Below are 55,613 nucleotides of genomic sequence, written 5' to 3' on the forward strand. Positions count from 1 at the left end.
CGGGGGGGCCGGCCCCCCCGGCGCCCGCCCGGGCCCCGGGGGCCCCCCGCGCCCCCCCCGGCCCGGGGTCGCCGCCGCCGGGGGGTCCCGGCGAATGCCCGGGGTCTCGGCGACACCGGGGCGAGAACTACAGGACGCGGGAGAGGAAGTCCTTCGTGCGCTGGTGCTGCGGATTCGCCAGCACCTCGCGGGGGTCGCCCTCCTCGACGATGTGTCCGCCGTCCATGAAGATCAGCCGCGAACCGACCTCGCGCGCGAAGCCCATCTCATGCGTGACGACGAGCATCGTCATGCCCTCGTCGGCCAGCGACCGCATGACCTGCAGCACCTCGCCGACGAGCTCCGGGTCGAGGGCCGACGTCGGCTCGTCGAACAGCATCATGTCGGGGTTCATGCACAGCGCCCGGGCGATGGCCACGCGCTGCTGCTGCCCGCCCGAGAGGTGCCCGGGGTACGCGTCGGCCTTCTCCGCGAGACCGACGCGCTCGAGCATGGCGCGGGCCACCTTCTCGGCTTCCGCCTTCGAGCGCTTCTTCACCCGCTGCTGCGCGATCGTGAGGTTGCCGAGCACGCTGAGGTGCGGAAAGAGGTTGAAGCTCTGGAACACCATCCCGATACGGGTGCGCACGCGGTCGATGTCGATGTCGGGATCGGTGATGTCGATGCCCTCGATGAGCACCTTGCCGCCCGTGGGCTCCTCCAACAGGTTCACCGAGCGGAGCAGCGTCGACTTCCCGGATCCGGACGGGCCGATCACGCAGACGACCTCGCCGGCGAGCACCGTCAGGTCGATGCCCTTGAGCACCTCGTTGTCGCCGAAGCTCTTGTGCAGGTCCTGGATCGCGATCGCCGGGGCCTGCACGTCGATCAGGTCGGTGCTCATCGTGTCCTCGCCATCCGACGCTCGAGCCACGCGCTGAGACGCGTGAGCGGGATCGTCACGATCAGGTAGAGGATCGCCGCCATGATCAGCGGCGTTCCGTTGGCGTTCTGCGTCGCTGCGTCACGAGCGAAGTTCGTGAGCTCCTTCGACCAGATGAAGGAGCCCGCGACGAACAGCAGCGACGTGTCCTTCAGCAGCAGCACGAACTCGTTCGTCAGCGGCGGGATGATGATCCGGAAGCCCTGCGGGACCACGATCCAGAAGGTCGTCTTCATGGGCGACATGCCGAGCGAACGCGCCGCCTCGGTCTGTCCCTTCGGGACTGCCTGGATTCCGGCCCGGATCGTCTCTGCCATGTAGGCGGAGGCCACGAGGATCAGACCGATCAGGCCCAGGACCACCGGCCCGCCGAGGCGGGTCGCCGGCACACCGAGACCGATCGGCAGGATGAACGCGATCGCGAAGATCGTGAGGATCGCGGGCAGACCGCGGAACAGCTCGATCCACGCCGTCGCGATCCACCGGAACGGCGCGATCACCGAGAGCTTCATCAGCGCCAGCAGGATGCCGAGCAGCAAGCCGCCTGCGAACGCCACCGCCGTGAACCACAGGGTGTTGACGAGCGCCGTGGTGATGATGCCCGGGAGCATCTTCGCCGCGACCTCGGGGTTGAAGTAGAGCTGCGCGATCCGCGCCCAGTCGGTGCTGACGATCGCCCAGACGACGATCGCGAGCAGCACCGCGTAGATCGAGTACCGGTACAGCTTCTGTTTCGTGGTGCGCCTCAACGCCATTGTCAAGGTCCTCCCGACCGACTCAGCTCTCGACTCAGTTGGCCGTGAAGTACTCGTTGTAGATGGTGTCGTACTCGCCGTTGTCCCGGAGCTCCTGCAGAGCCTCGTTCACGGCCTCGCGGAGTTCGTCCTTCTCCCCCTTGGCGAAGGCGAAGCCGTAGGACTCGTCGGTCTCGTACGTCTCGACGATCTTGTAGGCGGAGTCGGCCTTCTCGTGCTCGAGGTTGACGGGCTGATCCTGCAGGATGGCGTCGATCTGCCCGGCCTGCATCGCGGGCCACAGTTCGCCGTCGGACGGGTACTGCACGAGCTGCGCGCCCTTCGCGTTCTCCGTGGCGTAGGCCTCGCCGGTCGTGCCCTGCTGAACGCCGACGTTCTTGCCGTCGAGGTCGTCGATGGACTTGATCCCCGAGTCGGTGCGCACGAGGAGCGACTGCAGCGAGTCGTAGTACGGGTCCGAGAAGTCGATGTTGGCCTTGCGCTCGTCGGTGATCGTCATGGCCGAGGCACCGATGTCGCACTGGCCGGCGGCGAGAGTCGTGCCGGACTGCAGCGCATCGAAGCCCACATCCTGCACGGAGAGCTCGAGGTCGAGCTGCTCGGCGATCGCACCGAGGAGGTCGATGTCGAAGCCGGTGTACTCACCGTTGTCACCCTCGAACTCGAACGGCGGGTAGGGGATGTCGGAGCAGACGGTCAGCTTGCCCGCCTCGATGAGTCCGTAGTCGTCACCGGCAGCGGACTCGCCGCCGCTGCCCGCGTCGGAGGAGCCGGTGGCGCATCCGGCGAGTGCGAGGGTGGCGGTGGCCGCGATCGCGAGGCCGGCGAAGAGGTTACGACGGGACATGTCGGCTCCTGGGAGTCGGGGGGCGGGTGAGCCCACGGACGGGTAGGAGTTCATCTAAACATGCGGCTCGTCGCGTGACCAATGACATCCCCTCGCGCCGCATTACGTTTGTGTTTCGGTGCCGCGGGGACGACGCTCGACGCTCAGAGCTCGGCGTCGACCGCCACACGGCCGGAGACGACCGAGCGGATGTACCCGGCGACCTCCTCGTGCGCAGGGTGCACCTGGTACTGCTCGAGGTCGGCGACGGAGTCGAAGTCCGCGACCAGCGTCACGTCCCAGTTCGCGTCCGGGTAGACGTCGTTCGCACCGGCCCAGATGCTGCGCAGCTGCGGCACGACGCCGTCGAGGGCGTTGAGCCGACGGGCGACCTCGGCCGCCTGGGCCTGTCGCTCCCCCGCGTCCTCCGCGGCGAGCTTCCAGGTCACGACATGGCGGATGGTCATCGCAGCTCCTTCTGGTCGGCGCGGGCCTCCGCGTCGACGGCTTCTTCCAGCGCCTCGCGCAGTCGGTCGGGGGACACCCGCCAGTGCGCATGCATTCGCCCGTCGATGAGGACGACGGGGATCTTCTCCCACCACTGCTCGTACAGGGCGGGGTCGTCCTGGATCGACGCCTCGACGATCTGGATGCGCTCCGCGGCGGCGTCCGGCAGTTCGGCGACGACCGCGTCGACGACCTCGGAGGCCACGGCGCACAGATGGCAGTCGGGCTTGCCGATGAGGGTCAGCGTCGTCACGACGACGGGACCTCGACCTCGCGTCCCTGCGCGATCCACTCGCCGGTACCGCCCTCGACGTTGGTGGCGTCGTAACCGCGGGCCTCGAGCGCCTCGACCACGCGGGCCGAGCGGCCGCCGGCCTGGCAGATCACGTCGAACGACTCGGCGGGGAGCTCGTCCAGGCGGTTGCCGATCTCCGACATCGGGATGTTCACGGCGCCGGGAACGTGGCCCGCCTGGAACTCGTTCACCTCCCGGACATCGATGAGGGGCGTGCCGGAGCGCTCGGCGAGTTCGGCGACGGTGATCGACTTCATGACATCCTCTCGGCGGTGCGGAACGGCGCGCAGAGACACAAAGCGCCCGTCCGAAGACAGGCGCTCGGTGTCTGGCCGCTTACTTCTTGTTGCGGCGCTGGTGGCGAGTCTTGCGAAGCAGCTTGCGGTGCTTCTTCTTCGCCATGCGCTTGCGGCGCTTCTTGATGACAGAACCCACGGAAACCTCACTAAGTCAGGGGCTGGGTGTCGCCGGAATCGGACACCCGGGTACGAGCACGAAAAATGCCTCGGATCATCCTAGCAAACTCAGAAGGGTGCCCCGCGCCCTCCGTCAGCCGGCGTCGGCGATGGGCCGCTGCAGAGCCTCCGCGACGGCGGACTCCGGCACGCGGTAGCTCCGTCCGAATCGGATGGCGGGGAGGTCGCCGGCGTGCACGAGCCGGTACACGGTCATCTTGGACACGCGCATAAGCTCGGCGACTTCGGCCACCGTCAGGAATCGGACGTCTGGAACCTCGGGCATCCCACGTACCCCTTTCTCGATGAGCACACTCTATGGGGTCGCTGGGACGCGTGTAAACCCGCGTGGCTGTTGTGATCAGTGGGATGTCGGCACGGTCGCGAACGCCCGGACCGGGAACGTCCCGAACCCGTGGATCGCCGGAGGCGCCGCGGTGAACCGCGCCCCGCGCGCGGGGAGGCGATCCAGAGCGGTGAGGTGCTCGACGACATGCACGCCCGCCGCGAGGAGGATGCTGTGCGCCGGCCGCTCCCCGCCGCTCTCCGTGTCGTCGATGTTGAGCGCGTCGATGCCGACCAGGCGCACCCCCGCGTCCACGAGGAAGCGCGCCGCGTCCTCGGTGAGGAAGGGCGAGCCGGTGCCGTATGCGGGCGTGCCGAACAGCCGGCTCCAGCCGGTGTCCAGGAGCACCGCGCTGTCGCGGAGCTCACGATCCGCGAGCGTCGCCGCCTTGATGCCGCGCCGATCGGGCGTCCACGCGTCGCGGAGGTGGAAGACCTCGGCGGGCAGGTCCACGAGGGTGTCGAGGTCGAGCGACGCCAGGTCCGCCCCGTCCGCATAGCGGTGGAACGGCGCGTCGAGATAGGTGCCCGTGTTGCCGATCATCGTGATCACGTCCATCGCGAACTCCGTCCCCGGCGCGTAGCGCTCGCGCGAGGCCGCGCGGGTGAGGTGCGGGGTGATGGTCGGCGCCGGCAGCCCGGGATAGGTGACCATGCCCTCCGCGATCGGGTGGCTCAGGTCCACGACCCGTTCGGTGCGGTCTCCACGAGCCGGAGCCGCGACGCCACGGCTGCCACGGTGCGGCTCGGCGACGATCTGCAGGTCGCGGAGCTCGACCTCGCCCACGAGTGCCAGACCGAGGTGCGACACGAGCAGCCCGGAGATCTCCTCGACCGTCATGTCTCTCGTCGGCAGATCGAGTCGGAACCCCTGCCCCTGCAACCCGCCGCCGTTGGCGAAGGTGATCGCGAAGTCGAAATGCGCGCGGTACTCGTCCGTCATGGGCCCATCCTGCCGGAGACAGCCGACACCGTGATGTGCGCGCCCGCCCTGCTCGAACCGGCACACCGACGTCCAGCCCGCGCATAGCCCGCATTGCCCGATCGCTCAGACAGCCCTGCCAGTGTCGGTGCGGGACCCGTGCCGGCACCTGCCGAGTCCGCGCGGATCTGGGGTCCGCACACCGCCCCCGACGGCATCCCCCCTGCCGTCGGGGGCGGTTCCCGTCCGTGCAGGGCCGCGCGGGATCAGGCGCCGAGGCGCTTCAGCGCGTTCGTGACCACGTGCTTGGCGGACGCGGCCGCACGCCCGACGACCTCGGCCGCGTGCGCAGCGCTGTCGGGGATCGGGGCGCCGGGGTACGCGATGTCCGGGGCGGCATCGCCGAACGCGTCGACGAGGAAGGGGACCAGCCAGTCGTCGACGGCCTCCAGCGGCGCGACGGACAGGCTGTAGAAGCGACGCTGCCCGTCTTCGCGGACGGTGACGAGCTCGGCGTCGCGGAGCACCTTGAGGTGCTTGGAGACCGTGGGCTGGCTGATGCCGAGGTCGGCCACGATCTGGCTCACGCTCGTGCCGGACTCTCCTTCGGACGTGCGTCGGAGCAGGAGCTGGAGGATGTCGCGCCTCGTACCGTCTGCGATCACGTCGAAGATGTCCGTCATGTGATCAGGGTAGTGCGCCCCGGCACGGAGTACCATGACGAAGGCTCGGCGAGAGGCGCCGCGCCGCCGCCGGGGAACGGACGGCGCAGAAGAAGGGGGCAGCGATGTCGGGCATCGTTTCGGCGTCGTCTCCTCGCACCGGTCTCCCCGGAGCCGCCGGCCGGGTCAAGCACCTCATCACCTCGTCGCCGTCCCGGTTCGCCATCGCGGTCTTCGCGCTGCTGATCCTCGTGTTCACGGTGCTGTTCTCGCTGCCGATCGCGTCCGCCAGCGGCACGGTGACACCGCTCAGCGACGCGCTCTTCACCGCCGTCTCCACGATCTGCGTGACGGGCCTCGCGACCGTCGACATGGCCAACCACTGGTCGCCGTTCGGGCACGTCGTCGTGTTCATCGGCGTCAACATCGGCGCCCTCGGCGTGCTGACCCTCGCCTCCCTCATGGGGATGCTCATCTCGAAGCGCCTCGGGCTGCGCGCGAAGCTCATGGCGGCGGGCGACACGAACCCGCTCCGGGCGCACGGCGGCGTGGTCAACGAGAGCCAGACCGTGCGCCTCGGCGAGGTGGGCCAGCTGCTCACCACGGTCGCCCTCTCCGCCCTCTTCATCGAAGCGGCCCTCGCGGCCCTCCTGTATCCGGCGCTGGTGATGGCGGGGGTCGACCCGATCGCCGCGCTCTGGGAGGCCCCGTACTTCTCGGCGATGGCGTTCACCAACACCGGCTTCGCCCCGAACGACGGCGGAGTGGCCGTCTTCGCCGACGACTACCTCGTGCTGTCGCTGCTCATGGTCGGCGTGTTCCTCGGGAGCATCGGCTTCCCGGTGATCTACACGCTCGCGAAGCACGTCTGGCACGTCAAGCGGTGGTCGCTGCACTCGAAGCTGACCATCGTCACCACGGTGCTGCTCTTCATCCTCGGCGCGGCCGCCTTCCTCATCCTCGAGTACGACAACCCCAAGACCTTCGGGTCGATGGACGCCGCGGACACGACCTTCCAGGCGTTCTTCCTCTCCGCGATGACCCGCTCCGGCGGCTTCAACGTCATCGAGATGGACGACCTCAACGGCTCGTCGCTGCTCGCCGCCAGCATGCTCATGTTCGTCGGCGGCGGGTCGGCGTCGACGGCGGGCGGCATCAAGGTGACCACGCTCGCGGTCCTCGCGATCGCCGTCTGGTCCGAGGCGAAGGGCCGCCAGTCCGTCGAGGCGTTCGGCCGCCGCATCCCCAGCGACGTGCAGCGCGTCGCGCTCAGCGTCGTCGCCTGGGGCGCGACCATCGTGGCCCTGTCGACCATCGTGATCGCGCAGATCACCAAGGCGGACATCAGCCATGTGCTCTTCGACGTCATCTCCGCGTTCGGCACGGTCGGGCTCTCGACGGGCCTCACCGGGGAGCTTCCGGATTCCGCCTCGTACGTCATGGCCGCGACGATCTTCATGGGCCGCGTTGGTACAGTGACTCTCGCTGCGGCAGTCGCCGCGACATCGCGCACGCAGTACTACTCACTGCCCGTGGAAAGGCCGATCGTTGGTTGAAGTCCTTCGGGGGGACGCTCCCGTCCTCGTCATCGGTCTCGGCCGGTTCGGTGCCGCCTGCGCCGGCGAGCTCGACCGCCTCGACCGCGAGGTCCTCGCGATCGACGACAACCTCGAGCTCGTGCAGAAGTGGTCGGACCGCGTCACGCACACCGTGCAGGCCGACGCCCGCAACATCGACGCCCTCCGCCAGATCGGCGCCCAGGACTTCCAGGTCGCGGTCGTCGCCGTCGGCTCCTCGATCGAGGCGTCCGTGCTTATCACGGCGAACCTCGTCGACCTCAAGGTGCCGCAGATCTGGGCGAAGGCGGTCTCGCAGTCGCACGGCAAGATCCTGGCCCGCGTGGGCGCCAACCACGTCATCTACCCCGAGCGTGAGGCCGGCGAGCGGGTCGCCCACCTCGTGAGCGGGCGCATGCTCGACTTCATCCGCTTCGACGACGACTTCGTCCTGGCCAAGATGTACCCGCCGAAGTTCATCCGCGGCGTCGGCCTGAACGAGTCCGGTGTGCGCTCGAAGTACAAGGTCACGGTCGTCGGCGTGAAGAGCCCTGGCAAGCCGTTCCGCTACGCGGAGGCCAACACGATCGTGACCAACCACGACCTCATCATCGTCTCCGGGACGAACAGCGACATCGAGCGCTTCGCCGCCCTCGACCGCTGAGCCGGGTCCTCCCCGCGGCGGATGCGCCGGTCGCGGCAGGCGTGGTGGGATGGGGGCATGAGCGATCACGCCCCCGCACCGCCCGTCCTCGCCCTCCGCGGGCTCCGCAAGCAGTTCGGCCAGAAGGTCGCCGTCGACGCGCTGTCGCTGGACGTCCCCGCGGGCTCGATGCTGGGGCTGCTCGGCCCGAACGGTGCGGGCAAGACGACGACGCTCGCCATGACCACGGGGCTCCTGCGCCCGGACGCCGGGACGGCCTGGGTGCTCGGCACCGACGTCTGGCAGGATCCGGCCGCCGCGAAGGCGCGGATGGGCGTGCTTCCCGACGGCATCCGGATGCTCGACCGGCTCAGCGGCGCCGAGCTGCTGCGGTACACCGGCCTGCTGCGCGGGATGCCGGAGGCGGAGGTCGTCTCCCGCTCCGGTGAGCTGCTGGACGCGCTCGGCCTGACGGAGGCCCGCGACACGCTCGTCGTCGACTACTCGGCCGGCATGAAGAAGAAGATCGGCCTGGCCTGCGCGCTCATCCACGCGCCGCGGCTGCTGATCCTCGACGAACCGCTCGAGGCGGTGGACCCGGTCTCCGGACAGACGATCCGGCAGATCCTCCGCTCCTTCGTGGACGACGGCGGCACGGTCGTCCTCTCCAGCCACGTCATGGAGCTCGTCGAGTCGCTGTGCGACCGCGTCGCCATCGTCGCCGAGGGGCGTCTGCTCGCCCACGGCGCCCTCGACGAGGTGCGGGCCGGACTCACGCTGCAGGAGCGCTTCCTCAGTCTCGTCGGCGCCCACGACCTCGGAACGGAGACCCTCGCGTGGTTGCGCTCCTCGTAGGTCTGCGGCTGCGACAGCTCGGGCATCAGCTCTCCCGCAACCCCTGGATGATCGTGACCCTCGTGATCGTGGGTCTCATCGCGCTGAGCATGCTGGGACTGCTGACCGTGGGGCTGATCGCGCTGCGGGTGGGCGCTCCGGACGCCGCCGTGACCGCGATGGTGCTCACCGGCGCCGTCATCGTGCTCGGGTGGTGGATCGGGTCGATCCTGGTCAGTGCGGACGACTCGCTGGCGCCCGAGCGCTTCGCCCTGCTCCCGGTGACCGCCCGCACCCTCCTCCCCGGTCTCGTCGTGGCGGGGATGACGACGATCGGCGGCATCGGCACCGCCCTGGCCCTGCTACTGATGCTCGTGGGATGGTCGGTCAGCGCTCCGGCCCTCCTCGTCGCGGTGCTCATGGTCCCCGTAGCCCTCGCGACCTGCGTGCTGGGCGCCCGAGTCGTGAGTGGACTGCTCGCGGGGTGGCTCGCCCGCCGGCGGACGCGCGACCTCGTCCTCACCCTCGGCGTGGTGCTGCTGGCCTCCTCCGGCCTCCTCCTCAACATCGGGCTGCAGGCACTGTCGACCGTGCGCGACGTCGGCGGCGCCTTCACCGCGGTCGCCGAGATCGCCGCGTGGACGCCGGTGGCGGCCGTGTTCGGGGTCCCGGCCGCGGTGGCACAGGGCGACGTGCTCACCGCCCTCCTGCGACTGCTCGTCGCCGCCGGCACCCTCGTCGTCTTCTGGGTCGCCGCGCGCCGGATGCTCGCTGCGCGCCTCGTCGCCCCCCTGCAGTCGAGCGGGGGCGGACGCGTGCGCTCGGGAGGCGTGCTCGACCGTATCCTTCCCGCGGGGCCCGTCGGCGCCATCGCGGGACGGACGCTCCGCTACTTCCGCCGCGACCCGCGTCAGGTCGTCAACATCGTGATGCTCCTGCTGCTCCCCGCGATCTTCCTCGGGCTCGCGCTCATGAATGGACTGCAGCAGGACAGTGCCGGCTTCGCTCCCGCGATCACCCTCATCCCCGCGATCAACGCCCTGCTCGCCGGGAGCATCGTGCAGATGGCGATCGCCTACGACAACGACGCCGTCGCGCTGCACATCCTCACCGGGGTGAGCGGGACCGCCGACCGCCTCGGACGCCTGCTCGGGTTCGCGCTGGTGGCAGTGCCGATCACGATCCTCCTGTGCGTCGTGACCTGTCTGCTGGCCGGGCGCCCGGATCTGCTTCCGGGCAGCCTGGGCGCTGCTCTCGGACTCATGGCGGTGTCGGCGGGCGCGGGCTCCTGGGTGGGCGCGTTCCTGCCCGGGCGAGCTCCGGCTCCCGAGGCCAACCCGTTCGGACGCGGCTCCTCCGGCGGCGCGCAGTCCTTCCTCGCGATGCTCATCATGTCGCCGATCACGCTGCTGCTCGGCGGCCCCGCCCTCGGCTTCGCGATCGCGTCGATCTGGATCCCGCTGCTGGGCTGGGCGAGCCTCACGGCCGCCGTCGTCCTCGGTGGTGTCGCGCTGTGGGGCGGCACGGTGCTCGGCGGTCGCACCCTGCAGCGGCGCTGGCCCGAGGTGCTCGCCGAGGTCGCCAGCGAGGCCTAGCCGCACCTCGCCGCAACAGGCACTCGCGCGCGTTCAGGCTCCAGGAGCACTGGCTGCCTGAACTCGCGTGATCGCCTGTTCTCGCGGGGTGGAGGCGCGCGAGAACAGGCAGGGATCAGGCGCCGGCGGCGAGCTCCTTCGCGCGGGCGAGAGCGGCGGCAGCGGCGGCGGCGAAGGTGTCGGACAGGTGCGCGTCCTGGAGCACGGCGACCGCGCGCTCCGTCGTCCCCTTCGGGCTCGTCACCCGGCGGCGCAGCTCGGCGGGGTCCTCCCCCGTCGAGTCCAGCAGCGCGGTCGCGCCGATGAAGGTCTGCTCGGCCAGCAGCCGGGCGTCCGCGTCGGCGAAACCCATCTCCCGCGCGGCTGCGGTGAACTGCTCGATGAGGAGGAAGACGTAGGCGGGACCGGAGCCCGAGATCGTCGAGAGCGCATCGATCTGCGCCTCCGGGACCTCCACCACCGCCCCCACCGTCTCGAACAGACGACGCACGAGCGCGACGTCGTCGGGGGTCGCCGCGGCGCCGGCCGCGAGGCCCGTGACCCCCTTGCGGATCGTCGACGGGGTGTTCGGCATGGAGCGGATGACGCGGGCCTCCGGGCCGAGGACATCCGCGAACGTCTGCAGCGTGACTCCCGCGGCGAGGCTCACCACGACGGTCTCGGGGCTGAGGTGCGGCGCGATCTCGCGGAGCAGGTCGGGGACCATCGCCGGCTTCACCCCGACCAGGACCACTCGTGCGCCGGCCACGGCGTCGGCATTGCCCTCCGGCCGCTCGGACAGCGCGATGCTGGTGACGCCGTCCAGGCCCGCGAACGCCTCCGCCTTCTCCGGCGTGCGGTTCGTCGCGGTGATCCCTCCGTCCACAGGGACCCCCGAGGCGAGCACACCGCGGAGGATCGCTCCTCCCATGGATCCGGCACCGAGGAACGCGAGAGACGGGAGCGCATCAGCCATGTCGTCATCCTACGGCGGGCGCTCCTGTGCCGCTCGGGCTCCCGTCCTAGACTCGTCGCATGAGTGCATCCGGAGGCAGCAAGGCCATCGTCGCGGCGTTCCTGGCGAACCTGGGCATCGCTCTCGCGAAGTTCCTCGCGTGGGCCCTCTCGGGCTCGGCCTCGATGCTCGCCGAGGCGATCCACTCCGTCGCCGACTCGGGGAACCAGCTGCTGCTGATGCTCGGCGGCCGCAAGGCGAAGCGCCACGCGGACCGCTCGCACCCGTTCGGCTACGGCCGCGAACGCTACGTCTACGCGTTCGTCGTGTCGATCATCCTCTTCTCCGTCGGCGGGCTTTTCGCGATCTACGAGGGCGTGGAGAAGCTCACCCACCCGCATGAGATCGACCAGACCTGGTGGTGGCTCCCGCTCGTCGTGCTGTTCATCGCGATCGGCCTGGAGTCGTTCTCGCTGCGGACCGCCGTGCGCGAGAGCAACGTCGTCCGCGAGAAAGGCCAGTCCTGGTTCTCCTTCGTCCGGCGGTCCAAGGCGCCGGAGCTCCCCGTGGTCCTCCTGGAAGACGTCGGGGCCCTCACCGGCCTCACCTTCGCCCTGCTCGGCGTCGGCCTCACGCTCCTCACCGGCAACCCTGTGTTCGACGCCCTCGGCACAGTGATGATCGGCGTCCTGCTCGTGCTCATCGCGATCGTGCTGGGCGTGGAGACCAAGAGCCTGCTCGTCGGCGAGGGCGCGACCCCCGCCGATTACGACCGCATCGTGGACGCGATCAACGACGGTCCGGAGATCGAGAAGATCATCCACATGAAGACCCTCTACCTCGGGCCGGACGAGCTGATGGTCGCCGCGAAGATCGCGCTCAACGCCGACAAGCCGCTGCGCGAGGTCGCCGACGACATCGACGAGATCGAGGCCCGCATCCGCGCCGCCGTGCCGGTCGCCCGGGTCGTCTACATCGAGCCGGACGTCTACCGTCCCGCGATCGATCCGGAGCCCTCGACGGACGTGTTCGTCCTCAAGTCCTCGGACTGAGCGTTCAGCGACGGTCCTCGAAGAAGGCACGCAACAGAGCGATGGACGCGTGCTCGTCCACGCCGCCGATCACCTCCGCGCGATAGGGCAGGCGGCGGTCACGCAGCACGTCGTACATCGAGCCGGCCGCTCCCGCCTTGTCGTCCCACGCGCCGAAGACCACGCGGCCGATGCGTGCCTGAAGGATCGCGCCGGCGCACATCACGCAGGGCTCGAGGGTGACGACGAGTGTGCAGCCGTCGAGGTTCCACGACCCGCGGACCGATGCCGCGCTGCGGATCGCCTCGATCTCGGCGTGCCCGGTCGGGTCGTGCGTGGCCTCGCGGGTGTTGCGCCCTTCGGCCACGACAAGGCCGTCCGCGTCGAGCACGACGGCACCGACGGGGATCTCCGCGGCGGCGGCGGCCTCGGCGGCGAGCTCGAGCGCACGCTGCATCGCGAGGCGGTCGGCGGCGGTCATGCCCCGAGCCTACGGCAGCGCGGGGCGGCCGCCACGGCACCCGATGTCGTGCGCGGACGCGGCGCGCATTAGCCTGTATCCATGCGTGTTCACGTCGCCGACCACCCTCTCATCACCCACAAGCTCTCGGTGCTGCGCGACGCGCGCACCCCGTCGCCGGTCTTCCGCCAGCTGACCGAAGAACTCGTGACGCTCCTCGCGTACGAGGCGACGCGGAATGTGAAGGTCACGCCCATCGAGATCACGACGCCGGTCACCACGACCACGGGTGTGAAGATCTCCGAGCCGCGACCCATCGTCGTCCCCATCCTGCGCGCCGGTCTCGGCATGCTCGAAGGCCTCGTCAAGCTCCTCCCCACCGCGGAGGTCGGGTTCCTCGGCATGGTCCGCGACGAGGAGACCTTCGAGCCCACCACCTACGCAGAGCGGCTTCCGGACGATCTCTCCGACCGCCAGTGCTTCGCGATCGACCCGATGCTCGCGACCGGCGGCTCTCTCGCCGCGGCCATCCAGTTCCTGTTCGACCGCGGCGCGAAGGACGTCACCGCGATCTGTCTGCTGGGCACCCCGGAAGGCGTGGCCGCGATCGAGGCAATGGCCGGCGACCGCGATGTGACCCTCGTCCTCGGAGCTCTCGACGAGCGCCTCGACGAGAAGGGCTACATCGTGCCCGGCCTCGGCGATGCGGGCGACCGCCTCTACGGCACCGTCTGACCTCGCTCGCGCTCTCGACTCAGAGGGTCAGGCGATAGCCGCGCTCCTCGCCGTAACGCGTGAAGCCGGCCCTCGCGAGGATCGGCGCCGAGGTCGAGACGCGGCCCTTGACGAGCGCCGTTGCGGCCCCGCGCGCGGCGCTCTCTCGCAGGCGCTCCGCGAGGACCGCCCGATACACGCCGCGCCCGCGGTCGGTTTCGAGTGTCGCGGCTCCCCACAGGCGGGTGAACCCGTCGACGATCGTGCAGCCGCCGGTGCTCACCGCGCGGCCGTCGATGCGGCCGAGCACCCGGAAGCCCTCCCCCGTGGACAGGGATGCGGTGAGTTCGGCGAACTCGGCGGCCAGACCGTCCTCATCCAGCGGCTGCTGCTCCCAGACGGGGACGTTGATCGCGTCGACCTCGCGGAGCTGGTCCCTCGTGCGCACGACCTCGGCGGTGACCCCGGGCGGCACGTCGACCGCGGCTCCGATTGTCGGACGCGCGAACACCGTGACAGTGTCGACATGCACCGCACCGCGGCGCTGGAGCTCGTCCTCGAGGTCCGGGGCGTCCGCGGGGTTGGTCCAGAATGTGAAGACGTTCTCGCCCCAGGCTCTGGTGCGTTCCAGTGCCCCGTCCAGCACCTCAGCGGCGGGCCGCGTCGACGTCACCTGGGAGCCGCGGACGCCGCCCCCGAACCGCTCCGGGTAGCGCACGAGCAGCAGGTCGTCGCGGACGTCCTCGCTGCCGCGAGGAAACCACGCCCATGCGGCGGCGGCGCGCAGGATCTCGTCGACCGTCGGCGTCTCGACGGAAGCGGACCCGGGGACGGACGACATCATGATCCCTCCTCTTCCGCCGCCCCCACCAGGCGGGCGAAGGCACTGAGCCTCGCGACCCCTTCGGGCGTATACGGCAGGTCGTCGAGCAGCGCCGGCGAGTGGATGAGGTAGGCCACGACCTGCGCGCGGGAGATCGCCACGTTGAGCCGGTTCTGCAGCAGCAGGAACTCCGGGCCGCGCGGGGCATCCCGACCGCTCGAGGCGGCGAGCGTCGTGATGGAGACGACCGCCTCCTTGCCCTGGAAGTTGTCGACGGTGCCCACCGGGACTCCGCCGAATCCCGCCGCCGCGAGCGCATCGTGCACGAGCTGCCGCTGCGCGTTGTACGGCGCCACCACGATGATGTCCTCCGGCGTCAGCGGGCGGACGGTGCCCTCGGCGTCGTTGTCGTGGAAGGTGCGGCCGACGAGATCGCCGACGATACGCACCACCTCTGCGGCTTCCTCCGGCGACTGGGTCGCGTTGCCGCGGTGCCGCAGGGGCACCACGTGCAGCCCCGGGTCGATGCCCTCCACTGCGCGTCGCTCCGTTCCGGGAGCGGAGGCGAGCTTCCCGGCATAGGCGAGCTTCGACACCGGAGCAGCGACATACGGGTGCATCCGCCAGGAACGGGCGAGGAAGTAGCCGTACTCCGGACGAACGACGGGATCGCCGTCCATCACCCAGCCGAGCGCAGAGGTGTCCACCGGCTCCGGGTGGGCGCCCTGGCTGACCTGGGGCAGCTGCTGAGGGTCGCCGAGGAGCAGGAGCCGCTGCGCACCGGCGGCCACCGCGATCGTCGAGGCGAGCGAGAACTGTCCGGCCTCGTCGATCACGAGCAGGTCGAGCTCTCCCCTGGCGACCCGCTGCGTGTTGCTGAAGTCCCACGCGGTGCCGCCCACGACGGCACCCTCGTTCTCATGCTCGGCGAGGAAGGCGGCCATCCCGGTCTTCGGGATCACCGTGTAGCCGGGATCGGCATCGGCATCCTTGGGGCACTTCGCCACCTGAGCCGGGGCGACGCCGTCGGCGACCACGCGCTCCAGGAGCGTCTCGATGATCGCGTGGGACTGCGCGACGACGCCGATGCGGAAGCCGTGCTCGTTGACGAGCCGGGCGATCACCTGGGAGCCCGTGTAGGTCTTCCCCGTGCCCGGAGGCCCCTGCACCGCAAGGTAGCTGTGGTCGAGGTCGAGGACTCCGCGGACGATCGCGTCGATCGGATCGTCGCCTGCGGCCGGAAGCGCGTTCCCCGACACCGTGCGCGGAGGCAGGCGGCGGAGGATGTCGGTGGCCGCGTCCTCAGGGAAGTCCGGGGCGGCCGCGTGCACCGCGTCCGCCCACTCGTCGATCGCCTGCTGCAGCGACACCACGCGAGGCGGCGCCGCAGGGGTCAGCGCGACGGGGAGGTCGTCCCAGGTCTGTCCCTGCACGGCGGACTCGATCACGAGGTACCCGTCGTCCAGCACCTCGACGACCGTGACCCCGTGCGGTACGTGCACGGCCCGCGACGGGACGTCGGTGTCGAACGGGGCCGGGACGTCGTAGAGCGCGAACGGCTGCGCGCCGGGGCCGAGCGTCGTGCCCGGGGACACCTCGCCGCGGATCTCGAGCTCCCGCGACAGCACTCGGCGCCCTTCGCCGATGCTCCAGTCGCGGCGCACCCGCGAGCGGGTGGCATCGACCTTCACCACATCGCGCGTGCCGTCCCACATGGTGACCGGCTCCCGCAGCCGCTGGAAGTGCGCGACCCAGAAGCTCTTCGCCTCGCGGGGGAAGTAGTCGATGGCGGCCGCCGCGATCCGGTGCACGAGCCCGTCGTCACCGGCCTCCACCGCACGCTCCGCATCGCCGAGCAGAGCGAGCGAGCGCGGAGACGGCTCGTAGATGACCTCGTCCGCATCGTCCGGCGGGGCCGGCGTGACGCCCTCCGCGCGGGCGATGTCGATGAGCCAGTTGCGCAGCCGGCGGGTCGAGACGCAGTCGTAGCGGTTGTAGTCGGCGAGGTCGGCGAACACGGCATCGGCCTCGGACTGCGCCCCCGCCGCCGCGAGCTCCCGCGCGGCGACGTACTGCACGATGGAGTCGTCGCCCTTCTGGACGTCGCTCGTGCGCACGTCCTCCCCCATGTAGAGGGGCTCGAGCTTCTTGATGGAGTAGGACCGCGAACCGACCCGCACGGTGCGCAGCACCAGCGGGTACAGGTCGACGAACACGCCTTCGCGGAGGAGGCGGTCCACCTCGCCCTCGCGCACACCGTGGCGGGCGGCCATCGCGACGAGATGCGAGGTCTCGTAGGGGGCGTAGTGGTAGATGTGCATGCCGGGGTGGGCGGCTCGACGCACCTTCACGAAGTCGAGGAAGGTCTCCAGCGCCCGCCGTTCCTCCGCGAACGAGTGCGCCCAGAGCGCGGTGTACTGGTCGGCGTTGTCGACCCAGCCGAACAGGTAGTCGATGCCCCACTCCGCCTCGCCGTCGGGGGCGGGCTCGGTGTACAGCGGATCGCCCTCGAAGTCGAAGAAGATGTCGCCGTGGCTGGGCACCGGGAGGGTGTGGATCGCCGCGGCGTAGTGCACGTCGTACGTCGCCGCGCCCTCGGCATCCGCCCGCAGCTGCACGCGGGCCTGGGCACGGAGGTTCTCGAACGTGTCGACGTTCATGCCCTCGGGGGCCTGCGTCGCCGCAGCCAGGTCTTCGATCGTGAGGATCCCGGCGGCGCGGAGACGGGCCCGCTGTACCGGACGCATGCGGGCGACCATGAGGAGGTCCCGGTGGGCCAGCACCTGCTCCTCGCACGTGGCGCAGCGCCCGCAGGCGACCACGCGCAGGTCGCCGCGGTCGTCACCCCACGCGAGGGGCGCCCCGGCGACGCCCTCGGCCACGGCGCGGTCCGCGATGAGAGCGCGCAGCCGCGACCGACGCACCCGGAACAGCGGAAGGAGGTCGTCGACCGCGTGCGTGCTGACGCTGTTGTCGCCGTGGATGAGGTCGACCTCGTCCGCTCGGGGGATGCCGAGCCGGTCGAGCTGGTCGACATATGCCGCGAGCTGCATGAGGGCGGTCACCCGGGCCTTGCGCGCGAGCTTCGAGTCCTGCACACGCCAGCGCCCGTCCTCATCGCGGCGGAGGAAGTCGGCGAACCCGACGAACTCGTCGGTGGCGAAGGCCGCCTGGAAGACGACCAGCGCGTCGGACCGCAGAGCGCTCAGCGTCTCGTCGACGGCGGCCGCGAGGGCCTCAGGATCGCTCGAGGAGACCTTGGCGATCCGATGCACCCGTTCGTCGCCGAGCTCCCGGATATAGCGGTCGAGCACGTTCTGCTCGTGCACGTCTCCCAGCTGGGCGGCGCGGAGGAGCGTCGCATCCTCCGGCTCCTCGACGGCGGGGACCCGCCCCAGCTTCGCGTCGATCGCGCGGGACCACGCGAACTCGCACTCGGCGGCCGCCTTGAGGTCGCTCGCGCTCCAGATGACCCGCCGCGCCTCTGTGTCGATCCGCACGATTCTCCCGTTCTGTCGGCTGCTTCGACACTATCCGCGGCGTCCGACACGGCGAAAAGCGGGCGGTCCCGCGTGCGCGGCTCCGGTCAGCGCCACCAGGTGTCGTCGGGGGTCACCGGGAGATGACGCTTGTGCTGGGTCGCGAGGTACCGCGCCTCAATGCGGCCGGCGACCTCGGGGTCGACCTCCCGGCCCTCGAGGAAATCGTCGATCTGCTCGTACGTCAGCCCCAGCTCGTCCTCGTCCGTCCGCCCCGGCTGGTCGTCGAGGAGGTCGGCGGTGGGGACCTTGAAGGCCAGGCGCTCCGGAGCGTCCAGGAACTGGAGCAGGGCCCGCCCCTGTCGCTTCGTGAGACCGGCCAGCGGGAGGACGTCAGCGGCCCCGTCGCCGAACTTCGTGTAGAACCCCGTGACGGCCTCGGCGGCGTGGTCGGTGCCGATGACGATCAGTCCCTCGTGCCCGGCGAGCGCATACTGGGTGACCATGCGGAGGCGGGCCTTGATGTTGCCGCGGTTGAAGTCGGAGATGTCGCTGGAGACGGCGGACTCGATGTCCTTCTCGACGCCCTCGACACCGTTCTGGATGTTGACCTCGATCGACGAGTCCGGCGCGATGAAGTCCAGGGCCGCCTGCGCATCGTCGGCGTCGTGCTGGACGCGGTAGGGCAGGCGCACCGCGAGGAAGGTCGCCTCCCCGCCCTCCGCACGTACGCGCTCCACCGCGAGCTGGGCGAGGCGCCCCGCGAGCGTCGAGTCCTGTCCGCCGGAGATGCCGAGGACGAAGCCCTTCGCGCCGGTCGTGCGCAGGTAGTCCGCGAGGAAGCCGACGCGACGCTCCACCTCCGCTTCGGGATCGATGTCGGGCCGGGCGCCCAGGTCTTCCGCGATCTGCTTCTGCAACGACACGTTGTCCTCCGCTCATCGGTTCGGCTCCAGTATCCCCCTTCCGTGTTTCGTGCGGGTCACGCCACTGCGCCGGGACGCGGTATCCGGCCGCGACCTGAGAGACTGAAGCGGTGAAGCTCCTCGTCGCCGCCCTCGAGTCCGAACTGTCCGCCTTCCCCGAGGAGCTCGCCGGCTTCGACCGGCTGGTCACCGGCCCCGGAAAGCTGCCGGCGACGTACGCCCTGACCCGCGCCCTCGACGCGAAGACCTACGACGAGGTCGTCGTCGTAGGCACCGCGGGCTCCATCGAGAAGGGGCGTGCGTACGCGGTGCACGAGATCGCGACCGCGGTTCAGCACGACGTGATCGACCTGGACGGCGTCGTCGGACGGCACGTCTCGCTTCCGCCGCAGGTGACCACAGGCCGCGAGGGCGTCGTGATCGCCACGGGTGACCACTTCGTGAACGACGCCGAGGTCACCGCCGTGATCCGGCCGATGGGTGCGGCGCTGGTGGACATGGAGACCTACGCCTACATCTGGGTGGCGGGGCAGTTCGGCGTGCCGATCCGCGCGTTCCGCGCCGTCTCCGATCAGGCGGAGGACGGCGCTCTGGCCGACTTCCGCGAGGCCATCGCCCGGTGCAGCATCGAGCTGCGGGAGGTGATCCGCGCCGAGTACGGGGTCTGACCTCAGCGCGTCTCGATGACGCTTGGTCCGTTCGGCAGCGCACGGACCGTGAGCTGCGCGGGGATCTGCTCCTGCATGGCCTCGACGTGGCTGATGACACCGACCGTGCGCCCACCCTGCCGCAGCTCGTCGAGCGTGCGCATCGCGACGTCGAGCGTGTCGCCGTCGAGGGAACCGAACCCCTCGTCGATGAAGAGCGTGTCCAGGCGGATGCCTCCGGCGCGAGCCGTCACGACCTCGGCCAGCCCGAGGGCGAGCGCGAGGGAGGTGAGGAAGGTCTCGCCGCCCGAGAGCGACTGTGGCGGACGGGTCTGCCCGGTGAAGGCGTCGGCGACCACGATGCCCAGCCCGGACGCCGCACCGCGCGCAGCCAGCGCATCGGAGTGCTGCAGCCGGTAGCGTCCTTCCGACATGTCGTGGAGCCGGCGGTTCGCGGCGTCGACGATCTCCTCGAGCTCCGCCGCCAGCACGAAGGTCTCCAACGTCATCTTGCGGGTGTTCGCCCCTCGTCCGGCGATCGTGTCGGCGAGGGCCTGGAGCACCTCGAACGCCGCTGCATCCTCCGCCGTGCGGGCGTACTCGTCCTTCGCGGCGTCGATGAGGCCGGCCAGCCGCACCGCGTCGCCCGCCGCCCTGGTGGCTCCGTCGACGGCGGCGGACCATGCCGCCCTGGCCTCGCGTGCAACCTGCTCGACCGGTGCGAGGTCGATGGGCTCCTCGGGCAGCGTCCGCAGCTCGAGGTCGAACAGGAGGGCGCGCTCCTTCTCCCGCTGCACCGCGTGCATCCTCACCCGCTCGTCCAGCTCCATCTGCACCGCCGGCGGACGCAGCGCCGCGGTGGCGGCCTCGACGTCGGAGAATTCGGAGGCGTCGAGGGCGGCATCCCTCTCGGCAGCCGCCTCCGTCGCCGCCTGCTGCCTCCGCGTCCGTTCGGCTTCGGCGTCGAGGAGGCGGCGTGCGACGGCGAGGTGGGCGGTGGCCTCCGTCATGCGCTCAGCCACCGACGCGTAGCTCCCTCGCGCCTCGTCGATCGCGGTACGGGCGTCCTCGTCGCGCTGGACGACCAGGGCGAGCTGCTCGCGGGCTTCGGCGAGGGCCGCCTCGTCCTGGACGCGCCGCTCCTCGAGCGCGCTCTGCTGGGCACCGAGCTCGACGAGCTCGCCGTCGCGCAGCCGCGCGGTGTCGGCCGCGGCGCGGGCCTCCTTCTCGGCAGCCACGGCGGCATCGAGCTCGGCCTTCGCCGTCTCGACGTCTCGTCCGTCCGCACGCGCCAGAGCCGCAGCGAGCTCGACTTGCAGCGACGTGCAGGTCGCCGCCGCCTGCTGCTCGCGGCTCGCCGCCTCGTCCCTCCGAGTCTCCGCAGCCGCGATGTCCTCCACGGAGACCGCGGCGCTGTGGTCTGCCGGCGCCGGATGCTCCCGCGCCCCGCACACCGGGCAAGGCTGATCCTCGATGAGAGCGGACGCCAGCTCCCCGGCCATGCCGTCGATCCGGCGCTGGCGCAGATCGGCCAGAGCCGACTGCGCGGCGGCCTGCGCGGACGTCGCCTCGGCGAGGACCCGGTCGGCCGCGGCGCACTCCTGCTGCAGACGTGCCGCCTCTTCCGCCGCCTCCCGGCGGAGCTCGGCCGCGACGCGCGCGCTCTCCATGGCGGGGAGCCGGTCGCCGAGCCGACGGGCGTCGTCCCGCTCGGCGGTGACGGCGGCGATCCTCCCGGGCAGCGCCCCGCGCTCCGCCTCGCCGTCGGCGCACCGGCGCTCGGCGGTGGCGACGGACTCCGCTGCGGTGACGCGCTCGGCGGCGCGGCGCGGTGCCTCGGCCTCCAGCGCGACGGCGCGCTCCCAGACCCCGGACGCCCGTGTCCGGTCGGCGATCCACGCATCGAGGTCGTCGGTCTCCACACCGAGCTGATCCCAGTCCGCGCGTGCGCGCTTCTCCGCAGCCACCGCGTCATCAGCCGCCGTCACGGCACGGTCCGCCGCGGTGATCAAGGACCGCAGCACCTCGGCCGCCCGCGCCCTGGCGAGTTCCGCCTTCGCCTCGGCGATGGCTCCCTCCTCGGCGTCCAGACGCGCCATCGCCGCACGGGCACGGTCGCGCTCGCTCTGGGCACGCTGATCCTCCCGCGCGGCGGCCAGAACAGCATCGGCGGCCTCGAACCGCTTCTCCGCCTCCTGACGCTCGGCAGCGCGCCGTTCGGCCCGGTACGCGGCGCGAGCCTGCGCCCGTTCCAGCTCCGCCAGGCGATCGGCCGTCGTGACGGCCTCCCCCTGCACCTCCGGTCCGACCTCGCCGTCGGCGTCGCCGGCGTCGCGCCCGAGGTCGGCATCCGCCACGAGGCGCTCGGCCTCGTCCAGCCGGGCGGACACCGTGGCGAGACGCGCCCCGAGGCGCTGCTCGGCGTGGCGCCGCCGCTCGTCGAACCGCGCCTGCACGTCTTCGAAACGCTCAGTGCCGAAGAGCCGGCGCAGCAGCGCCTGCCGGTCCCTGCTGCCCGCGAGCAGGAACTCCGAGAACCGGTTCTGGGCCAGCAGGATCACCTGCAGGAACTGCTCGCGGCTGAGCTGAAGGATGTCGTCGAGCTCGTGCGCCACGTCGACGGCCCGCGCCGCGCGACCGACCCAGCCGTCGTCCGTGAGCTCCTCCAGGGAGACCGCCGCCGCCTGCTTCGTCAGGCCGCCTCCCCGCCGGGCCGGCCGGAGGTACTCCGGCGAACGCGTGACCCGGTAGCGGCCAGACGGCGTGCTGAACTCGACGACCACCTCGGAGAGGTCGTCCGGTTCACTGTGGTCGCTGCGAAGCCTCTTCTCCCCGCCGTCGTACCGCGGCACCCCGCCGTACAGCCCGAAGCAGACCGCATCGAGGATGCTCGACTTCCCCGCTCCGGTACGGCCGGCGATGAGGAAGATCCCGTCGTCAGCGAAGGCGTCGAAATCGACGGTCTGCCGCGCCCGGAAGGGCCCGAACCCCTCGACCTCCAGTCGATGCAGCCGCACTAGACGAGGGCTTCCGCGCGGACCCGGTCGTCGAGCACCTCACGGATCAGCTCGCGTTCGACCTCGGTGGCTCCGTGGCCGGCCCGGACATGCTCGAGGAACGCCTCGATCCGGTCGGCATCGGTCACCGCTGAGCGCAGCCGCTCACCATACGAGCGCTCCTGCACGCCCGTGACCACCGCGGGCTGATGGAGCACCATGGCACAGTGCGGGTACGCCTCGCGGAGCCGTCGCATGGGCTCGGTCTGCGGCACGGCGTCGGTGTAGACGGCGCACACCCAGGCGTCGGCGTGCGCGGCCACGCTCTCTGCGGAGAGGATCTCCTCGAAGGTGCCGGTCAGCGTGACCAGTCGCCGCGGAACCGGCAGCGCCAGCCACTCGACGCCCGCAAGGCCGTCGGCATCCAGGTCGACGAGCCAGGAGCCGCGCGGCTTGTGCTGTTCGCCGAAGCTGTAGTGCAACGGAGCGCCGGCGTATCGCACCCGCTCGCTGACCTGCTGACGACCGTGGATATGACCCAGTGCGACGTAGTCGGGTCCGTCGAAAGCACGGAGGGGGACGACGTCGAGGCCGCCCTGTCGCACCTCGCGCTCCAGGCCCTCCGTCGGCTCCACGCCCGCGGCGAAGCAGTGGGCGATCGCGACCGAACGACCCGCGTGCTTCTGCATGCCCGCGCGGACGAGGGTCATCGCGTGCGTCATGGTCTGCGCCTGCGTGCGCAGCTGCCGTCCCTCGGCGTCGCCCTCCGGCCAGTGCTGGCGGACGATCGCAGGCTCCAGATACGGGATCCCGAAGAAGTGCACGGGACCGTGGGCGTCGTCGATCGTGACGGGGGTGCCGACCGCGAGGGGATCGGTGAGCACGTGGATGCCGTCGCGCAGGAGCCGAGCCTGGAATCCCAGGCGGGCGGCGGAATCGTGATTCCCGCTGGTGACGACCACGCGTGCGCCCGTCTCGTGCAGAGCGACGAGGGCATCGCCCAGCAACGTGTAGGCAGCGGCCGAGGGCGTGGCGGAGTCGAACACGTCGCCCGCGACGATCACGACGTCGACCTCGTGCTCCCTGACCTGCGTGGTCAGGGCGGCGAGCACCTCGGCGAGCGCATCCATGGTGGAGTTGCCATGGAACGTCCGGCCGATGTGCCAGTCCGAGGTGTGCAGGATCCGCATACCCCCACGGTACGAAGACCCTCGGACATTCCCTCCGAGGCGTGCCGGGAGCGCCGTCTCCCGAGGCACGAGGAGGAAGCGGAAGGTCCCCTGACCCACCCTCGTCGCGGCGACCGGCACGCGGTGATGCGAGATGCGCTGTGCACCTTCACCTGTGCGGCGTGCGGGGCTGCGCGATGCGAGATCAGGGCTGCCCTCCGCCCACAGGGGCCGGCTTGCCCCGCCGGCTGAGGGTTGTGCCCGCTCCGTCGCGACTACCGACTTCCGCTCTCCTCCTCGAGGTCGTGCGACCAGTTCGCCTGCTGGATCCGGTTGTCGAGCTCGCGGAGCTCCTGGGCGACCGCATCCGCCCGCGCACGCAGCGCGGCGACGGGCAGCGCCGACACCTGCCGCAGCTCGGAGCGCATCTGGCGCAGGTACTGCTCGTTCGCGCCCGAAGCCGCGGCCGCCGCGTCCGTGAGCACGGCGTGGCGCAGGCGCAGCACGTCCCGCGCGGCCAGCGCATCGGTCATCGTCCCGTCCGGGCCGAGGTCGAGCCGGGCGTTCGTCGCGTTGATGCGGCGGATGAGGCTCTGCAGCCGGGTCAAAGCGACCTCCGCCTCCTCGATCAACGCCGTCGCGTCCTCGGCGGGCTCCTCGCCCTCCTGGTACCGGGCGTTCGCGACGATGCGCGCCCGCAGCTGCTCGATGCGGCGCTGCAGGTCGGCGCGGGCGGCGAGGGCTTCGGCGAGTCTCATGCCCTCATCCTCGCAGGCGGCGGCCGTAACAGTTCGTCATACAGGCGCAAGGTCAGCGCGTGCGGAGAAGACCCGACTGCTCGGGGTGCGCGGCGAACCACTCCGCCACGTACCAGCAGACGGCGTCCACCTTGCGGTCGCCGCGCTCCGCGATGTCGGCCACGGCCCCCTCGACCACCTTCCCGGCGTACCCGTTCCCGCGGAATGCCGGGACCGTGTAGGCCCGGGTGAGGGCGACCGTGTGGCCGTCGTCCCGGTAGTCGAGCACGCTGACGAGCTTCCCGTCGCGCGTGAGGGTGTACCGCGATGCGTCCTTCTCGTCGGTCAGGATGAAGCCGCCGACGGTGTGCGAGATCGTCATCCGTGTCACGTTACGCCTCTTGCGACGCGCCCGGGCGTTTTGACATGTCCCGTCACGATCGGACATAATCCCCCCATGACCATCAACGCACGCCCTTTGTCCGCCCAGGAGGCGAACGGGACTGCCGGGATGATGATGCCCGGTCGCGTTGACATGTGTTGCCGAATGTGTCGCTGAACGAACAGCCACCCCGCCTGACCTGACTCCTCGCCATCTGCGAGAGCAGTGTCCCGAGCACACACCCGTGCTCTCTTCCCCGGCTCCGCCGGTCATTCGTGCAACGCATCCGAGCCCTCTCCCGTCGGGCTCACGTCCTGAGGACCCATCATCATGTCGAACTCCGCCCTTCTCGAGCGTCCCGCCGTCACCGCCCCGAACCGCACCGTCCGACCCGCCGAGTCGTCGGCTCCCCTGGCCCCGGCCGGCGCCGACCTCCCCGCCGTCCGCTCGCCCCGCGGCTTCGCCCTCTACGTCGGCCTGGACGAGATCAAGGCCGCCGAAGCCGGTGTGAGCCTTCCGCTGCTCGTCGACGCGCTCCGCCGCACGCTGGCCGAGCTCGCGCCCGGCGCCGAGACCCACGCCACCGTCGCCCTCGCACCGCACGGCTCCGGCGGCCGAGACCTCGACGTCGTGCGTCTCGCCCTGCAGGAGCCCGGCGCGATCGCCCGCACCAAGGCCGCCGCCGAGGAGGAGACCACGCCCGAGGAGTCCGGCGTCACCGTCGACATCTCCCGCAAGCGCGTGCTCATCGACGGCGAGTCCGCCGCCTTCACCTACAAGGAGTTCGAGCTGCTGCAGTACCTCGTCCTCCGCGAGGGCCGCACGATCGAGCGCAGCGAGCTCGTCGCCGCCCTCTGGCAGGCCCAGGACGACGAGACCCCGGGCGAGCGCACGATCGACGTGCACGTGCGCCGGCTGCGGGCGAAGCTCGGCCGCTACGAGGACATCGTCCGTACCGTGCGCGGCATCGGCTACCGCTTCGACCGTCACGCCGACGTCGTCATCCGCTACGGCCACGGAACCCCGTCGCCGGACCGCTTCTGACCCGCCCCTGCTCAGCCCGGAGGCCGGTGTCAGGAGCCGCGCGTAGGGTGGGCGCATGACCCTCGCCGCCGCTCCCGCGACGGCGGGCGCCGTCCACGCGGATGCCCCGCGGGAGACGACGTACCGCCCACCGCACCCGCTCGATCTCCGGCGCACCGTCGGTATGCTGCGCCGCGGCGGCACCGATCCGACGACGGTCTTCGACGGCCCCGTCATCTGGCGCGCGGTCCGCACGCCGCAGGGTCCGTCGACGTTGGCCCTGCGGATGTCGGGGAACGAGGTCAAGGCGACCGCCTGGGGTCCGGGCGCGGAGCACGCCCTCGCCCTCGTGCCGGCGTTGTGCGGTGCCGGCGACGACCCGACCGGCTTCGATCCCTCCCTGCACCCCCTCATCGCCGAGGCGGCCCGGCGACACCCCGGCATCCGGCTCGCACGGACGGACGAGGTCTTCGATGCCCTCGCCTGCGGCATCCTCGAGCAGAAGGTCACCTCCATGCAGGCCTTCGGCGCGTGGAGGTACCTCGTGTCGCGTTACGGCGACCCGGCACCGGGGCCGACGCCGCGACCGATGGCCGTCGCCCCCACGGCGGCGCAGTGGCGACGCATCCCCTCGTGGGCGTGGCACCGCGCCGGAGTGGAGCCGCCGCAGTCGAAGGCCATCGTGCGGGCGGCGGAGCGCGGCGACCGCATCGCCGCTGCCGTCCGAGCGGCCACGACCGGCGCTGATCGTGACCGCGTGCTCACGAGCCTGCCCGGAGTCGGGGTCTGGACCGCCGCGGAGACCCGGATCCGCGCGCTGGGCGACCCCGATGCCGTCAGCGTGGGCGATTACCACCTGGCGCACGAGGTCGGGCATGCCCTGACCGGGCACCGCACGGACGATGCCGGCATGGTCGAACTGCTCGCTCCCTGGGCCGGCCACCGGCAGCGCGTCATCCGGCTCATCTTCGCGAGCGGCATCGCCGAGGCGCGGCGCGGGCCCCGGCTCGCCCCGGAGGACCACCGCCGACGCTGATCGGCCTGTGATCGCAGCGACCGACGTATGCTGAGCGCATGTCCCGTACCGCCCTGCGCATCTTCGTCACGGTCGGCCTGCTGATCGCCGGTGTCGTCCTCGGCCTCATCTTCCAGAACGTCTGGCTGGGCGTTCTGCTCGCCGCGATCGTGTGGTTCGGCTGGTTCCTCGGCTACGAGTCCCGCCGCGGTCACAACGCGGGCGTGAACGACGAGGACCACGGCGTCGAGCTCTGACGTCCGTCAGTAGTAGACGGCGAGGGGGCCCGAGGGCCCGTCCACGACCTGTACCGGGGTGTCGAACACGCGGCTCAGCACGTCGTCCGTCATGATCTCCGCCGGCGGGCCGAACTCCACCACCCGACCGTCCTTCATGGCGCAGATGTGGTCGGCGTAGTGCCCGGCGAAGTTGATGTCGTGCAGCACGATGACGATCGTGCGCCCGAGCTCCTCGGCCGCGCGCCGCAGGTGCTTCATCATCTGCACGGCGTGCCGCATGTCGAGGTTGTTGAGGGGCTCGTCCAGCAGCACGAACTCCGTGTCCTGCGCGAGCACCATGGCCACATAGGCCCGCTGCCGCTGCCCGCCCGAGAGCTCGTCGAGGTAGCGCCCCTCGAGCGCCCCCAGATCGAGGAAGTCGATCGCCTGGCTGATGACCTCCTCGTCGGCCCTCGTCAACCGGCCCTGGGAGTGCGGGAACCGGCCGAAGCCCACGAACTGCCGCACGGTGAGCCTGGTCACGAAGTGGTTCTCCTGGCGGAGGATCGAGACCACCTTGGCCAGATCCTTGGACTTCGTCGAGGCGACGTCGAGCCCGGCGATCTCGATGGCTCCGGCGTCCATCCCGTTCAGCCGGCCGATCATGGTCAGGAGCGTCGACTTGCCCGCACCGTTCGGCCCGATGAGCGCGGTGATCCCGCCGGTGGGGATACGGAGGTCGACGGGGCCGATCGCCACCTCGCTGCTGTAGTCACGGCGGACGCCGTCGAGTGCGATCACAGTCTGCCCTTTCGGAGGATGACGATGAGGAACACGGTGCCGCCCACGATCTCGATGAGGATCGACACCATGCCCTGCGCGTAGAAGACGTTCTTCATGACGAAGTACGCCCCCGCCAGGATCGAGAACGCGGTGAGGACGGCGACCGGGAAGATCAGCCGATGGTCGTGCGTGTCGGCGAACTGGTAGGCGAGCGTCGCCACGAGGAAGCCCAGGAAGGTCATCGGTCCGACCAGGGCGGTGGAGGTGGCCATCAGCACGGCGACGAGCGTCAGGACGAGGAACTGCTCCCTGCGGTGGTCGAGCCCCAGCGATCGCGCGGCATCGGGACCGAGCGCGAGCACGTTCAGCCGCCGGGACCGCAGCCACAGCAGGGCGGACGCCGCGATCACGAGCGGGACCGCGAGCGGGAGGTACGAGGGATCGGCGTTGGAGACGTTGCCAAACAGCCGGGCGGCGAGCACATCGAACTCGCTGGGGGTGAGCAGCCGCTGCATGAAGGTGGCGATCGCCCCGAGGCCTCCCCCGATCACGATGCCCACGAGCAGCATGATCTGGAGGTTGCCGTACCGGCCCGAGAGCAGCCACCCGTAGAGGACGACGGCGAGCCCGACCATGATGAGCACCTGGAGGGCGAACTGGCCGACGCCCTGGATCGCCACCAGCCCCGCGACCCCGAAGAGGTACACGGTCGTGGTCTGGACGACGCGGTACAACGACTCGAAGCCCATGATCGAGGGAGTGATGATCCGGTTGTTCGTGACCGTCTGGAAGCTGACCGTGGCGACGGCCTGGGCGACGGCGACGAGCGCCATCACGACCACGGCGGTCGCGCGGTGCTGCGCGATGCGCCAGAAGCCGGGGGTGCCGACGGGGAGCGGGTTGTCCCAGGCGAGGAGACCGAAGGCGGAACCGAGGGCGATCACGCCGAGCACCACCAGCACGACGATGTAGCGGCGGCGCGCCCGTGGGGTCGTGAACGCCCCGGCCGACCGCGTCGTCCGGGGGGCCTCGGTCGCCGTCATCGTCGCTTCAGCCACGACGACGCTGCCGAAGGAGGAGGAGCACGAACACGACCGCTCCGACGACACCGAGGATCAGCGACACCGGCACCTCGAACGGCATGATGATCGTCCTCCCGATGATGTCGCAGACCGTGACGATGGCGATGCCGAGCAGGCACACCCACGGCAGGTTGCTGCGCAGGTCGTCACCGCGGACCATCGAGACGATATTGGGGACGATGAGCCCCAGGAAGGGGAGGTTGCCGACGACGACGGTCACCACGCCGGTCGTCACCGCGATCAGCGCGGTGCCGAGCAGGATCATCCGGTTGTAGTTCACCCCGACGTTGGTGGCGATCTCCTCCCCCAGCCCGGCGATGGTCAGCCGGTCGGCCACGAGGAAGACGATGACGCCGATGATCGCGACGATCCACAGCATCTCATACTGGCCGCGCATGACCGACGTGAAACTGCCCGCGAACCAGACGCCGATGATCTGCAGCGAGTTCGTGACGAGGGCGAAGTAGGTCGTGATCGCGCCGACCACCGCACCCAGCATGATGCCAACGATGGGCACGATCAGCGACGACTTCAACGCGACCCGGCGGAGGAACGCGAAGAACACCATCGTGCCGACGAACGCGGCGAGCACGGCCCCGGCCATGCGCAGCGGAAGGGAGGGCTGCGGTACGAGCACCATCACGATGAGGAGCCCGAGCCCTGCCCATTCCGTCGTCCCGGTGGTGGTCGGCTCGACGAAGCGGTTCTGCGTGAGGAGCTGCATCACGAGGCCGGCCATCGCCATGGCCGCGCCGGCGAGCACGAGCGCGATGGTCCGGGGGACGCGGGTGATCTGGAACATCTGCGCGCCGTCGTCCGCGCCGGCGATGTCGTACACACCCGTGAAGAGCGAGATCGCCAGAAGCACCGCCACGACGAGGATGCCGACGAGCAGCTTCGGATCGAACAGCCGTGCGGACGATCGCGGTGTCGATGTGAGGAGAGGAGAGGTCATGGGGGATGCCGGCGGCGGCGCCCCGGCCGGGACGCCGCCGCACAGCCCTTACTTGTCGGCGCTCTTCTCGAGCGCGTCGGCGAGGTCGTTGAGGAACGTCGTGTACGTCTGGATGCTCTCGTTGAGGTAGGTGTCCGTGGGCATGTAGACGATCTGGTCGTCCTTCACGGCGGTCACGCCGGCGAGCGCCTCGGAGCTCTCGATGATCTCCGCTGCCTGCACGTAGTCCGGCGTCTCCGCGGCGAACACGGCATCGCGGTCGAGCACGAGGATCCAGTCGGGGTTCGAGGCGGCGATCGCCTCGACCGAGATCTCGTCGCCCTGGTGGTCGTCGGTCGCGTCGTCGACCTGCAGTGCCGGCGTGAGGCCGAGCATGTCGTAGATCGGTCCCAGCGAGCGTCCGACGGTCGGAGCGAGGTAGCCGATCTGTCCGCCCGAGGTGTTCACCGCCATGACGGTGTCGGCGTCGTCGTAGGCCGCCTTCGCGCGGTCCACAGCAGCGTCGAACTCCTCGACGAGCTTCTGGGCCTCGTCCTGCTTGCCGAAGATCTCGCCCAGGGCGGTGGTCTGCCGCTTGAGCTCCTCGTCGAACGGCTCGCCGTCCCGCGGCTCCAGGTCGATGATCGTGGCGTCAGGGACGAGCTCCGCGATGGCCTCGTTGTGCTGCGTGAACCGCTGCCCGCTGATGATGAGGTCGGGGTCGGCCGCCACGATGGCCTCGAGATCGGGTTCCGTGTGCAGGCCGATGTCGACGACGTCCTCGTCCTTCACGTAGGAGACGGTCTCCGGCATGAGCGAGACCGCACCGGCGGAGAGCTCGATGCCCCAGTCGGAGAGGGTCTGGAAGGTCCGGTTGTCCAGAGCGACGACCGAGGCCGGCGGCGTGGTGATCTCGTGCGTGCCGGTGTTGTCCTCGATGGTCACGGTCCCCGATCCCGCCGTCGTCTCTTCGGGTTCGGCTTCGCCGCCGGACGCGCAGCCGGAGAGGGCGAGCAGGCCGACGAGAGCGACGCTCGTGGCGGTGAGGGTTCTGGGCACGGACATGGAGAGACTCCTGTTCTGCGGGGATGTGCGCGCCCTCGTGGGGCGCCGGTCCGACGGGCGGGCGAGCCGACCACGTCGGTTTTTAGGTTAGCCTTACTTTATGAGCGATACGAAATCCGGTTTCTCGATCGAGCGTCGCGGCCTCGAGCTGCGCTTCCGCAACGTCACGCTGAGCGCCCGCGAATGGCTCGCTCCGGATTTCGTGCGCGTCCGCCTGTCCGGGCCCGACCTCGTCGGCTTCGACTCCCCTGGCTCCGACGACCACATGCGGCTCTTCTTCCCGAGCGGCCCGGTGGACTCGGTGGAGGAGCTGCGGGCCTCCCCGAGCCGCGAGTACACGCCCCTCGCCTGGGGTGACGACTGGCTCGACGTGGAGTTCGCCGTGCACGGCGATCAGGGCGTGGCCGCCCCGTGGGCCGCGAACGCCCCGCTCGGGTCGACCATCGGCGTCGGCGGGCCACGCGGCGCCGCCGTCCTCACCGGCGAGCCGGGATCCTGGCTCCTCGTCGGCGACGAGACCGCCATCCCCGCGATCCGCCGCTTCGCCGCCCTCATCCCCGAGGGCGCCCCCGCACGCATCGTCATCGAGACGGTGTCGGCAGGTCGCGAGGTCGAGATCGACGCTCCGGTGCCGGTCGAGTGGCTGCACCGCGGCGAGGCGCCGGCCGGCTCCGCGCTGATCGCCTTCCTCGACGCGCTGACCGCGGAAGATGTCGTGGGAGACGACCCGTTCGTCTTCATCGCCGCCGAGCAGTCCATCGTGAAGCCCGGCCGTGCCCTGCTCGCACGCTGGGGCGTGGACAGCGCGAACGCCGTCGTGAAGGGCTACTGGAAGCGCGGCGAAGCCGAATACCACGCTCCGCACTGACAGGCGACCGCTGCGCTGACAGACTGGGCGCATGGCTCTCCTCGATCACCTGGGCATCACCGTCGCCGACCTCGAGCGCGGACGCGCGCAGTTCCATCCCGTGCTCACCGCGCTCGGCTACGAGCTCGGTGGGGAGGACGATCACTCGATCTCCTGGCACACCGGCGACGAGACCGAGATCATCCTCTACACGTGGGACGACGACTCCACCCCTCACCGCCACGGCCGCGTCGGCTGGCAGCACATGGCCTTCGCGGTGCCGTCGCGCGCCGAGGTCGACCGACTCCACGACCTCGCTCTCGACGCCGGCTGGACCGCGGTGCGCGAGCCGAAGGAGTATCCGCGGTACAGCGAGCGGTACTACGCCTCCTTCGTCGAGGATGCCGACGGCATCCGGCTCGAGTTCATGTACAACCCGCCGAAGGACGCTTGACGCCCGGGCGTGTCGCCGCCTAGGGTGGCAAGGCTGTGCCGACCGGCGCCGCACACCAGCCGAGGAGACGACGGATGACCGCCCCGCGGAATCTTCCCCAGAACGTGGCATTGCCGCTTCAGCCGAAGTGCAATGACCGCGACGAGTCGTACCCTCCGGCGCGCGCCGTGTGACAGCATCCGCTCTCGCAACGCCCCGCACCGTCAGGTCCGGGGCGTTTTCCGTCGGAAGACTCCCTGACCTGTGGCCGGACACCACCACAAGGAAAGGAATCATGGAGAGGCTCTCCGCGCGGCTGCTGTCGTGGGCGTCCCTGATCGATGAGAAGACCCTCGATCAGGCCCGCACCACCTCACGCATGCCGTTCATCCACCCGCACCTGGCGCTGATGCCGGATGCGCACCTCGGCAAGGGCGCGACCGTCGGGTCTGTCATCCCGACGCTCGGCGCGATCATCCCCGCGGCCGTCGGCGTCGACATCGGCTGCGGCATGATCGCCGTCCGCACGCCGTTCACGAAGGACGACCTCGACGGGCGCGACCTCGTCGGGCTCCGGGAGCAGATCGAGCGCGCGATCCCGCTGTCCGCCGGGCGCTACAACAACAAGGTCGTGGCGACGGCCGCACCGCGCATCGCCGAGCTGGAGGAGCGAGCACGTGCGGCCGAGTTCGACCCCGAGGGCTACGCGAAGAACTGGCGGCTCCAGCTCGGCACGCTCGGCTCGGGGAACCATTTCATCGAGGTGTCGGTGGACGAGCTCGACCGGGTCTGGCTGTTCCTGCATTCCGGGTCCCGAGGCGTGGGCAACAGGATCGCCGGGCACCACATCGCGGTCGCGCAGCGGCTGGCGAAGCGATGGTGGATCGACCTGCCCGACCCCGATCTGGCCTACCTCGTCGAGGGTACGCCGGAGTTCACGCGCTACATCCGCGAGCTCCGGTGGGCACAGCACTTCGCACTGCTGAACCGCGAGGAGATGATGGACCGCGTCATCCGGCAGCTCTCCGAGTTCCTCGGCGCCCCGGTCGAGGAGGAGGAGCGGATCAACTGCCATCACAACTTCACGGAGTCGGAGATGCACTTCGGAAAGCGCGTCTGGGTGTCTCGCAAGGGCGCGATCCAGGCGGACGCGGGTCGGCCCGGACTCATCCCCGGGTCGATGGGCACGGCATCGTACGTGGTGGAGGGACTCGGCGATCCCCTGTCGCTGAACTCCTCGCCGCACGGAGCCGGGCGGGAGTACTCGCGGTCCGCGGCGCGGAAGACGTTCACGCACGCGCAGCTGCGGGAGGCGATGGCCGGCATCGAGTTCCGGGACACCGACGCCTTCATCGATGAGATCCCCCAGGCCTACAAGCCCATCGATCGTGTGATGGAGGATGCGTCGAGCCTGGTGCGGATCCGGCACACGCTGCGACAGCTCGTCAACGTGAAGGGCGACTGACCGAGGGCCGGGTGAGGAGGGATCCTCTCCCGGCCCTTCCTCCCCGATCCCCGCGATTCCCGGTGTCTCCACAGAGCGCGAGTCGCCGGGCGTGGCGTCCGCCAGGATGCTGGCAGGCTGAAGGATCCGGTGCCACGATGAGGGGATGGAAACCATGGACGGTGCACAGGTCTGGACCATGATCGGCGCGTTCACGGCGCTGATGATGGGCATGCTGACGGTCGTCTCGACGCTGTTCATCCGCGTCCTGCGCAGCGAGATCGGCGGCCTGCGCAACGAGATGAACGGTCAGCTCGGCGGCCTGCGCAACGAGATGACCGCGCGCTTCGACGCGGTCAACACCCGGTTCGACGCGGTCGGCACGCGCATCGACGGCGTCAACGCCCGCATCGACGGGCTCGACCGTGATGTCCAGGCGCTCGTGAAGCGTACGTTCGGGCTGGATCGGGAGTGAGGATCGACGCATGAGGATCGTCGTCGCAGGAGGGACCGGCGTCGTCGGCACGCCCACCGTGGAGGCCGTCCGGAGCGCCGGTCATGAGGCCGTCGTGCTCAGTCGTTCGCACGGCGTCGACCTGGTCAGCGGGCGCGGGCTGGAGGCGGCGCTGACCGGAGCCGATACCGTGATCGATGTCGTGAGCGTCGAGACCCTGAAGGCGAGCACGGCGATCGAGTTCTTCACGGCCGCCACCGGGAACCTCCTCACCGCCGCCGCGGACGCCGGGGTGGGACACATCGTCCTGCTCTCCATCGTCGGCATCGACCGGATCCCCTACGACTACTACGCGGGCAAAGTGGCCCAGGAGAAGCTGGTCTCCGCGTCCGCCGTCCCCTCGACGATCCTCCGCGCCACCCAGTTCCACGAGTTCGCCGCGCAGATGTTCGCGCGCGCGAAGGCGGGGCCGCTGCATCTCGCCCCGCGTGCGCGCACGCAGCCGGTGGCGGCCCGCGAGGTCGCGGAACAGCTCGTCACGCTCGCGACCGGGGACGCGCGGGGTCGCGTGCCTGATCTCGCCGGCCCGCGCGAAGAGCAGCTCGCCGACATGGTGCGGGCGTACGCGCGACGCATCGGGTACCGCGGGTGGATCCCGGCGCTGAACGTGCCCGGTCCGCAGATGGCGGGGATGCGCGCGGGGAAGGCGCTGCCGGGACCAGACGCGGTACGCGGGACGCAGACGTTCGCAGAATGGCTTGCCGAGGCGGTGCCGGCGCGCGCAGACTGAGGAGGGGCGGGGGTCTTCCAGCAGTCGAGCGACCAGGAGCACGCATGGCGAACCTCAATCCGTACCTGTCCTTCCGCACCGAGGCCCGCGAGGCCATGGAGTTCTACCGGGGAGTCCTCGGCGGAGACCTCGACATCACGGTCTTCGGCGACTTCCCCGACATGGTGCAGGATCCGAGCCAGAAGGACCTCGTGATGCATGCGCAGCTCACGACCCCCGACGGACTGGTGCTCATGGCCTCCGACACCCCGGCGGGCATGACCTACGAGAAGCCGCAGGGCGTCTCCGTGTCGCTGAGCGGCAACACCGAGGAGGCCACCCGACAGGTGTGGGACCGGCTCTCCGAGGGCGCCACGATCACGATGCCGCTCGATGTGCCGCCGTGGGGCGGGACGTTCGGCATGCTCGTCGACCGCTTCGGGATCGCCTGGATGCTGCACGGCGACCCGGAGTGATCACCGGGCCGTGAGCGCCGGACTCAGCGCGGCAGCACCGCGCGGCACGCGAGATGCAGTGCCAGCCGCGCCTCGGGGTCGCTCATGTCGATCCCGAGGAGCTCCTGGACCCGTCGGATCCGCACGGCGACCGTGTTGCGGTGCAGCCCGAGTGCGGCCGCGGTGGCCGCGATGCCGGACTCGTGGTCGAGGTACGCCGACAGAGTCCTGAGCAGCTCGCCGCTCCCCTCGGCCAGAGGGGCGAGCAGCGACTGCGCGGCCGGGACGAAGGTGTCGTTGCCGGTCCAGGCGAGCAGGAGTTGCTCGAGCCCGAGGCTGTCGACGCGGACGAACCATCCGGTCGCCGACCGGGCCGCAGCGATCCGTGCGGCGTCGCCTGCTTCGTCCAGCGTCGCCGCCAGTCCTTCCGGCCCGGTCTGCGCCGAGCCCACCCCGGTCGCCACCGCGAAGTCGCGCAGTGCCGCGAGGTGAAGGTCGCGCAGTGCCGTCACGGCCCGCTCGATGCGGTCGGGCCCCGGGGCCTCGGCGAACGAGAGCCAGCCGCTGAGGCCCCGACCCGCCGTCGTCGCGTGCGCCTCAGCGTCGATCGCGCTGAGCCCGGGCCTGATCGCACGGAGGAGTGCGAGCGGCTCCACCCGGCTGCGCGCCACCATGCGGAAGCCGAGGTGATGCCCGCCGGTGCGCCACCCCCGCTCCGCCATGCGCCGTTCCACGTCGGCGTCGGCGGCTCCACGGAGCTCGACGAAGTCCCGCAGCAGCCCCGACGACGCGGCGACGTCGTTGACGGCCGCGATCTCGTCGATGAGGATGCGGGCGGCCACCGCGGGCATGGCGACCTCCGCGGCGACCAGGAGCGACCGCAGCTGCGCCTCTCCGAAGCCGTGGCCGAACAGGACCAGACGCAGACCGGACCGGCCGGGGCTGTCCACCCGCACCGAGGCGGCCGCGCCCTCCCCCGCCCTGGCACTGTCGCTCCACGCATCGAAGCGGATCGCCGCATGCAGCGCGGCATCCAGGTGTCCGCCGGCCTCACGGAGCACTCCCGCGGCGTCGACGAGGGCGACGCCGAGACCGAGGTTCGCCGCGAGGTGTCCGAGCAGGTCGCCGAGGTCGTCGGCGGCGTACTCGAACGACTGCGCGACCTTGCGCACCCGCGTGAGCGTGAGGGCGTCCCTGGCCTCGATGAGCATCCAGCAGGCGCGGGCGAGCTGGACCGGCCTCTCGACGTCGAGGAGAGCGAGACCGATCCGGTCCGCGAGGCGGAGCGCCCCGGGGTCGACGCCGGCGGCGCCGGGGAGCGCGAGTCCGGTGAACCCGCGGTCGCGGACCCGGCGCAGCATCGCGTCCTGCTGCCAGGTGGCGATCGGCGCCCCGGCGGTGAGGATCGCGAGCCGGCCGGTGCCCTCGTCGGGCAGGTCGGACTCGCCGGCTTCCACCACCACCGCATCCCACGCCACATCCCGAGGGCCTGCGACGTGGCGGAGAGCACCGTTCTCCTCCTGGGCCAGCAGTGCCGGCAGCGCCAGCGCCCCGCTCACGCCGCGTCCAGATCGACGAGGCCGTAGGCGGAAGGCACCACCCGCGCCCGACGCTCGGGGCGGGCGTTCCACCACTCGGGGGCGGGAAGGACCAGGGCCGCCACGGTGCGCCCCGGTGCGAGTTCGGTGACCTCGAGGATCTCGCGCGACACGGCGTCCAGGAGGACGATGATCTCGGGCGCCGCGGCCACCAGCAGGCCGTCGGTGAGCACCGCCAACGTCTCGGAACGGGTGACGATCCGGTGCACCGCTCCGCCGAGTCCGGCGATCTCGACCGCGTTCACGTGCGGATCGGTGCCGGAGGACGCACCGGCCACGATGCGACCCTCGGCGAGCAGCGTCCCGCCGAGCACGTCGGCGAGGACCGGCAGCGATGCCGCCCGGTGCGCCAGGAAGCTGCGGCCGAGCGCGAGCGCGCGGGCGAGGTGGTCGGCGATGGCGTGCTCGCGCAGGTCGCCGACCGTGAAGCCGGCGAGAACGGCGCAGCCGACGCCTCCGGCCTGGATGATGGCCGAACGCACCACGCGCTCGGCATCGATCGCCCTCGTCGCCTCCACGAGCGCCACCCCGTCAGCCCCGGTCTCGCACGCGAAGACCAGTCCCGGGACACGGTCGACGAACAGCGACATCTGATCGAGTCCCGGCACCGCACGCCCCGTGCAGTCGGCGTCCACCACGGTGTGCGATCCGGCCAGGGTGAGCGGCGCGAGGCCGTTCATCCCTCCGCCCTCGAGCGAGCACACCGCCGGGACGGGATGCCCGAGCCATCTCTCCACCGCCCGCAGCAGCGGGGCGAAGGGCGCGGCACCGGGCATCCGCTCGCCGAGCAGCATCGTCGACCCGACGAAGGCCACGCCGAGACAGGGCGTGGCGGGGTCCAGCGCGTCCACCGGCGCGATGTCGAGGGGCCAGGGCGCGGTGGTGCCGAGGATGAGTTCGAGCATCGTCGTGGACCCGCCGCCGCCGGAGCCGAGCAGGGCGTACCCGCGGGCGAGCGCCTCCAGGTCGTCCCGCTCCAGCCTCATGGGATCCAGCCTAGGACGCGGCCATCCCCTCGACGGGAGCGAACTCCTCGGTCAGGCCGAAGGCGGAGGGCCCGAAGGCGGCCAGCGCCTCGGGGGTGCGCATCATGGCCGGCGTCGAGATGCCGAGCACCCGGACGCGCTGACCGTAGCGGAGTCCCTCCGTGGTGATGGGTTCGGCGGTCTCGTGATCGACGACGCAGATGAGATCGGGAACGATCGCGACGAGCCGTCCACCCCGCCGCGCGGTGAGGTTCTCGTTCTGGAACGCGATCTCGAACGTGTCGTCCTCCGCGGCGCCGAGCGGGGCGATGACCGCCCGCCCCTTCGCGAAACCCTCGGTGGTCCGTCGTTCGACATCCACCACCTTCCCGACGCAGAGCTCGCGCACATGCGGGTAGAGCGTGGTCGCGAGCGTCGCGGCGATCGCCTCGAACGGCGAGCGGTGCTCCTCCCTGGCGAGGCGGATCGCCCGGCCCAGGGCGAGGGCCATCGAGATGGTGCGCGGCACCGCCGTGCGCCGCACGTCGGCCCCGCTCATCGCGTACTCGGCGATGTGACCGACGCCACCCAGCCGGATCGTGATGCCGCGGGCGAGCCACTCCATCTGACGATCGTCGTCCCCGGTGTCGATGACGACGCGCTCCCCGCGCTCTCCGGCGAGGGCGAGCGGCGAGCCGTGCACGCCGTAGACCGCGAAGGTCTCCATCGACAGCTCGGGGAAGGCCCGGCCCATGCCGTCCGCGTCGACGACCGGAAGACCGGTCTCCGCGGCGACGATGAGCGGGATCATCGAGTTGATCCCCCCGCACTCGATCGGCATGGTGGCATCAGCCCGGCGTCCCAGGTGATCCTCCAGGGTGCGCAGCGCGAGCGTGGGCTCGGTGCCGGCGGGGATCTTCTCGACCATCACGGTCGGCGCCCCCATCTGCGCGGTCGGGATGACGAAGAGGTCGTCGGCGAGGTCGTCCGGATCGAGGATCGTGATCGCTCCGGCGCCGAGCACCCGCTCGACCAGCATCTTGCCGATGTAGGGGTCGCCCCCGCCGCCGGTGCCGAGCAGCGTCGCGCCGCGAGCGAGGTCGGGCAGGTCCGCCGCGGTCAGCTCCCAGCTCATGCGGCGGCCTCTGTCGCGGCGTCTCCGGCGGAGACCGTGCCGTCGAACCGGTGCGCCGGGATGTCGTAGCCGAAGTACCCGGGGCCGACCATCGCGAGAGCCGCGTCCGAGTGCCAACGCTCGTCAGCGGGAGCGGCGATCACGCGGACGCGCTGGCCGTAGCGCAGCCCCTCGGTCGTGACGGGCTCCCCCGACTCGCCGTCGAGGACCATGATGAGGTCGGGGGTGGTCGCCAGCACCTGCCCGTCCGCCTCCGCGACGAGGTGCTCGTTCTGGAACTGCAACGTGAGCGACGTGCCCCCGTCTCCGTCGATCCGTGCCCGGCCACGGGCGAAGCCGGTCGTCGTGGCCCGGTTCACGTCGGCGACCTTGCCACCGAACAGCTCGCGACCGCCGAGGAGCTCCACGACAGCGGCGACCGGGTCGGTCTTCGCCTCGCGGGCCTCCGCGATCCGCTGACCGATGTCGATGCACCGGGACAGCGACCCGGCCACCAGCGACTGGCGTGCGGCGGCACCCGACATCGAGAAGCCGGAGATCATGACGGAGCAGCCCATCTCGACGCACGCGACGCGGGCGATGCGCTCGGTCCAGGAGTTGTCGGCGGTCTGCAGCACGCCCGTGTTCCCCTTCTCGTCGCTGAAGGCGAGCGGCGAGGCCGTCACGCCGTACAGCGTCGGGAGCACCATCTGCAGTTCGGGGAATGCGCGTCCCATGCCGTCCGCGTCGACGAGGGGCAGCCCGAGCGCTGCGGCGGCGGCGATCGGGATCGTCGAGTTCACGCCGCCGACCTCGGCGCAGGCGATGTGCGTGACCGGGCGGCCGAGATGGATGCCGAGCGCCTTGACCGGCTCGATGACCTCCGCGAGGCTCGGCAGCTTCTCCACCATGACGGTGGGCGCGCCCATCATCGCGACGAACAGCACGAGGGCGTCGTCCGGCACCTCGTCGAGCGCCACGACCGTGACGTCTCCCGAGGCGAGGGCCTGGCGGGCGAGGAGGGCGCCGATGTACGGGTCGCCGCCCCCGCCGGTGCCGAGCACGGCCGCACCGCGGGCGAGACCGTCGATGTCGGCGGCGGTGATCGTCGTGCTCATGTCAGGCCCCCATGTCGAGGTCGCCGACGGCCTTCACGCGGATGCGCGTGGCGTTGCCGGGAAGATACGGGATGGGGACCTCGTCGAAGTCGATGATCGACACGGTCGCGGGCTTGGCACCGGCCGCGATGGCCTTGTCGACGGCCTCCGCGCGCACCTCGGCGATCGTCTCATCGCGACGGCCGGGCTCGATCGCGTAGACCTTGTCGATCTCGCCACCGACCTGCGCGATCGAGGCGCCGATGGCGTTGGCGACCGCGTAGTTCTCCGGCCGATGCACGGTGCCGAACAGGGGCAGCTCGTCGGGCAGCAGGATGGACCCGCCGCCCACGGCCACGACCGCGATGGGCTCGGGCGACGTGCGCATCCGGTCCACCGCCTCCGCGACGCGCTCCGCGATGCGGGCGAGCACGCGCTCCACGAACGCGGGGTCGAGGTGCGCGACCTTGGCGGGGTCCCCCACCTGCGCACGACCGGCGGCGACCGCGATGTCGGTGGCCGTGAGGGTCGAGCCGCCGAAGACCAGCGCCTCCGTCGTCAGCCGGTAGCCGACCGAGGCCGGGCCCACCTCGGCCGTCTCCTCGTCGACGATGCTGCCACCGCCGATGCCGAGGGAGAGCACGTCCGGCATGCGGAAGTTCGTGCGGATGCCGGCGACCTTAACCTCGTTCGCCGTCTCCCGGGGGAAGCCGTTGATGAGCAGGCCGATGTCGGCCGTGGTGCCGCCCACGTCGATGACGGCGCAGTCGACGAGGCCGCTGGTGGCCGCCGCCCCGCGCATCGAGTTGGTGGGGCCGGAGGCGAAGGTCGCGACCGGGTACCGGCGCACGTAGTCCTCGTCCATGAGCGTGCCGTCGTTCTGGCTGAGGAAGATCGGCGCCTCGATGCCCTGCGCGCGGACCGCCGAGGTGAGCCCGTCGACGATCTCCGACGCGAGCTCACGGAGGGCGGCGTTGATGATCGTCGCGTTCTCGCGCTCCAGCAGTCCGATGCGGCCGATCTCGTGCGACAGCGAGATGGCGGCGTCCTCCCCCAGCACCGAGGCGACGATCTCGGCCGCCCGCACTTCCAGGTCGTGGTTGACCGGGCTGAACACCGACGAGATGGCGACCGAGCGGATGCCGTGCGCCTTCATGTCCTCGGCGTGCGCGCGGATCTCGTCCGGGTCGAGCGGCGAGATCGGGCGGCCGTCGAACTCGTAGCCGCCGTGCGCCAGGTAGCTGCGCGCCTGGGTGGCCGCGACGAGAACCTCCGGCCAGTCGATCAGCGGCGGCAGCGCGCGCGTCGCGGGCAGACCCAGCCGGAGCGCCGCGACCGGAGCGAGCCGGCTCGCCTGCACGAGCGCGTTGATGAAGTGCGTCGTGCCGATCATCACCGCGTCGATGTCGCCGCCCTCGAAGGAGTGCCCCGCACGGAGGTCTTCGATGGCCTGGACGATCCCGCTCGTCACGTCCGGGGTCGTGGAATGCTTGACCCCGGCCAGGGTGCGGGTGCCGTCCATGAGGACGGCGTCGGTGTTGGTGCCGCCGACGTCGATGCCGATGTGCATGATGCTCGCTTTCGTGGAGGTGGTTCGTGTCCGGCGGGTCTGCTCAGACCGCGGCGGGGGCGCTGTCGACGGGGTTCGCCTGTCGGGTGGTCGCGACGCCGACGCCGCGCACCCAGCCGAGCTTGCCGGCGACGATGTAGAGCACCATCGACAGGAAGAGGCTGAGCAGCGAGGGGATGCCCCAGGTCACGAAGTAGCCGACCAGCGAGGAGACCAGCCAGACGACGATCGTGGCCGGGACGATGCGGGGCGCGGTGCCGGGCAGGGTTCCGGTCTCGCGGGTCGCGTCGAGCTCAGGACGCCAGCGGCGCACCACGTAGTACTCGGCGACCATGATCCCGGCGATCGGCGGGAACGCGACGCTGAGCACGACGAGGAACTCGGTGAACTGTCCGAGGATGCCGACGGCCGCCAGCACCGATCCGACGACGCCGAGGACGATCGTGGTGGTGACGCGGTGCAGGTTCTTGCCGAAGGCCGTGGAGATGAAGTTCACCAGGCCGAGCGTGGAGGAGTACAGGTTCCAGTCGTTGATCTTCAGCGTGCCGGTCAGCACGATGAACAGGCCGACGAACCCGACGGACGAGGTGACGATCGCGACGATGTCGCCGGTCGCCGCCGCGTGGGCGAGAAGCACGCCGGCGAGGCCGATCACGAACTCGCCGAGGGAGACGCCGAGCACGGTCTGCTTGACGACGTCGGCCCGCGAGCGGTTGAAGCGGGTCATGTCGCCCGTGATGATCGCGCCGACGATGAGACCGCCGGCGACGATGCCGGTGCCCGCCCAGACGCTCATGGTCGGGCCGGGCGCCGGGCCGGTGAGCAGCTCGCCGATGTCGTGGCGGGTGAGCTCGGAGATGACGGACCAGCCGACGAGGATCAGGAACAGCGGCACGGTGATGTTCGCGAGCCACTGCATTCCGACGAAGCCGAAGGCGACGATCGCGGTGACGGCGAGGCCGAAGATGAGGCTCCACGCCCAGACCGGCAGGGCACCGGGCATGAGGGCGTCGAGCGACTGCGCCGAGATGGCGGACTGGATGCCGAACCAGCCGATGAGGCTGATGCCGATCGCGAGGCCGACGAGCGACGCGCCGATCTCGCCGAAGCCCGTCCAGCGGGCGAGGAGCGCGGTGTTCAGGCCCTCGCGCTGGCCGATGAAGCCGACCACGCACATGATCACCTCGAGGATGAGCGAGCCGAACAGGAAGGCGAGGACGGCCTCGCCGAAGGTCATGCTGTAACCGAGGGTCGCGCCGAGGAGGAACTGCGAGAGGGCGGAGACCTGTCCGAATCGCTGGACGGCGATTCCGAACCAGGGCTTGCGGGCCTCTGGAGTCACTCGGGAGAGCGCGAAGTCGTCTGCGTGCGCCGTGCGTGCCATGGGGAGTCCTTCGGGAGGAGGATACGGGTTGCCCGCCACGGTACTCACCCCCTCTCCTCCCCGACATGTGCACTCCGCCTCAATCCGCCCTCCCTCTGTGCACACTGCCCACCCCCGCATTTCCCTCTCTTGTCGCCGAGACCTCGGGTTCACGTCGAAACCCCCTGTCTCCGGCGTCCGGGACAGGGGGTTTCGGCGCGAAAGCGGGGTCTCGCGGGTCAGTGGAGGGCGTTCTCCTCGATGAAAGCACGGAGAGCGTGCTCGTCGTCGGGCATCTCGGTCACGTGCTGGGGGGCGTCGAGCATGGCGCGCAGCTCGGGGGCGTACGCCAGCTCGACCCCGATGGCCTCGTGGATCGTCTCGGCGAACTTCTCGGGCTTGGCCGTCTCCAGCACCAGCATCGGCACTCCGGGCTCGACATACTCCCGCGCGACCTTCACGCCGTCGGCGGTGTGCGGGTCGATCACCTCGCCGGAGGCCTCGTACACGTCGCGGATGGTCGCGAGCCGATCTTCGTGCGTCGAGGTGCCGCTCACGATGCCGAACTCCTCCGCGAAGCGCGCCTGCTCGGCCGAGAAGTCGAAGAAGCCCTGGGCCTCCAGGTCGTCCCACGCGCCGACCACTCGCGCCGGATCGCGGTCGACGAGCTCGAAGATGAAGCGCTCGAGGTTCGAGGCCTTCGAGATGTCCATCGACGGGCTCGAGGTCGCCAGCGTCTGGGCGGCGCTGCGGGGGCGATACACCCCCGTGCGGAAGAACTCGTCGAGCACGTTGTTCTCGTTCGCGGCCAGGACGAGGCGCCGGATCGGCAGTCCCATCTGCTTCGCGAAGAATCCGGAGAGGATGTTGCCGAAGTTCCCGGAGGGGACGGTGAACGACACCTCCGCCCAGCCGCCGGCGTCGGTCGCGCGCAGCCACGCCCAGAAGTAGTAGACCGTCTGCGCGGTGATGCGGGCGAGGTTGATCGAGTTCACTGCGCCCAGGTGCTGAGCACGCTTGAAGTCGAGGTCGCCGGCGAGCTTCTTCACGAGGTTCTGGCAGTCGTCGAAGACGCCCTCCACCGCGATGTTGTGCACGTTCGCATCGTCGAGCGAGAACATCTGCGCCCGCTGGAACGCGCTCATCCGGCCCTGCGGCGAGAGCATGAACACCGCGACACGCTCCTTGCCGCGCAGGGCGTGCTCCGCGGCCGAGCCGGTGTCACCCGAGGTCGCGCCGAGGATGTTGAGGACCGAGCCCTGGCGCTCGAGCGTGTACTCCAGCACCTGCCCGAGGAACTGCATGGCCATGTCCTTGAACGCCAGCGTGGGGCCCTCGGAGAGTCCGACCAGCGTGAGGTCGTCGTCCACGCGACGCAGCGGGACGACGCCGTCCGGGAAGTCCGCGTACGCCGCCGCCGTCATCCGGGCGAGGTCCTCCCGCGGGATGTCGGTCGCGAAGAGGCCGAGCACCTCGGTCGCGAGCTGCGGATAGGTCAGGGCACGCCAGCGCTCGAGCGTCTCGCCGTCGACCTCGGGCATGACGTCGGGGACGGCCAGGCCACCGTCGGGCGCCAGGCCCTCCAGCAGCGTCTCGCTGAACGACTGCGGCTGCATACCGCCGCGGGTGGAGATGAACGGCACGTGTGCTCCTCGGCTCGGGACTCGGCGCCTCCATTCTCGCAGGCCGCGACCCTCGGAACGGACGCGTGACGACGGTCAGATCCAGCCGCGCTCCTCAGCGACGAGCACGGCCTGCTGACGGGTGCTCACCGAGAGCTTCCCGAGGATGACGGAGATGTGGTTGCGCACCGTCCCCGGCGCCAGCGCGAGCGCCCGCGCGATCTGTCCTGTGGTCTCCCCCTCGACGCCCGGCGCGGAGCACGTCCAGCTCCCGATCGGTGAGCGGCGACCGCTCGTCGCTCAGCGCATCCGCCGCGATCTCCGGATCGACGTACCGGGCGCCGGCCGCGACGCGGCGGATGATCGCGGCGAGCTCGTCCGCACCTCGCGACTTGGGCACGAACCCGGAGACGCCGGAGGCGAGCGCCCGCCGGAGCACCCCGGGACGCGCGTGCCGGGTGACGACGATGCAGCGGGTCGCGATCGTGCGGTTGAGCCTCTCCGCGACCTGCACGCCGTCGAGTCCGGGCATCTCCAGATCGAGCAGGCACACGTCGGGTTCGAGCCGGACGGCGGCGGCGACGGCCTCCTCGCCGTCCGCGCACTCCGCGACGACGTCGATGTCTGCCTCGAGACGCAGCAGGGCGGCGAGCGCGGAGCGGATCATGCCCTCGTCGTCGGCGAGCAGCACCCGGATCATCGGACGATCTCCGCCCCCGCGGGCACGGTGACCGTCACGACGAACTCGTCGGCATCGCGCCGCTGCTCGAACGTGCCGCCCGCCTCGCCGATCCGCCGGCGGATACCCTCGAGCCCGGAGCCGACCGCCCCGTCCTCGGCCGCGGGTGCCGCGTCGTTGGCGACCTCGTACCGCCAGGCGTCCGCCGTCCGGTCGAGGATCAGGCGCGCGTGACCACCGCGTCCGTGTCGCAGGACGTTCGTGGTCGTCTCCCGGATCACCGGACCGAGGTCGGCCGCGGGTGCCGCGTCCGCATCCGGGTGGATCCGCGCCTCCACGATGAGCCCTGCGGCCGTGAGCAGATCCCGGGCGTTCGCCAGCTCGTCGCCGAGGGGCACCGAGCGGAATCGCGTGGCGAGGTCTCTGGTGCCCTGCCGCGCGTCGTCGACGCTCGCCCTGGCGGCGCGGAGCTGCTCCATCCCCGCCTGCGGATCGGTGGGCAGCAAGCGCTCCGCCAGTTCGAGCTGCAAAGCGATCACCTGGAGATGATGCCCCTGGAGGTCGTGCACGTCGGTCGCCACGCGCAGGCGCTCCTGCGTCGCCGCCAGTCGCGCCTCCGAGGCGCGCGCCCGGTCCAGGGCCACGAGCACGTCCCACCACCACAGCGAGCTCACGGTCATCCCGGGGAGCATGACTCCGTAGAGCACCGGCACCCACACCGGGACCCCGGAACCGAGGGGGGTGGTCGAGTCGAGCAGCGCGAGAGCGACGAGCGCGACCGTCGCCGCCACGGCCACACGCACCCGGATCCCGCGGGGCCAGCTCACCAGCACGAAGACCTGCACCACGGGCATCGCGGCGAGCTGCCAGCTGCCGACCAGAGCCCCCGCCGCGCCGCCGTAGATCAGGGCGACGACGGTCGGCACGGCCAACCGCACCCAACCCACCCCGGGGCCGGCGTCGACGCGATGACGGTAGTCGACCAGCAGCAGGACGGTCGACGCCGCCCAGAGCACCCCGCCGACCCCCACGACGAGCAGCGCGACGCCCGAGCGATCCAGTGCCACGGCGATGCCCAGCCAGGCGGCCACCAGCATGAGCTCGATGAAGATCACCCCGCCGACCGTGTACCACCAGGTGGCGGTGATGCCCCGCGCGAGCTGGCGGGCACCGGGACCGGGATCGGGGAAAGCGGGGGAAGGACTGCTCACGCTCCCCACGATAGAGGCGTGACACATGTCACGGGATCCGGGGCGAACCGCACGGAGAGCGGTGACGCGGCGGCACTGCCACCGCGGGGCGCCATCGACTGGACTGGGATCATCGCGACGGAGAGACCGTCTGCACCGACACCCGGAGCTTCCCCCATGAACCTCATCGAGACCTTCCAAAACCTCGTCGCCCAGGTCCCCGACCTCGTCCAGCCCCTCATCGTCGCCCTCGCCGGAGCGGTGCCGTTCGTCGAAGGCGAGGGTGCCGCGAGCATCGGCATCCTCGGCGGCATCCCGCCCGTGGTCGCGGCCATCGCCGCGATGGTCGGCAACTTCCTCTGCGTCGCGATCCTGGTGCTCGCCAGCGCGGGCGCCCGTCGGGCCATCGTGGACCGCTCGCGGGCGAAGCGGCCGGTGACGGTGGGCGGCGGCACGAGCCTGGAGGCCGACGGCGTCCCGGTGGAGACCGGACGCGGCTCCGCGCGCCGCGAGAAGTTCCAGCGCGCGTTCGAGCGCTACGGCGTCCCCGGGGTGAGCCTGCTGGGACCGCTGCTGCTGCCGACGCACTTCACCGCTACCATGCTCGCCGCGTCCGGCATCGGCAAGGGGCGCATCCTCGTGTGGCAGGCCGTCGCGATCATCGGCTGGACGACCGTCATCGCGGTGATCGTGGGGAGCGCCGTCTACGCCATCCGCTGAGCCGAGGCGATGTCGGACGCCGGGGGCAGGATGAGCGCATGATCACTCTGCTGTCGGCCCCCAGCAACCTCGGTCTGCGCCCACCGGAGCCCGGCAGCGTGCCCGGCTCCGCGAAGGCACCGGACGCGTTCCGGGAGGCGGGGCTGTTCCGGCGTTTCACCGGTCAGGGCGCGAGCGACGGCGGCATCGTGCTCGCCGGCCGCTACGTGGACGACGACGCCACGCGGCCCGCGGGGCGAGTACGCAACGAGGCCGCTTTCGTCGACCACTCCCTCCGCCTGGCGGCGCGCATCGGGGAGGTCCTCGACGAGGGCCGCGCCCCGCTCGTGATCGGCGGCGACTGCGGCATCCTCATCGGCGCCGGGATCGCCGTGAAGCGCCGTGGAGGCGCGGGGCTCGTGCACATCGACGGGCACACCGATTTCCGCCACCCGGGCAACAGCGACGAGTGCGCGAGCGTGGCCGGCGAAGCGCTGGCGGGCGCCGTCGGCGTGCATTGGCCGGCGATCGCCGACATCGACGGACTCGCGCCGTACTTCTCCCCCGCCCGCACGGCCCACATCGGGCATCGCGCCGACGACGAGGAGCAGGCGGAGGTCCGCGGCCTCCTCGCGCGCGTCACGCCGGCGGCCGACGTCCTGGCACGAGGAGCCGACGCGGTCGCCGCCGAGACCGCCGCGGCCGCCGACGGTCGCTACTGGCTGCAGCTCGACGTCGACGTGCTCGACCCCTCGGTGATGCCCGCCGTCGACAGCCCGGACCCGGGCGGCCTCGGTGCCGCGGAGCTCACCGCACTCCTGCGCGCCCTCGCCCCGCAGGCGATCGGGGCGAGCATCACCGTGTTCGACCCGGACCTCGATCCGGACGGCCGCTACGCCCGGCTCCTGACCGAGGTCCTCAGCGATGGGCTTCGCGAGCTGGGCAGCGGAGCGCGCGACTGACGCGCCCCGCCACCCGGCGGTCCGTCAGTCTTCGACGCCCCGCTCGGCACCCGGATCGGTGAGCATCGAAACGCGCACGCGTGCGATGCGGCGGCGATCGATCTCCACCACCTGGATGGTCGCGCCCGGCACCTCGACGGTGTCGCCGACCACGGCGAGACGGCCGAGCTGCTCGGTGACGAATCCGGCGATCGTGTCCGAAGACCCCCGGGGCATCGCGAGCCCCGTCGCCTCCTCGAAGTCCTGCAGGTTGAGGCGCCCGTCCAGTCCGTCGTCGGCGGAGAGGAAGACCTCGGCGTCGTACTCGTCGAAGATCTCGCCGACGACCTCCTCCACGAGGTCCTCCAGAGTCACGAGACCGTCGGTGCCCCCGTACTCGTCCACGACGACGGCGATGTGGTGTCCCTCGGCCCGCATCCGGGTGAGGGTGGGCAACACCCCCGCCGTGGACGGGATGTACGGGATGTCGCGGACGAGCCCCTGCAGCGGGCGCTCCGGGTCATCCGCGGCAGCCTCGAAGAGGTCACGCACGTGCACGAAGCCGGTGATGTCGTCGATCGACGTCTGGGACACGGGGTACCGGGAGAAGGGCAGCTCGCGGACCTGCTCCATCGCCGACCCGACCGTGGCAGCCTCGTCGAGCGCCACGACCTCCGGTCGCGGGCGCATGACCTCGCTCACCTGGCGTCCCCGCAGCGAGAGCACGTCGTCGAGGATGCGGCGCTCGTCGTCGGGCAGGCCCTGGTGGGTCGCCACGATGTCGCGCACCTCCTCGTCGGTGAGCTCGTCGCTCGTCTTGTGCGGGTCGCCGCCGAGCACGCGGACGAGCGCGTTCGTCGAGACCGACAGCAGCCAGATCACCGGGCGCATGACGGTCGCGAAGCCGTTCAGGGCCGGCGCGACCGCGTACGCGAACTGCGCGTTGCGCTGGATCGCCAGCCTCTTCGGCACGAGCTCGCCGAGCACGAGCGACAGGTACGCGATGATCAGCGTCAGCACGATCGTGGCCAGCGTCATCGCGAGCGGAGGCGCGACACCCCAGCCCTCGAGCAGCGGCGCGACGGACGGCGCGATCGAGGTCGCTCCGTAGGCGGCGGACGCGAAGCCCGCCACGGTCACGCCGATCTGCACCGCCGAGAGGAAAGTGTTGGGATTGCGGGCCAGGGCGGCGACCTTCGCTCCCCGACGGCCGCGAGCGGCGATCGCGTTGAGCTGGCTCTCACGCAGCGTGACCAGGGCCATCTCCGTCGCAGCGAAGACACCGCCGATCAGCACGAAGAGCAGGACGAGGGCGATGTTCCAGAGCAGATCGCCCATCAGCGGGCGACCTCCTCGGTGGCGGGGTGAGCACCCGGGATGAACCGGGTGCTCGTACTGTCAGAGTCCGAAGAGTCAGAACAGCGCTGCGCGCTCAAGAGTGCTCCTTGTCGATGGTGGGGGTGGAATCGGTCGAGGACGAGACGGCGTTGCGGTGCCGGCGCGTCTTCATCAGGCTCGCGACGGTGGCGACCGCGATGGTCGCGGCGATGAAGAGCAGCGAGAACCAGATCGGGATCTCGGGCGCCCACAGCATCGGCTCACCGCCGTTGATGAACGGCACCTCGTTAACGTGCAGGGCGTGCAGCACGAGCTTCACGCCGATGAACGCGAGGATGACGGCGAGGCCCTGAGCCAGGTACACCAGGCGCTCCAGCAGCCCGCCGATGAGGAAGTACAGCTGGCGCAGACCCATCAGGGCGAACGCGTTCGCGGTGAAGACGATGTACGCCTGGTCGGTGAGGCCGTAGATGGCGGGGATGGAGTCGACGGCGAAGACGAGGTCGATGAAGCCGATCGCGATGATCGTCAGCAGCATCGGCGTGACGTAGCGCTTGCCCTTCTGGACGACCGTGAGCTTGTCGCCGTTGTACTCCTCGCTGACGGGGAGGTGGCGACGGACGAACGTCATGAAGCGGCCGTTCGCGGGGTTGCTCTCGTGGCTGCTGAAGGCCTGGCGGTACGCGAGGAAGAGCAGCAGCGCGCCGAAGACGTAGAAGATCCAGGAGAAGTTCTCGATGAGGGTCGCACCGACGGCGATGAAGACGCCGCGGAGGATCAGCGCGATTACGATGCCGATCATCAGCACCTTCTGCTGATAGATCTTCGGCACCGCGAAGCCCGTCATCACGATGAGGAACACGAAGAGGTTGTCGATCGACAGCGCCTTCTCGGTGAGGTAGCCGGCGAAGTACTCGCCGCCGTAGGTCCAGCCGGACACCATGCCGATGCCCACGCCGAAGAGCAGCGCGAGGCTGATGTAGAAGATCGACCAGCGCGCGGATTCGCCGATGCTCGGCTCGTGCGGCTTGCGGACGTGCGCGAAGAACTCGTACACGAAAAACGCGATGGTGACCGCGATCGTGATGACCCAGATCAAAGGGGTGATTTCCAACGGGTACTCCAGACTCGGGCGTGACGGAACAGCGCCAAAGTCTTCCCCATCCCGCCGAGCGGGACCGGTGGGCCGGGATGCAGACGCATCCGTAATGACGACCCGACCGTGTCGGAGTACTCCCCTTGGATAATCCAGGGTACGAGACGGTGCCCGAGCGATTCTGTGGATCTGCCGAGAACGCCCCTAGACTGGACGCGGCGACCGCCGGGGCGTGACGACCCCCGGCCTCCGTGCAGGCGGTCCCCGCGCGTCCGGCGCACCGACGAGAGGCCGGCTTCTCACCGGCGAAGGTGTGGTGGCACCGCGATCTGGCCCCCGCCCACACCTCCAGGGCTCCCACAACCTGGAGGAGAGATGAGATCACCCGACCCCGCCCGCACTCTCGCCGCGGAGCTCGCCGAGGCCGCCCCCGGCCGCCGTGTCATGCTGCTCGGTCACGTCCATCGACGGAGGGAACTCGCCACCGTCGCGTTCCTGATCATCCGCGACCGTTCGGGCCTCGCCCAGGTCGTCGTCCGTGCCGCCGAGCTTCCGACGGACGGCCTCCCTCCGGAGGAGACGGTGGTCCGCGTGACGGGGACCGTCGCCGCGAACCCGCAGGCCCCCGGCGGCGTCGAGATCGTCGACCCGCAGATCGAGAGCCTGTCGGAGCCGGCTGCACCGCCGGTCGTTGAGCTGTGGCGCCCGACGCTCGAGACGAGCCTGCCGACTCTGCTCGACCACGCGGCGGTGACCTGGCGCCACCCCGCACGCCGCGCCACCTGGCAGATCGCCGCGGCGAGCGCGCGGGCGTTCCGCCGGGTGCTCGACGCTGCGGACTTCACCGAGGTGCAGACCCCGAAGATCGTCGACACCGTGACCGAGTCGGGGGCGAACGTGTTCCCCGTGGACTACTTCGGGAGGACCGGGTACCTCGCGCAGAGCCCGCAGTTCTACAAGCAGCAGCTCGTCGGCGTGTTCGAACGCGTCTACGAGGTGGGGCCGGTCTTCCGGGCCGAGCCCCACGACACCGTGCGGCATCTGTCGGAGTACGTGTCGCTGGACGTCGAGCTCGGGTTCATCCGCGACCACCGCGACGTCCTGCGACTCCTCGGCCACGTGCTGCGAGGCATGGTCGACGGCATCCGCGCCGACGCAGCGGAAGAGCTCGCGCTGCTCGACGTGACGCTCCCCGTCATCCCCGAGGACATCCCCGTCGTGCACTTCCGCGACGCGCTGCGCCGGGTCGGGGCTCCGGCCGACGAGCCCGACCTCTCCCCGGCGCACGAGCGGGCGCTCGGGGCGTGGGCGAAGGAGGAGTTCGGCAGCGACGTGCTGGCCGTCGAGGGGTATCCGATGCGCAAGCGTCCGTTCTACACGCACCCGCAGCCCGACGACACGGAGTGGAGCAACAGCTTCGACCTCCTGTTCCGGGGTCTGGAGCTCGTGACCGGCGGACAGCGGCTACATCGACACAGCGAGGTCGTCGCCGCGATCGAGGCGCGGGGCGAATCGCCCTCGACGTACGCCGGCTACCTGGAGGCGTTCGCGCACGGGATGCCTCCGCACGGCGGCTTCGCGATCGGACTGGAGCGCTGGGTGGGCCGACTGGTCGAGGCGGCCAACGTCCGCGAGGTGACGCTGTTCCCGCGCGACGTCCATCGCCTCACGCCGTAGCCCCGGAACGCGACGAGGGCGACCGCGGTGTGCGGTCGCCCTCGTTCGTCAGCGCAGGATCACTCCGAGATCTCGGCCAGTCCCGACTGCTCGGCCCGATCGATGATCGCCGGGAGCGTCTCGTCGAAGAAGGTCACCAGCACCGCACGGGTCTTGACCGCGTCGCGCTCCGACGTCGCCTCGCGGATCGCGCCGACGAACTCCTCGACCGCGGACCAGTCCACGGCGTCCTTCGCGTGCTGGGTGAACCGGCGGATCTGCGGGCCGAGGCGCTCGATGGAGTTGGCGCGCGTGGCGTTGCCCTCGATCCGGGCGAAACCCGTCGCCGCGCTGCGGAGCGCCGCGCCGAACGCGATGATGTCCCGCGCCTGCACCGACGCCGCCATGTCGTCGGCCAGCTCCACGAGATAGGCCACATCGTCGTCCTGGATCACCGGCATGACGTGACGAACCGAGCCGATCCAGATGTCGCCGAACAGGTCGACGGCGTTGCGCACCCGTTCCAGATCGATCGGGGCCACGCGGGTGTATCGGTTGCGCTGCATCTCGACGAGGCCGTTGTCGGCCAGGCGGTCGAGGGCATGGCGGATCGGCGTCTTCGAGGTGCCGAGGCGTTCGGCGAGCTCGTAGTCGCGCAGGCGCTCGCCGGGCTGGAGTTCGCCGCTGATGATCGCATCCTGCAGGCGCACGAAAGCCTCGTCGCTCATCGACCGGCGTTCGAGGGGGCCGCCAGAGAGTGTCACACTGCCTCCAGTGGGGGTCATGGAGAGTGAAGTTCTACGTCTCAAGCAATATATCTCAAATGCGCGGGCGGCCCGCTCCGGACGTCAGGCGGAGGGCGTGACGCGCACGAGCATCTTCCCCGTGTTGGCTCCGCGCATCATGTCGAGGAACGCGTCGACCGTGTTCTCGATCCCGTCGACGATGGTCTCGTCGTAGGCGATCCGCCCTTCCGCGAACCAGCGGGTCATCTTCTCGCTGAACTCCGGCGACAGGTGCAGGTAGTTCGCCAGGGTGAAGCCCTGGAGACGGAGCCCGCGGGTGATGATGTTCGCCATGTTGTCGGGCCCGGGCACGCGCTCGGTCGTGTTGTAGCTCGTGATGGCGCCGCACAGGGCGATCCGGCCGCCGTCGTTCATCACGTCGAGCGCGGCTTCGAGGTGGTCGCCGCCGACGTTGTCGAAGAACACGTCCACGCCCTCGGGCGCGAGGGCGGCGAGCTGCTCGCGCACCGGGCCGTCCTTGTAGTTGAACGCCGCGTCGTAGCCGTACTTCTCGGTCAGCAGGGCGACCTTCTCTGGCGAGCCCGCCGAGCCGATCACGCGGCCCGCGCCGAGGAGCTTGGCGATCTGACCGACAGCCGTGCCGACGGCACCGGCGGCGCCGGAGACGAAGACGGTGTCGCCCGGGGCGAGTCCGGCGATCGCGGTGAGCCCGACGTACGCAGTGAGGCCGGTCATGCCGAGGATGTGCAGGCGCAGCGACAGCGGCATGCCGGGCACCTCGGGCACGGCCCGGAAGGTCGACGCGTCCGCCTGCACGACATCGCTCCAGCCGTGCTGATGCAGCACGACGGTGCCGACGGGGAGGTCGTCCGCCGCAGAGGCGACGACCCGGCCGATGGCGCCACCCGCGATGACCTCGTCGAGGGCGTAGGGGGCGACGTAGCTGCGGACGTCGTTCATCCGCCCGCGCATATAGGGGTCGACGGAGACGAACTCGTTCGCCACGCGCACCTCCCCCGGCGCCGGATCGCTCAGCTCGACCTCGACGGTGCGGAAGTCGTCGTGGGTCGGCCACCCCTCGGGGCGGCGGGCGAGCTGGATCTGGGTGCTGATGGCGTGGGACATTTCTCTCCTTCGTGAGGATCTGGGGGGGTGCTGCGGCCGGACTCAGACGAGGAGGCCGATGGCGAGCGCGATGACGCCGAGCGCCGGGATGGCGCCCTGCTTCAGGGCGGCGGACGCCTTGTCGGGGCTCGACAGCAGCAGCACGAGGCTCGCGGCGACCATCGATCCGGCGCCGGTGAAGACCAGGGTCGCGCCGACGGCCGTCGCTCCCGTGGCGAAGAGGACGATGCCGAGGAGGACGGCGATCGCGAGGAACAGGTTGTAGAAGCCCTGGTTGAAGGCGAGCTCCTTCTGTCGCGCGGCCTCCTCCGCCGTGCCGGTGCCGAACGTGCGGCGAGCGCGCGCACTGGTCCAGGCGAACGACTCCAGCCAGAAGATGTAGACGTGCACGAGCGCGGCGATGCCTGCGAGCACGAGTCCGGCGATGACCATGGCAGTCCCCCTTCGACGCGGCGGGGCCGCGCATTCTGTATCGGTCGTTCCAATATATACTGGATCAAGCGATTCACAAAAGAGCAGGAGCAGGGTGGATGGGGCGCACACAGACCTTCGACACCGCGGAAGCGGTCCGCGCGGCACGCGGCGTGTTCTGGGAGCGCGGCTTCGAGAGCGCGCCGCTGCCGGAGCTCGAGCGCGCGACCGGCCTCAGCCGCTCCAGCATCTATCACGCCTTCGGTTCCAAACGAGGACTCTTCGACGCCGCCGTCGAGAGCTACCTGGACGAGGTCATCCGTCCGCGCCTCGCCCCGTTGACGGGCGAGACCGTGGCGCCGGAGGCGCTGGAGACCTATCTCGGCGGACTGCGTGCGGCGCTGCTGACCGCGGGGAGCCTCCCGGCGACGAGCGGCTGCCTGCTGGTCAACACCGCCGCCGCCCCCATCGGCACTGACGACGCGGTCGCCCGGGTCGTGGCGTCCTATCGCGGGGAGCTCCGAGAGGCGTTCGCCCGCGGCGTCGGGGCCGCTCTCCCCGAGCTCGCGGGAACGGAGGTCGACACCCTGGCGGACGCCTGCACGGGCCTGGTGGTCTCCGCCTTCGCCCTCGTGCGCGTGGCCCCCGACGCGGCGGCGAGCGCGATCGATGCGGCGCTCGCCCTCCTCGCCGACCGGCGACGCTGCAGCTGAAGCCGCACCGAAACGACGAACGCCCGGGAGGGCGATCCCTCCCGGGCGTTCGAGGCCGATGTCAGGGGACGATGACGGCGCGTCCGCGGATGCTGTTCGACGCGAGGTCCTCGTACGCCTTCGGACCGTCGTCGAGCGTGTAGCTCTCGGTCTGGACGTGGATCTTGCCGGCGCGGGCGAGGTCCAGCACCTCGATCAGCTCGGCGCGGGAGCCCCAGTAGGGGATGCGCACGGCCGCGTCATAGGCGATCGAGCCGAAGCCGAGCGTCATGCTGCCCCCGCCGATACCCACGATCGTGATGTCGGCCTCGAGTGCGGCAACGCTCTGCGCCAGGGCGATCGTCGGGTTCGCGCCGACGAAGTCGAACACGGCGTTCGCGCCGAGACCGCCGGTGAGCTCGCGGATCTTCTCGGCCGCCGACGCGTCGCTGATCAGCACGTGATCCGCGCCGACCTCGGTGGCGAGCTTCAGCTTCTCGTCGTTCACGTCGAGGGCGATGACCGTGGCACCCGAGATGGCCTTGAGGATCTGGATGCCGACGTGGCCGAGACC

Annotated in this window: 57 protein-coding genes and 1 pseudogene (1 of these 58 cut by a window edge); 20 read left to right on the top strand and 38 right to left on the bottom strand. The window is 70.7% G+C overall.

Going from position 1 to position 55,613, the window contains the following annotated elements; translation table 11 throughout:
- Positions 1-127: 127 nt before the first annotated feature.
- From KVS71_RS04615 to KVS71_RS04660, 10 genes are all read right to left on the bottom strand, one after another.
- Positions 128-883: an amino acid ABC transporter ATP-binding protein gene (locus KVS71_RS04615; protein WP_060921706.1), complete on the bottom strand. Its 756-nt coding sequence runs from the start codon at positions 881-883 to the stop codon at positions 128-130.
- The gene (locus tag KVS71_RS04620; RefSeq protein ID WP_060921705.1) at positions 880-1,677 is read right to left on the bottom strand and encodes an amino acid ABC transporter permease; all 798 of its coding nucleotides are present in this window, start codon (positions 1,675-1,677) and stop codon (positions 880-882) included. Before KVS71_RS04620 ends, KVS71_RS04615 begins: the two co-directional genes overlap by 4 nt.
- 34 nt (positions 1,678-1,711) lie before the next feature.
- Positions 1,712-2,524, bottom strand: a complete 813-nt coding sequence (locus KVS71_RS04625) for a basic amino acid ABC transporter substrate-binding protein (RefSeq protein WP_105949294.1) — start codon at positions 2,522-2,524, stop codon at positions 1,712-1,714.
- Positions 2,525-2,667: 143 nt separating this feature from the next.
- Entirely contained in the window at positions 2,668-2,970 is a 303-nt protein-coding gene (locus KVS71_RS04630; RefSeq protein ID WP_025104460.1) for a Dabb family protein, read from the bottom strand.
- Entirely contained in the window at positions 2,967-3,263 is a 297-nt protein-coding gene (locus KVS71_RS04635) for a glutaredoxin family protein (RefSeq protein WP_060921703.1), read from the bottom strand. The genes KVS71_RS04630 and KVS71_RS04635 overlap by 4 nt, the downstream gene beginning before the upstream one ends.
- Positions 3,260-3,562 (bottom strand): rhodanese-like domain-containing protein, encoded by a 303-nt coding sequence (locus tag KVS71_RS04640; protein WP_210676693.1) that lies wholly within the window; start codon positions 3,560-3,562, stop codon positions 3,260-3,262. The genes KVS71_RS04635 and KVS71_RS04640 overlap by 4 nt, the downstream gene beginning before the upstream one ends.
- A 79-nt stretch (positions 3,563-3,641) precedes the next feature.
- Positions 3,642-3,740, bottom strand: a complete 99-nt coding sequence (locus tag KVS71_RS04645) for an AURKAIP1/COX24 domain-containing protein (protein ID WP_003792170.1) — start codon at positions 3,738-3,740, stop codon at positions 3,642-3,644.
- 114 nt (positions 3,741-3,854) lie between these two features.
- Positions 3,855-4,046: a helix-turn-helix domain-containing protein gene (locus KVS71_RS04650; RefSeq protein ID WP_025104463.1), complete on the bottom strand. Its 192-nt coding sequence runs from the start codon at positions 4,044-4,046 to the stop codon at positions 3,855-3,857.
- Positions 4,047-4,121: 75 nt separating this feature from the next.
- Complete coding sequence (locus KVS71_RS04655) at positions 4,122-5,048, bottom strand: cyclase family protein (RefSeq protein WP_105949293.1); 927 nt, start codon at positions 5,046-5,048, stop codon at positions 4,122-4,124.
- A gap of 245 nt (positions 5,049-5,293) precedes the next feature.
- On the bottom strand, positions 5,294-5,710 hold the full coding sequence (locus KVS71_RS04660) for a helix-turn-helix transcriptional regulator (RefSeq protein WP_060921700.1): 417 nt from the start codon (positions 5,708-5,710) through the stop codon (positions 5,294-5,296).
- Between the two features lie 104 nt (positions 5,711-5,814).
- Here KVS71_RS04660 and KVS71_RS04665 point away from each other — a divergent pair, with 104 nt between their 5' ends.
- Genes KVS71_RS04665 through KVS71_RS04680 form a run of 4 tightly spaced genes read left to right on the top strand, consistent with a single transcriptional unit; the run spans position 5,815 to position 10,317 of the window.
- Positions 5,815-7,245: a TrkH family potassium uptake protein gene (locus tag KVS71_RS04665; protein ID WP_025104469.1), complete on the top strand. Its 1,431-nt coding sequence runs from the start codon at positions 5,815-5,817 to the stop codon at positions 7,243-7,245.
- Entirely contained in the window at positions 7,238-7,909 is a 672-nt protein-coding gene (locus KVS71_RS04670; protein ID WP_025104470.1) for a TrkA family potassium uptake protein, read from the top strand. The genes KVS71_RS04665 and KVS71_RS04670 overlap by 8 nt, the downstream gene beginning before the upstream one ends.
- Before the next feature lie 57 nt (positions 7,910-7,966).
- A complete protein-coding gene (locus tag KVS71_RS04675) occupies positions 7,967-8,743 on the top strand; it encodes an ABC transporter ATP-binding protein (RefSeq protein ID WP_060921699.1) in 777 nt (258 codons plus the stop codon).
- Positions 8,725-10,317: a hypothetical protein gene (locus KVS71_RS04680; RefSeq protein WP_217584031.1), complete on the top strand. Its 1,593-nt coding sequence runs from the start codon at positions 8,725-8,727 to the stop codon at positions 10,315-10,317. The genes KVS71_RS04675 and KVS71_RS04680 overlap by 19 nt, the downstream gene beginning before the upstream one ends.
- A gap of 115 nt (positions 10,318-10,432) precedes the next feature.
- On the opposite strand, the gene proC is transcribed toward KVS71_RS04680, so the two are convergent.
- Positions 10,433-11,272 (bottom strand): pyrroline-5-carboxylate reductase, encoded by an 840-nt coding sequence (gene proC / locus KVS71_RS04685; RefSeq protein WP_060921697.1) that lies wholly within the window; start codon positions 11,270-11,272, stop codon positions 10,433-10,435.
- A 59-nt stretch (positions 11,273-11,331) separates the two neighbouring features.
- On the opposite strand from proC, the gene KVS71_RS04690 reads away from it, so the two are divergent.
- A complete protein-coding gene (locus KVS71_RS04690) occupies positions 11,332-12,303 on the top strand; it encodes a cation diffusion facilitator family transporter (protein WP_060921696.1) in 972 nt (323 codons plus the stop codon).
- A gap of 4 nt (positions 12,304-12,307) precedes the next feature.
- Here the strand turns inward: KVS71_RS04690 and KVS71_RS04695 are convergent, their stop codons facing one another.
- A complete protein-coding gene (locus tag KVS71_RS04695) occupies positions 12,308-12,763 on the bottom strand; it encodes a nucleoside deaminase (RefSeq protein WP_060921695.1) in 456 nt (151 codons plus the stop codon).
- Positions 12,764-12,844: 81 nt separating this feature from the next.
- Between KVS71_RS04695 and upp the strand changes: the two genes are divergently transcribed.
- Positions 12,845-13,477, top strand: coding sequence for a uracil phosphoribosyltransferase (gene upp, locus KVS71_RS04700; protein ID WP_025104476.1), 633 nt, complete (start codon positions 12,845-12,847; stop codon positions 13,475-13,477).
- A gap of 19 nt (positions 13,478-13,496) precedes the next feature.
- Here upp and KVS71_RS04705 read toward each other — a convergent pair whose 3' ends face one another.
- The 3 genes from KVS71_RS04705 to nadE form a co-directional block, all read right to left on the bottom strand.
- Positions 13,497-14,300 (bottom strand): hypothetical protein, encoded by an 804-nt coding sequence (locus tag KVS71_RS04705; RefSeq protein ID WP_254635466.1) that lies wholly within the window; start codon positions 14,298-14,300, stop codon positions 13,497-13,499.
- Entirely contained in the window at positions 14,297-17,779 is a 3,483-nt protein-coding gene (locus KVS71_RS04710; RefSeq protein WP_217584033.1) for a bifunctional RecB family nuclease/DEAD/DEAH box helicase, read from the bottom strand. The genes KVS71_RS04705 and KVS71_RS04710 overlap by 4 nt, the downstream gene beginning before the upstream one ends.
- Before the next feature lie 86 nt (positions 17,780-17,865).
- Positions 17,866-18,684, bottom strand: a complete 819-nt coding sequence (gene nadE, locus KVS71_RS04715) for an ammonia-dependent NAD(+) synthetase (protein WP_025104479.1) — start codon at positions 18,682-18,684, stop codon at positions 17,866-17,868.
- A 110-nt stretch (positions 18,685-18,794) separates the two neighbouring features.
- Between nadE and KVS71_RS04720 the strand changes: the two genes are divergently transcribed.
- Positions 18,795-19,352 carry a nucleoside phosphorylase gene (locus KVS71_RS04720; protein ID WP_060921693.1) on the top strand — a complete coding sequence of 186 codons (558 nt, stop codon included), beginning with the start codon at positions 18,795-18,797 and terminating at the stop codon, positions 19,350-19,352.
- Positions 19,353-19,354: 2 nt separating this feature from the next.
- Here KVS71_RS04720 and KVS71_RS04725 read toward each other — a convergent pair whose 3' ends face one another.
- From KVS71_RS04725 to KVS71_RS04740, 4 genes are all read right to left on the bottom strand, one after another.
- Positions 19,355-22,348 carry an AAA family ATPase gene (locus KVS71_RS04725; protein WP_217584035.1) on the bottom strand — a complete coding sequence of 998 codons (2,994 nt, stop codon included), beginning with the start codon at positions 22,346-22,348 and terminating at the stop codon, positions 19,355-19,357.
- Positions 22,348-23,517, bottom strand: a complete 1,170-nt coding sequence (locus KVS71_RS04730) for an exonuclease SbcCD subunit D (RefSeq protein ID WP_217584037.1) — start codon at positions 23,515-23,517, stop codon at positions 22,348-22,350. The genes KVS71_RS04725 and KVS71_RS04730 overlap by 1 nt, the downstream gene beginning before the upstream one ends.
- Positions 23,518-23,771: 254 nt before the next feature.
- Positions 23,772-24,254: a DIP1984 family protein gene (locus KVS71_RS04735; RefSeq protein WP_217584039.1), complete on the bottom strand. Its 483-nt coding sequence runs from the start codon at positions 24,252-24,254 to the stop codon at positions 23,772-23,774.
- Positions 24,255-24,306: 52 nt separating this feature from the next.
- Complete coding sequence (locus KVS71_RS04740; RefSeq protein WP_025104484.1) at positions 24,307-24,615, bottom strand: GNAT family N-acetyltransferase; 309 nt, start codon at positions 24,613-24,615, stop codon at positions 24,307-24,309.
- A gap of 330 nt (positions 24,616-24,945) precedes the next feature.
- Between KVS71_RS04740 and KVS71_RS04745 the strand changes: the two genes are divergently transcribed.
- From KVS71_RS04745 to KVS71_RS04755, 3 genes are read left to right on the top strand one after another with little or no spacing between them, the layout of a single operon-like run.
- A complete protein-coding gene (locus KVS71_RS04745) occupies positions 24,946-25,659 on the top strand; it encodes a winged helix-turn-helix domain-containing protein (RefSeq protein WP_060921402.1) in 714 nt (237 codons plus the stop codon).
- Between the two features lie 55 nt (positions 25,660-25,714).
- Positions 25,715-26,674: a DNA-3-methyladenine glycosylase 2 family protein gene (locus KVS71_RS04750; protein WP_217584041.1), complete on the top strand. Its 960-nt coding sequence runs from the start codon at positions 25,715-25,717 to the stop codon at positions 26,672-26,674.
- A 38-nt stretch (positions 26,675-26,712) separates the two neighbouring features.
- Positions 26,713-26,910 (top strand): hypothetical protein, encoded by a 198-nt coding sequence (locus KVS71_RS04755; RefSeq protein ID WP_025104487.1) that lies wholly within the window; start codon positions 26,713-26,715, stop codon positions 26,908-26,910.
- 6 nt (positions 26,911-26,916) lie between these two features.
- Here KVS71_RS04755 and KVS71_RS04760 read toward each other — a convergent pair whose 3' ends face one another.
- The 4 genes from KVS71_RS04760 to KVS71_RS04775 are packed head-to-tail and all read right to left on the bottom strand — an operon-like array spanning position 26,917 to position 30,735.
- Positions 26,917-27,672, bottom strand: a complete 756-nt coding sequence (locus KVS71_RS04760) for an ATP-binding cassette domain-containing protein (protein ID WP_217584043.1) — start codon at positions 27,670-27,672, stop codon at positions 26,917-26,919.
- Positions 27,669-28,697 carry an iron chelate uptake ABC transporter family permease subunit gene (locus KVS71_RS04765; RefSeq protein WP_217584107.1) on the bottom strand — a complete coding sequence of 343 codons (1,029 nt, stop codon included), beginning with the start codon at positions 28,695-28,697 and terminating at the stop codon, positions 27,669-27,671. The genes KVS71_RS04760 and KVS71_RS04765 overlap by 4 nt, the downstream gene beginning before the upstream one ends.
- Before the next feature lie 7 nt (positions 28,698-28,704).
- Positions 28,705-29,691, bottom strand: a complete 987-nt coding sequence (locus tag KVS71_RS04770; RefSeq protein WP_060921397.1) for an ABC transporter permease — start codon at positions 29,689-29,691, stop codon at positions 28,705-28,707.
- A 48-nt stretch (positions 29,692-29,739) separates the two neighbouring features.
- A complete protein-coding gene (locus KVS71_RS04775; RefSeq protein WP_105949282.1) occupies positions 29,740-30,735 on the bottom strand; it encodes a siderophore ABC transporter substrate-binding protein in 996 nt (331 codons plus the stop codon).
- 100 nt (positions 30,736-30,835) lie between these two features.
- On the opposite strand from KVS71_RS04775, the gene KVS71_RS04780 reads away from it, so the two are divergent.
- The 6 genes from KVS71_RS04780 to KVS71_RS04805 all read left to right on the top strand — a co-directional run bounded on the left by KVS71_RS04780 (position 30,836) and on the right by KVS71_RS04805 (position 35,158).
- Complete coding sequence (locus KVS71_RS04780; RefSeq protein ID WP_105949281.1) at positions 30,836-31,603, top strand: siderophore-interacting protein; 768 nt, start codon at positions 30,836-30,838, stop codon at positions 31,601-31,603.
- 31 nt (positions 31,604-31,634) lie between these two features.
- Positions 31,635-32,036 (top strand): VOC family protein, encoded by a 402-nt coding sequence (locus tag KVS71_RS04785; protein ID WP_025104493.1) that lies wholly within the window; start codon positions 31,635-31,637, stop codon positions 32,034-32,036.
- Positions 32,037-32,310: 274 nt separating this feature from the next.
- The gene (locus KVS71_RS04790; RefSeq protein WP_217584045.1) at positions 32,311-33,480 is read left to right on the top strand and encodes an RtcB family protein; all 1,170 of its coding nucleotides are present in this window, start codon (positions 32,311-32,313) and stop codon (positions 33,478-33,480) included.
- Positions 33,481-33,625: 145 nt separating this feature from the next.
- Positions 33,626-33,934, top strand: a complete 309-nt coding sequence (locus tag KVS71_RS04795) for a hypothetical protein (protein ID WP_187663289.1) — start codon at positions 33,626-33,628, stop codon at positions 33,932-33,934.
- 10 nt (positions 33,935-33,944) lie between these two features.
- Positions 33,945-34,703: an SDR family oxidoreductase gene (locus KVS71_RS04800; RefSeq protein WP_217584047.1), complete on the top strand. Its 759-nt coding sequence runs from the start codon at positions 33,945-33,947 to the stop codon at positions 34,701-34,703.
- Positions 34,704-34,747: 44 nt separating this feature from the next.
- On the top strand, positions 34,748-35,158 hold the full coding sequence (locus KVS71_RS04805; RefSeq protein WP_105949277.1) for a VOC family protein: 411 nt from the start codon (positions 34,748-34,750) through the stop codon (positions 35,156-35,158).
- 23 nt (positions 35,159-35,181) lie between these two features.
- On the opposite strand, the gene KVS71_RS04810 is transcribed toward KVS71_RS04805, so the two are convergent.
- The 9 genes and pseudogenes from KVS71_RS04810 to KVS71_RS04850 all read right to left on the bottom strand — a co-directional run bounded on the left by KVS71_RS04810 (position 35,182) and on the right by KVS71_RS04850 (position 46,356).
- Positions 35,182-36,696, bottom strand: coding sequence for a helix-turn-helix domain-containing protein (locus tag KVS71_RS04810; protein ID WP_144880649.1), 1,515 nt, complete (start codon positions 36,694-36,696; stop codon positions 35,182-35,184).
- Positions 36,693-37,721: a DUF917 family protein gene (locus tag KVS71_RS04815; RefSeq protein ID WP_217584049.1), complete on the bottom strand. Its 1,029-nt coding sequence runs from the start codon at positions 37,719-37,721 to the stop codon at positions 36,693-36,695. Before KVS71_RS04815 ends, KVS71_RS04810 begins: the two co-directional genes overlap by 4 nt.
- A gap of 10 nt (positions 37,722-37,731) precedes the next feature.
- The gene (locus KVS71_RS04820) at positions 37,732-38,835 is read right to left on the bottom strand and encodes a DUF917 domain-containing protein (protein ID WP_105949274.1); all 1,104 of its coding nucleotides are present in this window, start codon (positions 38,833-38,835) and stop codon (positions 37,732-37,734) included.
- Complete coding sequence (locus KVS71_RS04825; protein ID WP_144880646.1) at positions 38,832-39,932, bottom strand: DUF917 domain-containing protein; 1,101 nt, start codon at positions 39,930-39,932, stop codon at positions 38,832-38,834. The genes KVS71_RS04820 and KVS71_RS04825 overlap by 4 nt, the downstream gene beginning before the upstream one ends.
- Position 39,933: 1 nt before the next feature.
- Positions 39,934-41,481 (bottom strand): hydantoinase/oxoprolinase N-terminal domain-containing protein, encoded by a 1,548-nt coding sequence (locus KVS71_RS04830; protein WP_105949272.1) that lies wholly within the window; start codon positions 41,479-41,481, stop codon positions 39,934-39,936.
- A 43-nt stretch (positions 41,482-41,524) separates the two neighbouring features.
- Positions 41,525-42,865, bottom strand: a complete 1,341-nt coding sequence (locus KVS71_RS04835; RefSeq protein ID WP_060921385.1) for a cytosine permease — start codon at positions 42,863-42,865, stop codon at positions 41,525-41,527.
- A gap of 218 nt (positions 42,866-43,083) precedes the next feature.
- Positions 43,084-44,487: a threonine synthase gene (gene thrC, locus KVS71_RS04840; protein ID WP_126894359.1), complete on the bottom strand. Its 1,404-nt coding sequence runs from the start codon at positions 44,485-44,487 to the stop codon at positions 43,084-43,086.
- Positions 44,488-44,562: 75 nt separating this feature from the next.
- Positions 44,563-45,166 (bottom strand): annotated as a pseudogene (locus KVS71_RS04845) (response regulator).
- Positions 45,163-46,356, bottom strand: coding sequence for a sensor histidine kinase (locus tag KVS71_RS04850; RefSeq protein WP_368874553.1), 1,194 nt, complete (start codon positions 46,354-46,356; stop codon positions 45,163-45,165). The pseudogene KVS71_RS04845 and the gene KVS71_RS04850 overlap by 4 nt, the downstream one beginning before the upstream one ends.
- Positions 46,357-46,512: 156 nt before the next feature.
- On the opposite strand from KVS71_RS04850, the gene KVS71_RS04855 reads away from it, so the two are divergent.
- Together KVS71_RS04855 and KVS71_RS04860 are read left to right on the top strand one after the other, a co-directional pair.
- Positions 46,513-47,055, top strand: coding sequence for a small multidrug efflux protein (locus KVS71_RS04855; protein ID WP_217584109.1), 543 nt, complete (start codon positions 46,513-46,515; stop codon positions 47,053-47,055).
- A 38-nt stretch (positions 47,056-47,093) separates the two neighbouring features.
- The gene (locus KVS71_RS04860) at positions 47,094-47,996 is read left to right on the top strand and encodes an arginase family protein (RefSeq protein ID WP_217584051.1); all 903 of its coding nucleotides are present in this window, start codon (positions 47,094-47,096) and stop codon (positions 47,994-47,996) included.
- Positions 47,997-48,020: 24 nt separating this feature from the next.
- On the opposite strand, the gene KVS71_RS04865 is transcribed toward KVS71_RS04860, so the two are convergent.
- Positions 48,021-49,313, bottom strand: a complete 1,293-nt coding sequence (locus tag KVS71_RS04865; RefSeq protein ID WP_144880640.1) for a hemolysin family protein — start codon at positions 49,311-49,313, stop codon at positions 48,021-48,023.
- A 94-nt stretch (positions 49,314-49,407) separates the two neighbouring features.
- The gene (locus tag KVS71_RS04870; protein WP_060921381.1) at positions 49,408-50,427 is read right to left on the bottom strand and encodes a TerC family protein; all 1,020 of its coding nucleotides are present in this window, start codon (positions 50,425-50,427) and stop codon (positions 49,408-49,410) included.
- A gap of 357 nt (positions 50,428-50,784) precedes the next feature.
- Here KVS71_RS04870 and aspS point away from each other — a divergent pair, with 357 nt between their 5' ends.
- The gene (aspS, locus tag KVS71_RS04875; protein WP_144880639.1) at positions 50,785-52,086 is read left to right on the top strand and encodes an aspartate--tRNA(Asn) ligase; all 1,302 of its coding nucleotides are present in this window, start codon (positions 50,785-50,787) and stop codon (positions 52,084-52,086) included.
- Positions 52,087-52,145: 59 nt separating this feature from the next.
- Here aspS and KVS71_RS04880 read toward each other — a convergent pair whose 3' ends face one another.
- From KVS71_RS04880 to KVS71_RS04890, 3 genes are all read right to left on the bottom strand, one after another.
- Complete coding sequence (locus KVS71_RS04880) at positions 52,146-52,793, bottom strand: GntR family transcriptional regulator (protein ID WP_060921379.1); 648 nt, start codon at positions 52,791-52,793, stop codon at positions 52,146-52,148.
- Between the two features lie 120 nt (positions 52,794-52,913).
- The gene (locus KVS71_RS04885; protein WP_062635625.1) at positions 52,914-53,936 is read right to left on the bottom strand and encodes an NADP-dependent oxidoreductase; all 1,023 of its coding nucleotides are present in this window, start codon (positions 53,934-53,936) and stop codon (positions 52,914-52,916) included.
- Positions 53,937-53,978: 42 nt separating this feature from the next.
- Positions 53,979-54,368, bottom strand: coding sequence for a DUF1304 domain-containing protein (locus KVS71_RS04890; RefSeq protein WP_105949269.1), 390 nt, complete (start codon positions 54,366-54,368; stop codon positions 53,979-53,981).
- 98 nt (positions 54,369-54,466) lie between these two features.
- Here KVS71_RS04890 and KVS71_RS04895 point away from each other — a divergent pair, with 98 nt between their 5' ends.
- Complete coding sequence (locus KVS71_RS04895) at positions 54,467-55,060, top strand: TetR/AcrR family transcriptional regulator (protein ID WP_060921376.1); 594 nt, start codon at positions 54,467-54,469, stop codon at positions 55,058-55,060.
- Positions 55,061-55,121: 61 nt separating this feature from the next.
- Here the strand turns inward: KVS71_RS04895 and KVS71_RS04900 are convergent, their stop codons facing one another.
- Positions 55,122-55,613: the end of an NAD(P)-dependent alcohol dehydrogenase gene (locus tag KVS71_RS04900; RefSeq protein ID WP_105950743.1), read on the bottom strand. Its footprint extends 555 nt past the window's final position; 492 of the gene's 1,047 nt are visible here — the last part of the coding sequence; its start codon lies beyond the right edge, outside the window — the gene reads right to left on this strand; the stop codon is at positions 55,122-55,124.

The sequence above is a fragment of the Microbacterium sp. GbtcB4 genome (assembly GCF_019091465.1).
In the GTDB taxonomy this organism is placed as follows: Bacteria; Actinomycetota; Actinomycetes; order Actinomycetales; family Microbacteriaceae; genus Microbacterium; species Microbacterium paraoxydans.

Coding starts and splice junctions, on each gene's coding strand:
- KVS71_RS04615 (WP_060921706.1), bottom strand. CDS start 883: ATGAGCACCGACCTGATCGACGTGCAGGCCCCGGCGATCGCGATCCAG.
- KVS71_RS04800 (WP_217584047.1), top strand. CDS start 33,945: ATGAGGATCGTCGTCGCAGGAGGGACCGGCGTCGTCGGCACGCCCACC.
- KVS71_RS04780 (WP_105949281.1), top strand. CDS start 30,836: ATGAGCGATACGAAATCCGGTTTCTCGATCGAGCGTCGCGGCCTCGAG.
- KVS71_RS04650 (WP_025104463.1), bottom strand. CDS start 4,046: ATGCCCGAGGTTCCAGACGTCCGATTCCTGACGGTGGCCGAAGTCGCC.
- KVS71_RS04770 (WP_060921397.1), bottom strand. CDS start 29,691: ATGACCTCTCCTCTCCTCACATCGACACCGCGATCGTCCGCACGGCTG.
- KVS71_RS04860 (WP_217584051.1), top strand. CDS start 47,094: ATGATCACTCTGCTGTCGGCCCCCAGCAACCTCGGTCTGCGCCCACCG.
- KVS71_RS04750 (WP_217584041.1), top strand. CDS start 25,715: ATGACCCTCGCCGCCGCTCCCGCGACGGCGGGCGCCGTCCACGCGGAT.
- KVS71_RS04660 (WP_060921700.1), bottom strand. CDS start 5,710: ATGACGGACATCTTCGACGTGATCGCAGACGGTACGAGGCGCGACATC.
- KVS71_RS04655 (WP_105949293.1), bottom strand. CDS start 5,048: ATGACGGACGAGTACCGCGCGCATTTCGACTTCGCGATCACCTTCGCC.
- KVS71_RS04745 (WP_060921402.1), top strand. CDS start 24,946: ATGTCGAACTCCGCCCTTCTCGAGCGTCCCGCCGTCACCGCCCCGAAC.
- KVS71_RS04755 (WP_025104487.1), top strand. CDS start 26,713: ATGTCCCGTACCGCCCTGCGCATCTTCGTCACGGTCGGCCTGCTGATC.
- KVS71_RS04785 (WP_025104493.1), top strand. CDS start 31,635: ATGGCTCTCCTCGATCACCTGGGCATCACCGTCGCCGACCTCGAGCGC.
- KVS71_RS04695 (WP_060921695.1), bottom strand. CDS start 12,763: ATGACCGCCGCCGACCGCCTCGCGATGCAGCGTGCGCTCGAGCTCGCC.
- KVS71_RS04795 (WP_187663289.1), top strand. CDS start 33,626: ATGGAAACCATGGACGGTGCACAGGTCTGGACCATGATCGGCGCGTTC.
- proC (WP_060921697.1), bottom strand. CDS start 11,272: ATGGCTGATGCGCTCCCGTCTCTCGCGTTCCTCGGTGCCGGATCCATG.
- KVS71_RS04820 (WP_105949274.1), bottom strand. CDS start 38,835: ATGAGCTGGGAGCTGACCGCGGCGGACCTGCCCGACCTCGCTCGCGGC.
- upp (WP_025104476.1), top strand. CDS start 12,845: ATGCGTGTTCACGTCGCCGACCACCCTCTCATCACCCACAAGCTCTCG.
- KVS71_RS04885 (WP_062635625.1), bottom strand. CDS start 53,936: ATGTCCCACGCCATCAGCACCCAGATCCAGCTCGCCCGCCGCCCCGAG.
- KVS71_RS04675 (WP_060921699.1), top strand. CDS start 7,967: ATGAGCGATCACGCCCCCGCACCGCCCGTCCTCGCCCTCCGCGGGCTC.
- KVS71_RS04880 (WP_060921379.1), bottom strand. CDS start 52,793: ATGAGCGACGAGGCTTTCGTGCGCCTGCAGGATGCGATCATCAGCGGC.
- KVS71_RS04865 (WP_144880640.1), bottom strand. CDS start 49,313: ATGGGCGATCTGCTCTGGAACATCGCCCTCGTCCTGCTCTTCGTGCTG.
- KVS71_RS04690 (WP_060921696.1), top strand. CDS start 11,332: ATGAGTGCATCCGGAGGCAGCAAGGCCATCGTCGCGGCGTTCCTGGCG.
- KVS71_RS04730 (WP_217584037.1), bottom strand. CDS start 23,517: ATGCGGATCCTGCACACCTCGGACTGGCACATCGGCCGGACGTTCCAT.
- KVS71_RS04835 (WP_060921385.1), bottom strand. CDS start 42,865: ATGGCACGCACGGCGCACGCAGACGACTTCGCGCTCTCCCGAGTGACT.
- KVS71_RS04740 (WP_025104484.1), bottom strand. CDS start 24,615: ATGACGATCTCGCACACCGTCGGCGGCTTCATCCTGACCGACGAGAAG.
- KVS71_RS04855 (WP_217584109.1), top strand. CDS start 46,513: ATGAACCTCATCGAGACCTTCCAAAACCTCGTCGCCCAGGTCCCCGAC.
- KVS71_RS04640 (WP_210676693.1), bottom strand. CDS start 3,562: ATGAAGTCGATCACCGTCGCCGAACTCGCCGAGCGCTCCGGCACGCCC.
- KVS71_RS04620 (WP_060921705.1), bottom strand. CDS start 1,677: ATGGCGTTGAGGCGCACCACGAAACAGAAGCTGTACCGGTACTCGATC.
- KVS71_RS04705 (WP_254635466.1), bottom strand. CDS start 14,300: ATGATGTCGTCCGTCCCCGGGTCCGCTTCCGTCGAGACGCCGACGGTC.
- KVS71_RS04825 (WP_144880646.1), bottom strand. CDS start 39,932: ATGAGCACGACGATCACCGCCGCCGACATCGACGGTCTCGCCCGCGGT.
- KVS71_RS04765 (WP_217584107.1), bottom strand. CDS start 28,697: ATGACGGCGACCGAGGCCCCCCGGACGACGCGGTCGGCCGGGGCGTTC.
- KVS71_RS04665 (WP_025104469.1), top strand. CDS start 5,815: ATGTCGGGCATCGTTTCGGCGTCGTCTCCTCGCACCGGTCTCCCCGGA.
- KVS71_RS04625 (WP_105949294.1), bottom strand. CDS start 2,524: ATGTCCCGTCGTAACCTCTTCGCCGGCCTCGCGATCGCGGCCACCGCC.
- KVS71_RS04735 (WP_217584039.1), bottom strand. CDS start 24,254: ATGAGACTCGCCGAAGCCCTCGCCGCCCGCGCCGACCTGCAGCGCCGC.
- KVS71_RS04630 (WP_025104460.1), bottom strand. CDS start 2,970: ATGACCATCCGCCATGTCGTGACCTGGAAGCTCGCCGCGGAGGACGCG.
- KVS71_RS04805 (WP_105949277.1), top strand. CDS start 34,748: ATGGCGAACCTCAATCCGTACCTGTCCTTCCGCACCGAGGCCCGCGAG.
- KVS71_RS04890 (WP_105949269.1), bottom strand. CDS start 54,368: ATGGTCATCGCCGGACTCGTGCTCGCAGGCATCGCCGCGCTCGTGCAC.
- KVS71_RS04775 (WP_105949282.1), bottom strand. CDS start 30,735: ATGTCCGTGCCCAGAACCCTCACCGCCACGAGCGTCGCTCTCGTCGGC.
- KVS71_RS04830 (WP_105949272.1), bottom strand. CDS start 41,481: ATGCACATCGGCATCGACGTCGGCGGCACCAACACCGACGCCGTCCTC.
- KVS71_RS04895 (WP_060921376.1), top strand. CDS start 54,467: ATGGGGCGCACACAGACCTTCGACACCGCGGAAGCGGTCCGCGCGGCA.
- aspS (WP_144880639.1), top strand. CDS start 50,785: ATGAGATCACCCGACCCCGCCCGCACTCTCGCCGCGGAGCTCGCCGAG.
- KVS71_RS04790 (WP_217584045.1), top strand. CDS start 32,311: ATGGAGAGGCTCTCCGCGCGGCTGCTGTCGTGGGCGTCCCTGATCGAT.
- KVS71_RS04815 (WP_217584049.1), bottom strand. CDS start 37,721: ATGAGGCTGGAGCGGGACGACCTGGAGGCGCTCGCCCGCGGGTACGCC.